At 42.4% G+C, this 57,671-nt stretch carries 61 protein-coding genes and 7 pseudogenes; 8 read left to right on the top strand and 60 right to left on the bottom strand.

The annotated features are described in order from the left end of the window. Window positions 1-426: 426 nt before the first annotated feature. On the top strand, window positions 427-1,452 hold the full coding sequence (locus ACESLK_RS19140) for an ABC transporter substrate-binding protein (RefSeq protein ID WP_373231308.1): 1,026 nt from the start codon (window positions 427-429) through the stop codon (window positions 1,450-1,452). Window positions 1,453-1,502: 50 nt separating this feature from the next. Here ACESLK_RS19140 and ACESLK_RS19145 read toward each other — a convergent pair whose 3' ends face one another. The 14 genes and pseudogenes from ACESLK_RS19145 to ACESLK_RS19210 form a co-directional block, all read right to left on the bottom strand. Further along, window positions 1,503-2,318, bottom strand: coding sequence for an IucA/IucC family C-terminal-domain containing protein (locus ACESLK_RS19145; protein WP_373231310.1), 816 nt, complete (start codon window positions 2,316-2,318; stop codon window positions 1,503-1,505). Between the two features lie 15 nt (window positions 2,319-2,333). Next, a complete protein-coding gene (locus ACESLK_RS19150; RefSeq protein ID WP_373231311.1) occupies window positions 2,334-3,338 on the bottom strand; it encodes an ABC transporter substrate-binding protein in 1,005 nt (334 codons plus the stop codon). Window positions 3,339-3,446: 108 nt separating this feature from the next. Continuing rightward, window positions 3,447-5,051, bottom strand: a complete 1,605-nt coding sequence (locus tag ACESLK_RS19155) for a helix-turn-helix domain-containing protein (protein ID WP_373231312.1) — start codon at window positions 5,049-5,051, stop codon at window positions 3,447-3,449. Between the two features lie 164 nt (window positions 5,052-5,215). Then, entirely contained in the window at window positions 5,216-5,368 is a 153-nt protein-coding gene (locus tag ACESLK_RS19160; RefSeq protein ID WP_373231313.1) for a hypothetical protein, read from the bottom strand. Between the two features lie 221 nt (window positions 5,369-5,589). After that, a complete protein-coding gene (locus tag ACESLK_RS19165) occupies window positions 5,590-5,826 on the bottom strand; it encodes a hypothetical protein (RefSeq protein ID WP_373231314.1) in 237 nt (78 codons plus the stop codon). Window positions 5,827-5,837: 11 nt separating this feature from the next. Beyond that, the gene (locus ACESLK_RS19170; protein ID WP_373231315.1) at window positions 5,838-6,884 is read right to left on the bottom strand and encodes an ABC transporter substrate-binding protein; all 1,047 of its coding nucleotides are present in this window, start codon (window positions 6,882-6,884) and stop codon (window positions 5,838-5,840) included. Between the two features lie 32 nt (window positions 6,885-6,916). Further along, entirely contained in the window at window positions 6,917-7,486 is a 570-nt protein-coding gene (locus ACESLK_RS19175) for a nitroreductase family protein (protein ID WP_373231316.1), read from the bottom strand. A 129-nt stretch (window positions 7,487-7,615) separates the two neighbouring features. Further along, the gene (locus tag ACESLK_RS19180; protein ID WP_373231317.1) at window positions 7,616-9,193 is read right to left on the bottom strand and encodes an AraC family transcriptional regulator; all 1,578 of its coding nucleotides are present in this window, start codon (window positions 9,191-9,193) and stop codon (window positions 7,616-7,618) included. Between the two features lie 145 nt (window positions 9,194-9,338). Then, window positions 9,339-9,515, bottom strand: a complete 177-nt coding sequence (locus ACESLK_RS19185) for a hypothetical protein (RefSeq protein ID WP_373231318.1) — start codon at window positions 9,513-9,515, stop codon at window positions 9,339-9,341. Continuing rightward, a complete protein-coding gene (locus tag ACESLK_RS19190; protein ID WP_373231319.1) occupies window positions 9,499-9,978 on the bottom strand; it encodes a flavodoxin in 480 nt (159 codons plus the stop codon). The genes ACESLK_RS19185 and ACESLK_RS19190 overlap by 17 nt, the downstream gene beginning before the upstream one ends. A gap of 61 nt (window positions 9,979-10,039) precedes the next feature. After that, window positions 10,040-10,669: pseudogene (locus ACESLK_RS19195) on the bottom strand (lyase family protein); the annotation flags it as partial. Further along, the gene (locus tag ACESLK_RS19200; protein WP_373231320.1) at window positions 10,630-11,025 is read right to left on the bottom strand and encodes a hypothetical protein; all 396 of its coding nucleotides are present in this window, start codon (window positions 11,023-11,025) and stop codon (window positions 10,630-10,632) included. The gene ACESLK_RS19200 and the pseudogene ACESLK_RS19195, both read right to left, overlap by 40 nt. Further along, the gene (locus tag ACESLK_RS19205; protein ID WP_373231321.1) at window positions 11,025-11,837 is read right to left on the bottom strand and encodes a hypothetical protein; all 813 of its coding nucleotides are present in this window, start codon (window positions 11,835-11,837) and stop codon (window positions 11,025-11,027) included. The genes ACESLK_RS19200 and ACESLK_RS19205 overlap by 1 nt, the downstream gene beginning before the upstream one ends. Window positions 11,838-12,007: 170 nt before the next feature. Then, a complete protein-coding gene (locus tag ACESLK_RS19210; protein WP_373231322.1) occupies window positions 12,008-12,559 on the bottom strand; it encodes a nicotianamine synthase family protein in 552 nt (183 codons plus the stop codon). A 482-nt stretch (window positions 12,560-13,041) separates the two neighbouring features. Here ACESLK_RS19210 and ACESLK_RS19215 point away from each other — a divergent pair. The 5 genes and pseudogenes from ACESLK_RS19215 (at window position 13,042) to ACESLK_RS19235 (ending at window position 17,619) form a co-directional block, all read left to right on the top strand. Continuing rightward, a pseudogene (locus ACESLK_RS19215) lies at window positions 13,042-13,885 on the top strand (ABC transporter ATP-binding protein). Further along, window positions 13,836-14,669 (top strand): annotated as a pseudogene (locus ACESLK_RS19220) (iron-hydroxamate ABC transporter substrate-binding protein); the annotation flags it as partial. The pseudogenes ACESLK_RS19215 and ACESLK_RS19220, both read left to right, overlap by 50 nt. A 57-nt stretch (window positions 14,670-14,726) precedes the next feature. Continuing rightward, the gene (locus tag ACESLK_RS19225; RefSeq protein WP_373231380.1) at window positions 14,727-15,596 is read left to right on the top strand and encodes an iron-hydroxamate ABC transporter substrate-binding protein; all 870 of its coding nucleotides are present in this window, start codon (window positions 14,727-14,729) and stop codon (window positions 15,594-15,596) included. After that, window positions 15,596-16,606, top strand: coding sequence for a FecCD family ABC transporter permease (locus ACESLK_RS19230; RefSeq protein ID WP_373231323.1), 1,011 nt, complete (start codon window positions 15,596-15,598; stop codon window positions 16,604-16,606). The genes ACESLK_RS19225 and ACESLK_RS19230 overlap by 1 nt, the downstream gene beginning before the upstream one ends. Further along, complete coding sequence (locus ACESLK_RS19235) at window positions 16,603-17,619, top strand: FecCD family ABC transporter permease (protein ID WP_373231324.1); 1,017 nt, start codon at window positions 16,603-16,605, stop codon at window positions 17,617-17,619. The genes ACESLK_RS19230 and ACESLK_RS19235 overlap by 4 nt, the downstream gene beginning before the upstream one ends. Window positions 17,620-17,706: 87 nt before the next feature. Here the strand turns inward: ACESLK_RS19235 and ACESLK_RS19240 are convergent. From ACESLK_RS19240 to ACESLK_RS19295, 12 genes and pseudogenes are all read right to left on the bottom strand, one after another. Beyond that, window positions 17,707-18,741 (bottom strand): annotated as a pseudogene (locus tag ACESLK_RS19240) (FecCD family ABC transporter permease). Further along, window positions 18,741-19,703: a FecCD family ABC transporter permease gene (locus ACESLK_RS19245; protein ID WP_373231325.1), complete on the bottom strand. Its 963-nt coding sequence runs from the start codon at window positions 19,701-19,703 to the stop codon at window positions 18,741-18,743. Before ACESLK_RS19245 ends, ACESLK_RS19240 begins: the two are co-directional and overlap by 1 nt. Window positions 19,704-19,862: 159 nt before the next feature. Further along, window positions 19,863-20,345 (bottom strand): ferric iron uptake transcriptional regulator, encoded by a 483-nt coding sequence (gene fur / locus ACESLK_RS19250; RefSeq protein ID WP_373231326.1) that lies wholly within the window; start codon window positions 20,343-20,345, stop codon window positions 19,863-19,865. A 144-nt stretch (window positions 20,346-20,489) separates the two neighbouring features. After that, window positions 20,490-21,313: pseudogene (locus ACESLK_RS19255) on the bottom strand (VanW family protein). Between the two features lie 282 nt (window positions 21,314-21,595). Further along, window positions 21,596-22,027: a GNAT family N-acetyltransferase gene (locus tag ACESLK_RS19260; RefSeq protein WP_373231327.1), complete on the bottom strand. Its 432-nt coding sequence runs from the start codon at window positions 22,025-22,027 to the stop codon at window positions 21,596-21,598. Window positions 22,028-22,096: 69 nt separating this feature from the next. Next, entirely contained in the window at window positions 22,097-22,642 is a 546-nt protein-coding gene (locus ACESLK_RS19265; RefSeq protein WP_373231328.1) for a GrpB family protein, read from the bottom strand. A gap of 11 nt (window positions 22,643-22,653) precedes the next feature. Next, window positions 22,654-24,249 (bottom strand): response regulator, encoded by a 1,596-nt coding sequence (locus ACESLK_RS19270; RefSeq protein ID WP_373231329.1) that lies wholly within the window; start codon window positions 24,247-24,249, stop codon window positions 22,654-22,656. 25 nt (window positions 24,250-24,274) lie between these two features. Continuing rightward, window positions 24,275-26,026, bottom strand: coding sequence for a sensor histidine kinase (locus ACESLK_RS19275; protein WP_373231330.1), 1,752 nt, complete (start codon window positions 26,024-26,026; stop codon window positions 24,275-24,277). Window positions 26,027-26,144: 118 nt separating this feature from the next. Beyond that, complete coding sequence (locus ACESLK_RS19280) at window positions 26,145-27,497, bottom strand: ABC transporter substrate-binding protein (protein ID WP_373231331.1); 1,353 nt, start codon at window positions 27,495-27,497, stop codon at window positions 26,145-26,147. 148 nt (window positions 27,498-27,645) lie between these two features. Continuing rightward, complete coding sequence (locus ACESLK_RS19285) at window positions 27,646-28,509, bottom strand: carbohydrate ABC transporter permease (protein ID WP_373231332.1); 864 nt, start codon at window positions 28,507-28,509, stop codon at window positions 27,646-27,648. Window positions 28,510-28,524: 15 nt separating this feature from the next. Continuing rightward, a complete protein-coding gene (locus ACESLK_RS19290; RefSeq protein WP_373231333.1) occupies window positions 28,525-29,421 on the bottom strand; it encodes a carbohydrate ABC transporter permease in 897 nt (298 codons plus the stop codon). A gap of 169 nt (window positions 29,422-29,590) precedes the next feature. Then, complete coding sequence (locus ACESLK_RS19295) at window positions 29,591-32,752, bottom strand: alpha-mannosidase (RefSeq protein WP_373231334.1); 3,162 nt, start codon at window positions 32,750-32,752, stop codon at window positions 29,591-29,593. 293 nt (window positions 32,753-33,045) lie between these two features. Between ACESLK_RS19295 and ACESLK_RS19300 the strand changes: the two genes are divergently transcribed. Then, window positions 33,046-33,789 (top strand): GDSL-type esterase/lipase family protein, encoded by a 744-nt coding sequence (locus tag ACESLK_RS19300; protein ID WP_373231335.1) that lies wholly within the window; start codon window positions 33,046-33,048, stop codon window positions 33,787-33,789. 41 nt (window positions 33,790-33,830) lie between these two features. Here the strand turns inward: ACESLK_RS19300 and ACESLK_RS19305 are convergent, their stop codons facing one another. The 31 genes and pseudogenes from ACESLK_RS19305 to ACESLK_RS19455 all read right to left on the bottom strand — a co-directional run bounded on the left by ACESLK_RS19305 (window position 33,831) and on the right by ACESLK_RS19455 (window position 54,221). Beyond that, window positions 33,831-34,958 carry an NADH:flavin oxidoreductase gene (locus ACESLK_RS19305; protein WP_373231336.1) on the bottom strand — a complete coding sequence of 376 codons (1,128 nt, stop codon included), beginning with the start codon at window positions 34,956-34,958 and terminating at the stop codon, window positions 33,831-33,833. A gap of 100 nt (window positions 34,959-35,058) precedes the next feature. Then, window positions 35,059-35,370, bottom strand: coding sequence for an ArsR/SmtB family transcription factor (locus ACESLK_RS19310; RefSeq protein ID WP_373231337.1), 312 nt, complete (start codon window positions 35,368-35,370; stop codon window positions 35,059-35,061). Between the two features lie 58 nt (window positions 35,371-35,428). Next, the gene (locus tag ACESLK_RS19315; RefSeq protein ID WP_373231338.1) at window positions 35,429-36,091 is read right to left on the bottom strand and encodes an HAD family hydrolase; all 663 of its coding nucleotides are present in this window, start codon (window positions 36,089-36,091) and stop codon (window positions 35,429-35,431) included. 34 nt (window positions 36,092-36,125) lie between these two features. Further along, entirely contained in the window at window positions 36,126-36,212 is an 87-nt protein-coding gene (locus tag ACESLK_RS19320) for a zinc ribbon domain-containing protein (protein ID WP_373231381.1), read from the bottom strand. 217 nt (window positions 36,213-36,429) lie between these two features. Next, window positions 36,430-36,525 carry a putative holin-like toxin gene (locus ACESLK_RS19325; RefSeq protein WP_373231339.1) on the bottom strand — a complete coding sequence of 32 codons (96 nt, stop codon included), beginning with the start codon at window positions 36,523-36,525 and terminating at the stop codon, window positions 36,430-36,432. A 172-nt stretch (window positions 36,526-36,697) separates the two neighbouring features. Further along, complete coding sequence (locus ACESLK_RS19330) at window positions 36,698-37,153, bottom strand: GNAT family N-acetyltransferase (RefSeq protein WP_373231340.1); 456 nt, start codon at window positions 37,151-37,153, stop codon at window positions 36,698-36,700. A 275-nt stretch (window positions 37,154-37,428) separates the two neighbouring features. Continuing rightward, the gene (locus ACESLK_RS19335; RefSeq protein ID WP_373231341.1) at window positions 37,429-38,043 is read right to left on the bottom strand and encodes a hypothetical protein; all 615 of its coding nucleotides are present in this window, start codon (window positions 38,041-38,043) and stop codon (window positions 37,429-37,431) included. 44 nt (window positions 38,044-38,087) lie between these two features. Next, window positions 38,088-38,756 (bottom strand): RCC1 domain-containing protein, encoded by a 669-nt coding sequence (locus ACESLK_RS19340; protein ID WP_373231342.1) that lies wholly within the window; start codon window positions 38,754-38,756, stop codon window positions 38,088-38,090. 202 nt (window positions 38,757-38,958) lie between these two features. Continuing rightward, entirely contained in the window at window positions 38,959-39,468 is a 510-nt protein-coding gene (locus ACESLK_RS19345) for an NUDIX domain-containing protein (RefSeq protein WP_373231343.1), read from the bottom strand. A 71-nt stretch (window positions 39,469-39,539) separates the two neighbouring features. Beyond that, window positions 39,540-40,109 carry a histidine phosphatase family protein gene (locus ACESLK_RS19350; RefSeq protein WP_373231344.1) on the bottom strand — a complete coding sequence of 190 codons (570 nt, stop codon included), beginning with the start codon at window positions 40,107-40,109 and terminating at the stop codon, window positions 39,540-39,542. Between the two features lie 43 nt (window positions 40,110-40,152). Next, window positions 40,153-40,641, bottom strand: coding sequence for a cysteine hydrolase family protein (locus ACESLK_RS19355; protein WP_373231345.1), 489 nt, complete (start codon window positions 40,639-40,641; stop codon window positions 40,153-40,155). A gap of 57 nt (window positions 40,642-40,698) precedes the next feature. After that, a complete protein-coding gene (locus ACESLK_RS19360; RefSeq protein ID WP_373231346.1) occupies window positions 40,699-41,280 on the bottom strand; it encodes a DJ-1/PfpI family protein in 582 nt (193 codons plus the stop codon). A 97-nt stretch (window positions 41,281-41,377) separates the two neighbouring features. Beyond that, entirely contained in the window at window positions 41,378-41,908 is a 531-nt protein-coding gene (locus ACESLK_RS19365) for a VOC family protein (protein ID WP_373231347.1), read from the bottom strand. 349 nt (window positions 41,909-42,257) lie between these two features. Further along, the gene (locus ACESLK_RS19370; protein ID WP_373231348.1) at window positions 42,258-42,620 is read right to left on the bottom strand and encodes a hypothetical protein; all 363 of its coding nucleotides are present in this window, start codon (window positions 42,618-42,620) and stop codon (window positions 42,258-42,260) included. A 125-nt stretch (window positions 42,621-42,745) separates the two neighbouring features. Continuing rightward, window positions 42,746-43,471, bottom strand: a complete 726-nt coding sequence (locus tag ACESLK_RS19375) for a hypothetical protein (protein WP_373231349.1) — start codon at window positions 43,469-43,471, stop codon at window positions 42,746-42,748. 877 nt (window positions 43,472-44,348) lie between these two features. Further along, window positions 44,349-44,876 (bottom strand): hypothetical protein, encoded by a 528-nt coding sequence (locus ACESLK_RS19380; RefSeq protein WP_373231350.1) that lies wholly within the window; start codon window positions 44,874-44,876, stop codon window positions 44,349-44,351. A 146-nt stretch (window positions 44,877-45,022) separates the two neighbouring features. Next, window positions 45,023-45,646, bottom strand: coding sequence for a carbon-nitrogen hydrolase family protein (locus ACESLK_RS19385; protein WP_373231351.1), 624 nt, complete (start codon window positions 45,644-45,646; stop codon window positions 45,023-45,025). A 146-nt stretch (window positions 45,647-45,792) separates the two neighbouring features. Further along, window positions 45,793-46,260 carry an NUDIX domain-containing protein gene (locus ACESLK_RS19390; protein ID WP_373231352.1) on the bottom strand — a complete coding sequence of 156 codons (468 nt, stop codon included), beginning with the start codon at window positions 46,258-46,260 and terminating at the stop codon, window positions 45,793-45,795. 126 nt (window positions 46,261-46,386) lie between these two features. Further along, window positions 46,387-46,545: a putative holin-like toxin gene (locus tag ACESLK_RS19395; protein WP_373231353.1), complete on the bottom strand. Its 159-nt coding sequence runs from the start codon at window positions 46,543-46,545 to the stop codon at window positions 46,387-46,389. 95 nt (window positions 46,546-46,640) lie between these two features. Continuing rightward, complete coding sequence (locus tag ACESLK_RS19400) at window positions 46,641-47,003, bottom strand: NUDIX domain-containing protein (protein WP_373231354.1); 363 nt, start codon at window positions 47,001-47,003, stop codon at window positions 46,641-46,643. Window positions 47,004-47,100: 97 nt separating this feature from the next. Then, complete coding sequence (locus tag ACESLK_RS19405) at window positions 47,101-47,673, bottom strand: histidine phosphatase family protein (protein ID WP_373231355.1); 573 nt, start codon at window positions 47,671-47,673, stop codon at window positions 47,101-47,103. Window positions 47,674-47,745: 72 nt separating this feature from the next. After that, window positions 47,746-48,201 carry an NUDIX hydrolase gene (locus tag ACESLK_RS19410; RefSeq protein ID WP_373231356.1) on the bottom strand — a complete coding sequence of 152 codons (456 nt, stop codon included), beginning with the start codon at window positions 48,199-48,201 and terminating at the stop codon, window positions 47,746-47,748. 126 nt (window positions 48,202-48,327) lie between these two features. Further along, the gene (locus tag ACESLK_RS19415) at window positions 48,328-48,870 is read right to left on the bottom strand and encodes an 8-oxo-dGTP diphosphatase (RefSeq protein ID WP_373231357.1); all 543 of its coding nucleotides are present in this window, start codon (window positions 48,868-48,870) and stop codon (window positions 48,328-48,330) included. Between the two features lie 99 nt (window positions 48,871-48,969). Beyond that, window positions 48,970-49,506 (bottom strand): hypothetical protein, encoded by a 537-nt coding sequence (locus ACESLK_RS19420; protein WP_373231358.1) that lies wholly within the window; start codon window positions 49,504-49,506, stop codon window positions 48,970-48,972. A gap of 436 nt (window positions 49,507-49,942) precedes the next feature. After that, complete coding sequence (locus tag ACESLK_RS19425) at window positions 49,943-50,494, bottom strand: nucleoside/nucleotide kinase family protein (RefSeq protein ID WP_373231359.1); 552 nt, start codon at window positions 50,492-50,494, stop codon at window positions 49,943-49,945. A 153-nt stretch (window positions 50,495-50,647) separates the two neighbouring features. After that, a complete protein-coding gene (locus ACESLK_RS19430) occupies window positions 50,648-51,067 on the bottom strand; it encodes a hypothetical protein (RefSeq protein ID WP_373231360.1) in 420 nt (139 codons plus the stop codon). Between the two features lie 240 nt (window positions 51,068-51,307). Beyond that, window positions 51,308-51,691: a hypothetical protein gene (locus ACESLK_RS19435; RefSeq protein ID WP_373231361.1), complete on the bottom strand. Its 384-nt coding sequence runs from the start codon at window positions 51,689-51,691 to the stop codon at window positions 51,308-51,310. A 93-nt stretch (window positions 51,692-51,784) separates the two neighbouring features. Beyond that, on the bottom strand, window positions 51,785-52,171 hold the full coding sequence (locus tag ACESLK_RS19440) for an HIT family protein (RefSeq protein WP_373231362.1): 387 nt from the start codon (window positions 52,169-52,171) through the stop codon (window positions 51,785-51,787). Window positions 52,172-52,380: 209 nt separating this feature from the next. After that, window positions 52,381-52,755: a VOC family protein gene (locus ACESLK_RS19445; RefSeq protein WP_373231363.1), complete on the bottom strand. Its 375-nt coding sequence runs from the start codon at window positions 52,753-52,755 to the stop codon at window positions 52,381-52,383. 284 nt (window positions 52,756-53,039) lie between these two features. After that, window positions 53,040-53,641, bottom strand: a pseudogene (locus tag ACESLK_RS19450) (SDR family NAD(P)-dependent oxidoreductase). Window positions 53,642-53,756: 115 nt separating this feature from the next. Continuing rightward, on the bottom strand, window positions 53,757-54,221 hold the full coding sequence (locus ACESLK_RS19455; protein ID WP_373231364.1) for a VOC family protein: 465 nt from the start codon (window positions 54,219-54,221) through the stop codon (window positions 53,757-53,759). A gap of 532 nt (window positions 54,222-54,753) precedes the next feature. Between ACESLK_RS19455 and ACESLK_RS19460 the strand changes: the two genes are divergently transcribed. Beyond that, window positions 54,754-55,311: a TlpA family protein disulfide reductase gene (locus ACESLK_RS19460; protein WP_373231365.1), complete on the top strand. Its 558-nt coding sequence runs from the start codon at window positions 54,754-54,756 to the stop codon at window positions 55,309-55,311. 198 nt (window positions 55,312-55,509) lie between these two features. Here ACESLK_RS19460 and ACESLK_RS19465 read toward each other — a convergent pair whose 3' ends face one another. From ACESLK_RS19465 to ACESLK_RS19475, 3 genes and pseudogenes are all read right to left on the bottom strand, one after another. Beyond that, complete coding sequence (locus ACESLK_RS19465) at window positions 55,510-56,103, bottom strand: HAD family hydrolase (protein WP_373231366.1); 594 nt, start codon at window positions 56,101-56,103, stop codon at window positions 55,510-55,512. A 300-nt stretch (window positions 56,104-56,403) separates the two neighbouring features. Then, window positions 56,404-56,829, bottom strand: a pseudogene (locus tag ACESLK_RS19470) (NUDIX hydrolase). A 244-nt stretch (window positions 56,830-57,073) separates the two neighbouring features. Continuing rightward, complete coding sequence (locus ACESLK_RS19475) at window positions 57,074-57,598, bottom strand: cysteine hydrolase family protein (RefSeq protein WP_373231367.1); 525 nt, start codon at window positions 57,596-57,598, stop codon at window positions 57,074-57,076. Window positions 57,599-57,671 lie beyond the last annotated feature (73 nt).

The raw sequence follows: 57,671 nt of genomic DNA on the forward strand, positions 1-57,671 counted from the left end.
TTCGATGACACCCCAAACCTATGTGTATGGAGTAGATGCGGCAAACCCACTTCTATAAAGGTGCATGGAAGATGTTGATGGTAAGAAGCCCCGACTTCAACTTAACAAGTAAGTGGGGGAGGTTCACCCTCATCATGATCATTTCCCTTAATTCCATAATTGATCTAGCTTGTCTACACCACCGGTAAGCATTGATTTCTTCTTGGTTCCTTCAATTTTATATCCAATCCTCAAATCTTATGTTCTATACTCATTCCTTCAAACCCTCTTTTTAGAATAATATAGGAAAAACCCTCTTGTGTATGTGTGGAAATGATCTTCCACCAGATAAATTGTACAAGGATATTGACAGACTCATGAAAAATTAATATGATAATCCCCATTGATAATGATTATCATTACTAGTTCACTTGGAGGTTAGTCATCATGTATTTCAATTTTATTTTCTCCCAAAGGTCTGGGCACAGACAGCGTATATCCCTGCTTATGGCAGCAGCGCTGCTGCTAATTGGTTTAACCGCAGGCTGCGGTTCCCGTTCTACTAATAGTGAAGCGGTGGACTCAAGTGCTGCCGCACCTTCGAATACTCCATCCCAAGTATCGGCTTCTGACCGACCGCAGGAGCGCATCGTCGAGCATGACGCAGGAACAACAACGATTACAGGCACTCCTCAGAAAATTGCCGTGCTGGATTACCGGCTCGCAGACTCTTTGCTAGCGCTGGGCATAGTTCCTTATGCGATGAATACGTATATGGGTGAGACAAACCTGCCTTACATCGACGGCAATCCATTGGCTAAGTCCATCCCGCTTGGGGATTCAACGAATCTTGAAGCTTTGCTAGAGACTCAACCTGAACTGATCATCGGGCGGGATGAGAAAATTTATAGCGACTTACAGAAAATCGCTCCCACCGTTATTATTAAAGTTCCGGATGACTGGCGAGAATCGTTTCGCGAAGTTGCCGCCATTGTGCAACGGGAAAAGGAAGCGGAGTTATGGCTTGCTAATTACGACCAGAGAGCAGTGGATACTCGCAAGGAAATTTCACAATATGTGAAGGCCGGTGAGACCTTTATGTATTTGCGCGTCATGCCTAAAGAAATTCGCCTGCACGGCACAACGTTAACCTTGGGTGCAACCTTATTCCAAGATCTACAACTGACGCCCGTACCGGGGCTGGAGGGCATTGCAAAATTCGAGGTGATATCGCTTGAAAAGCTGCCCGATTACAATCCCGATCATATCTTTCTCGAAGTCGGCGCTCCTTCCGTGGACAGTGATAAAGCGGCCTTGTCCAATCTGAGCTCCATATCCGAAACATCGCTGTGGAAGGATCTCAAAGCGGTGAAAAACGGCCACGTCTATACGATGCCGCAGTGGGTAATTAGCGATTACCCTCATATAAAGAGCAAATCGCTTGAACTCATTCTTGAGGCGTTAAAAAATTAGCGAAAGTTTGGATGAAAAGAGAGACCAGAGCATCGCTCTGGTCTCTCTTTTCATGCCCTATGTTCTTGTGAATCCACAATCAGCGCTTTATACGCTTCCCGTTCTTGTACACTTAACCGCGGACAGGTATAACAATACTTATGTCCGTTGTCCTCCGGATCATCTGTTCGGTAAGCAAGACAGCAAGCCGCTTTGATATAGGTTTGACATCCCGGTTTGAATGGATTTTCCACGGTTCGGAGCTTCATGTCAAACGGATTCTTCTTGCGTCCGAACACATCTGCATCCAAACTGTGGGTCAGGAAGCGGAAATCGCTGCTTATTCGCCTTTTAAGAGAATCATCTGAAGCATCGATAAGCCAAGAATCAACCTGGCGGTACATTTCGGTTACGATTTGTCCCCACAGTTGACCGGCATTAATGCTCGCGGAGCTAGACAATGCTTCGATAAGCGGTCTAACGTTATCTCTGTACAAGGTTTCGAGAACTGATTTTCGCCATTCCTCCCGTTCATATCCATCCAACCTCATTATACGAGGCTCCCCGATTTTGAACGAGAAGTGATAATACCGATCATTAGGGTACAATTGAACGGTTACATTGGCGAGCGAAAGATCCAGCACATGATCATAGTGGGACACCATATACTGCATGGCGATGCATATGGAACCATACCATCCGCTAAAGTACGTTGCCGCAACTTCAACTCCCCTTGCCCGGATCAGCGGAGCATAAGCTTGCAGCAGCCGATCCGCATGTTCTCTTACTAATAATTGCTCGGCGGGGATCGAAACGATTACGCCATTCCGATCTTCCGCACGGATATCAAACCGTTCTTCCAGTTCCGACAAATCCAACGCCTGCATTAAGCACCACCCATTCTACTTAACCAATTGCGCCACAATATCGTCTAAAACCTTGGCATTTCCGATCGGACCGTCGGACTGAACCCATAGATTGCCGTCGACCACGAAAACATGATCGTTTTTGACCGCGTTCAGCCCTTTCCAAATCGCGCTCTGCTTCAATTCTTCGAGCTTTTTGTCCGCACCGGCTGCCTCCCCTTCATACAGTTCCAAGAAAATGTAGTCGGGATTGATTTCAGGCAAAATCTCAACGGACATTTCATTTATCCAGTCCTCACCGGATTTCAGTTTTTCCGGGAGATTCAAACCCAAATCGCGGTAAAAGATCCGTGATAGGTTCGTACTCTCTTCGCCGCCAAAACCTAAAAAGAAGTATTGTTTCTCTGAAATCCGGAAATACATGACTGTTTTGTTCCCAAGCGCTTGCGTGAGTTTTTCTTTGGCTTGAGCGGCTTTCAGATGATATTCGTCCATAATCTTCTGGGCTTCGGCTTCTTTTCCGAAAAAAGCGCCAAGCTTGGGAAGAACTTTGGTCCAATCCTCAAACTCAAAACTAAGGGTTGGGGCAATTTTACTCATTTGCTCATATCCTTTATCATCGAACGAACCCACGATCAAGTCCGGTTCCACCCCCACAACCTCTTCCAAATTCATCGCGAGGCCCGCACCTTCCAGCTTCTTTATCCCTTTGCTTGTCAGCATCTCATCCAGGTAAGGCGTAAAGCCGTTCCACGCAGGCGCAACCGCATACGGCGTGATTCCGAGCGCAAGCAGATCTTCTGCGAAACGCGGGAAGTTGACCACTATCTTCTTTGGATCCGCCGGCACTTTCGTTTCGCCGAATTGATGCTTCACGACCCGTTCAGCCGCAGTTTCCGGGGAAGTATTCCCTTCGGTCGCATGATTTTCAGCGTTTGCTGCGGTTGCTTGTGTTTCTACTCCGGATCCGCAAGCCGTTAGCAAAATTGTCAATATCAAAACACTCGCCAATACCAAATACCCTCTTCTGATTTGTTTCACAGACACATTCCCCTTTGTGATGATATCGATTCTCATTATCATTGATAATATTATCGATTTCACTCGTTGCCGTCCATGGATGATTTTTATTTCTGTTGGTGGATTATTTTACGATGATTGTGTCAGGAGCTTTACGGCTTCATCTAGCTGAGCGTCAATCGAGAGTGGATCGTACATCCCCCAAAGTTCATTGCGGATAAAGTGCACTTGATTGTTCCTGACGGCGCGCAAATCCCTCCATAAAGGAGTCTTACGGATTCCGTCAAAATGTTCTTTCGAAACTGCATCGTCATAGACCATAATCAATATCCTATCTGCAGCATGCTCGGCAAGTGTTTCTAATGAAATAAGCGACGAATTAAAAATAGTGCCCATTTTACCCGTTTCCATTTCTTTTTTCACGGATAGTGGCGGGTTCAACTTCAGAGAACGATAAAACACATGACCGATATTGCGCGCACCAAAAACGCTAAGCTCCCGTTGATAGACCCGATAAATCGCCACCGTCTCTTCTGCAACGATGTTCTCTTTTATTTTGCCTCTCGCCCGTTCCACTTTCTCTTCATGCTTGATCATCCAATCTTCCGAATCCTTCTCTTTTCCCAGTATTCTGGATATCATTCGGAATTGTTCTTGCCAATCCATGCTCATCCAGGGAATGACGATGGTCGGGGCAATTTTTTTAAGCTGTTCCCTTGCCTTCTCATCAAGCAAATCATGGCAGATGATCGCATCCGGTTTTGCCGCCAGCAGTTCCTTCGTGTAGGATGCTTCAAGTTCAACTTCATCCAAATCAGACACATAAGGAACTGTACTGAGCGCGCGCAAATGATTCGTGTACGGACAGGACAAAGAAACGATCTTGTCGAGACCGCGCTTTATGAAAGCCATTGGTGAAAGGCCAACCCTTTGTTTGAACCTCCGGCTGAAATAATGCTCATCTTTGAAACCGATACTCATGGCGACCCTTTTCAACTGTTCGTTCGGATGAAAAACCAGTTCTTTAGCACGTTTGATTCGCAGATCGGTCAAGTATTCGATAGGACTTTTGCCCACTTCTCTCTTAAACAGATAGGAATAGTACGCCGGGCTGAGTCCGGCGATGTCGGCCAACCTGGCAAGTGTGATCGTGTCTTTAGGATAGGTTTGTGCCATAAATTCGATTGTGCGATCGATTGCCTTCCTGGTGTCCGCTTTCCTCTGCACACTGTTCCCACTACTCAAAATTCGGTAAAGAAGCTCGCGGAACGTAATATCATTTTTAAATATATCCAGTTCTTCTTCATGATAACGGTTCATATACAGGGTTTCCGCCAGTTGGAGCAAAGCAAGATGAGAACCGGTGTAAAGGTCCATTTGGTAAGGAAACGGAAGGCGGTCTTCATGGCTTCGATGATGTGCCCTCGGCTGTCGCAAAGTAGCAATTACATCAAAGTCGATTTGATAACATTGCAGTTGCTGATCGGTATCGGGTTCGGCATACACGACTGCTGTCGGTGTGCATACGGCTAGGAAGCATTGGCTCCTGCTTACCCGATAGCGGACTCCGTCCATATCAACCTGACCCTTGCCTCCGGCAATCAATAACAGCTTATAGGATGCCGGGAAATCCCGCTTCATCTTCCAACCCGAGTCCAAACGGATAAATTCTATATCCACAAGCTTAAACAGCATGGAATTCAGTACGGTAAGCGCGTTGTTATGATTTTCCATTCATGGTTCTCCTCTCTACCCATGACGAAACACGGGTGATTTCACGCTTTTTCTTGTGACCTGACGTCCGGCTGCTGCGTGCAGCCAATTCGCTTACCGCGAGCCGTTGTTCCGTCCTTTTTTGCTACGAGATATCGCGAACAATCAGAATCGCTCCGGTGATTTCATCGTTGCCATCCCGAATCGGTCTGCTGCTCAACCAGCTTATTGTTAGGATATAACCCCATATTTTTCGCTGATTGATTGGCATAATAGGCTGTTCCGTTCCGTTCGAATAAAACGACGCCTTCTTCCATATGTTCCAGAACGATCTCCATGATCAAATCCTTTGTAAGTCATCAATAATAGTTTCATTTTATTAATAGTGAGAATCATTGTCAATTAGGGGGGCCGGATATCAGACAATAAGACCGGATGCTTCGCTCCGGCCTCTTCTCCATTGCCATTCATTAATATACGAACGTCATTTCCGAGCCGCACTATGTCTCATCAAGGCAATATAATAGGGTGTGCCCGACCAATGCCAATACTGCGGGATTTAAGCCGCTTCGTTTGGATACGGCATAAACAATTGACGCGCGATGATGTGATGATCAGGAACGTCCTGGGGTGCAACCACCGCTTCGATCACGGTTCGAATGTCGACGCTGGCAATTCCCTGGGTGATATTCAATAAGAGCATGGCGACAAGCAGGAGCAGCCCACCGCCAAACACCAGCCAATAACGTACCGAAAAGGAAAAACGGCCGGAACTGAGGACAGTTCCGCCGTTCATTAATTCCGATCTCATTTGCTAAGTACGGAGACGATACGCTCCGTTAACGTTTCGGCGGACAGCGGCCCGCCAAACGGCCATGTATCGCCGCCGAGGGCAAAGATGCGGTTTTCCTTCACGAAGGTCAAGCTTTTCCAAACCGTATTATCCTTCATGTGAAGGGCAATGACATCGTCATCCGATTGAATGATCGTGAGCAAGCTGGCGTCTTGTACCTTCGGAAGCGACTCGATGGTAGTTTCCGACATACCGTACATTTCAAGCTTGTCCGATTTCCAGTTGTTTGTCATCCCGAGTTTGGACAAGATTTGGACCGGGATCGAGTTGTCGGTAAACAGGCGGAAGCTGGCCGCGTTTTGCACCGTAAATGCCTGCGTCAGAACATAATTCGTTCCCGCTTTATTGGAAGCCGCCAACTGTTCCTTCGCTTTGGCGTAAACTTCGTTCAGGTTGTCGAGCACTTGTTGCCCTTCGTCTTTTTTGTCCAACACCTCGGCAATCGTCAAAAACGTTTCTTCCATTTCTTTATAGGGATCTTGCGCCGCTTGCTCCGAGTACGGGTTGAAAATGAGCGTCGGCGCAATAGCGTTCAGTTGATCGACGATTTTCTCGTGGCGGTACTGTATACCGATGATCAGATCCGGTTTCAAAGCTGCGATTTGCTCCAGATTCGGTTCAAAGCGGGTACCTACTTCCTGCACGTCGGGTCCAAGATCAACTTTCACCTTTACCCATCTATTGTAGTTTTCAATTTCAGCGACACCGACCGGCTGGACGCCGACCGCCAACACATCCTCAACATACACCCAATCCAGAGCGACGATCCGTTTCGGAACGCCTTTGATCTCAACGTCGCCCAAAACGTCTTTGACCGTTTTCACTTCCGGAGAAGCTTCAGGCGATGGGCTTGGAGAAGCGCTGGCAGCCGCGCTTGGGGAAGCATTCGATTGCGAAGGAGATGAAGATTCCGATGACGAGCTCCCATTGCTGCCGCAAGCAGCGAGAATAAATAAGAATAAAGTCAAAATAAATGCAACATTACGTGATCGAAACAGCATGATGAACCCTCCGTATTTGTAATCCTTTATTTTTAATATTCTTGAAAGACAGTCAACCGCTCGCCTGCCGGCGTCCGCTTCTTCGGCCGAGGAACCTTGTCTTCATCGAAATAACCAAGATGCAAAGTGCCGACAACTCTCTCTCCCGGTTTCACCCCGGCCACTTGAAGAAACTTCGGATCCCAATTGTAGTAGTTCGTCTTCCAGACGACGCCGATTTTCCGCTCCCAGGCCAAGAGCTGCAGATTTTGAATCAACGCCGCTGCCGCCGAGAACGCATCCTCGAACTGCTTTTGAAGCGGATCGGCTTCAATCACGACCACCAGATGAGCCTGCGCGAGATGGACGTAATATTGCCTCATCCTTTCGCCCCACTGATCGAGCTCTTCCTTGGAATACGTCTGCAAGACGGCCTCGGCAAACGTTATTCGCCCTTCTCCCATGAACAAAATAAACCGCCAAGGCTCCTTTGCGGAATGGAAAGGCGCCCACACCGCGTCGCCCAGCAGCTCGTTTACCGTCTCCAGGCTCATCGGCTCCCCATTTAAATCCCGGATCGTCCTCCGTTCCCGGATCGTGCTTGCAATTCCTGTTGTTTTCATTGACGAAAAATCGCAACCTCCCCTTTGATAATGATTATTCTTCTCACTCAAATGGAATTATAGGTGATTATCTGGTCGATGAACATGGAGGATTCGAATTTATTCCATGGATTATTTGTTATCTCATTCTCAATTGCAAAGCATCCTTACCGCCTGCTCCAGCAACAGTTCTTGAGCCGAAGCAGAATACTCCAGCCAAGGATCTGCATTGATATAATGAAGTTGTTTTTTCCTCACAGCCGGTATATGGTTCCACTCCTTGCTGCGTGTCAATGCCTCTAATAACGGGTGCGAACGTTCGCTTGTTTCCGTCACGATGAACAAACGATCCGGCCTACAATCTGCCAATTGAGCAGTTGTCACAAGTATTTGATTCGCATTTCGCGGAATTTCGTTCACCGCCTCCACCGGTTTTAATTTCAGATCGTTATAGATGACATTCCCTATGTTCCTTCTGGCATAAATGCTATATTCATGATCGTAAATCCTTACGATCATGACCTTCTCATCGGGATTTACCCTTTCCTTTACTTTGATCGATGCTTGTTCCGCTTTCTCATCATAGCGGGCAAGCCAAGCTTTGGCCGTCTTTTCTTTGCCGATTATTTCGGCAATTTGCATAAAATGCGCCCTCCAATCATTGCCCATCCAGGGAATCACAATCGTAGGAGCAACTTTCCTAAACCGTTCCAACTGTTCCTCATCTTCATCTGCGCAAATGATGAGATCAACCTTTGTATCCATTAGGGATTGAATAACGGCTTGCATACCTTGCTCCGGGCTGCAGGACACTTGCTTGCCCTCAATGTGGAATTGATAATCATATTTCATTGAAACGAAAGGCGTTGAATACAAGGCACGGAAATGGCCGTTAAAGTGGCCTACAAGATTAGCGATCCTGATTCGGTTCTTTTTAATATAAACAGTAGGAGACAGGCCGACCGTCTTCTTGAACATCCGGCTGAAATAAAACGGGTCTTTGTATCCGACGCTTTCAGCAACTCCTTGTAATTTGTCGCTCGTCGCAACCAGCAGCTCTTTCGCCTTTTCGATGCGAATATCGTTCAGGTAGTCGATCGGACTCATTCCCGTTTCTCTCTTGAAGGCTTGCGCGAAATAACCCGGGCTCAAATCCGCGATGCCGGCCAATTTATCCCTGGACATGTCCTTATGGTAATGCAAATGGATATAGTCAACGGCCCGGCGAATCCTGCTCTTCGTGTCTTTTGTCTCTTGTTCTTCATTGCAGCTCTGTTGATACAGAAAAAACAACAATTCATAAAAAACGATCTGTAGCCTGAGTTTTTGTAAAATGTGATCCTTGCCTTCTTTCCAGTGCTTGTAAAGGTTTTCGATAAGGTTTAGCAGTTTGGCCGGTTGATCGATGGCAAGCTCGCCTTTTAAGGTCACAGCTTCATGAGTTTCATCCCTGTCGATCTGCTCAAAGCGGATTTGATAGAGTTGGATCGGCAGATCGTCTCTGCTCTCCGCCTCAATCAGCATACCGGGGTGCAGCAGAAAGCACTTGTTTTGATCAAGGGAGTGTGTCATACCGTCAATGAACAGCATCCCCCGGCCGCTTCCAACAAAAAGCAACATATAGGTTGAAACGAATAGCGGTTTCCAGGCGCCTTCCAGCGTAATCTGATCGATGTCGAGCAAATCGAACAAACAGCGACCGGTTGATGGAATCGTTTTATCCTTCATAGAAAACCCTCCGAGTACTCCATTCATTTGCAATAATCCCGAGAAATTGCTTTCGTCTTAATTCAGCATGCTTAGGAAAAAAACAAAGAAGCAAACCGTCACTTTTGTTCGGATTGCCTCTTCAACTCTCTCGTGAACGATCCTCCTAATCCGTTTTGCTCTCCGGCAACCTTCTGCCTATGGGTCGAGTTAAAAGTTCGATCAAAGATTTAGGATGTTCCGACGATTTGTCCCCATCCTTCTCATCAAGACTATCCATTAACTCCACTGTGTTCTCATCTTGCTCTTGAATAGATTGATAGATTTTATACAATAGTCCCATTGGTATTGTCCTCCTTGCGCTGAGCGAGATGCCGGACAAACTGTTTGCCGAACTGTTTGCACTCTTCTTTTTCCTGCGAATTCGGCGCCAATTCGAATTTCAACCCTGGAACAATGATCTCCGCTCCCAACTGCTTCAGCTTATCGATCAGGGTATCCACCGCCGCGCCATATTCGGAATAATTGGAGTCGCAGGAGCCGAATACCGCCGCTTGTTTCCCCGCCAACTGAAGATCGTCCATTTCGTCGTAGAAATCCAAAAACTCATCGGGCAAATCTCCGTCTCCCCAAGTATAGGCGCCTAACAGGATACCGTCGTATTTTTGCAACTCAAAGGCATTGGCGTCCATAACTGATTTGCTAACCAGTTCACCGCCTTCTTCTCGAATACCTTCGGCAATCGCTTCTGCCATTTCCTCCGTATTCCCCGTCATGCTTGCAAAGATCATAATGATGTTTGCCATCGGTAAACCTCCTCTTCAATATTGTTCTGTAAATTCCGTATCAACCAGGATTTTCCCGCGCTTATTCTCTGGGATAAATCATTCTGTCGAGCTGGACAATCGCATCAAATTGTTGTTCCGTCAGCAAGTTTATTTTCAATGCCGCTTCTTTTAGCGTTAAGCCATCTTGATGGGCCAATTTCGCAATCGCTGCCGCATTATCATAGCCGATATGAGGGTTCAACGCCGTGACAAGCATAAGCGATCTCTCGACATTTCGCTTGATCACTACATTATTCGGTTCAATACCGACCGCACAATGATCGTTGAAGGAAATCATCCCATCGGCAAGCAGTCTTGTCGATTGAAGAAAATTGTAAATGATGACGGGTTTGAATACATTTAGCTGAAAATTCCCCTGGCTGGCGGCAAAACCGATCGTTGCATCGTTTCCCATTACCTGACAAGCGATCATCGTTAACGCTTCACTTTGCGTAGGATTTACTTTGCCCGGCATGATGGAGCTTCCCGGCCCGCTTTCCAGAATCGTGATTTCGCCGATCCCGGAACGTGGGCCGCTTGCAAGCCATCTGACATCATTAGCGATTTTCGTCAGATCGGCTGCAAGCGCCTTTAAAGCCCCATGAACATAAACCAGTTCGTCATGGCTGGTTAAAGCATGGAACTTATTCGACGCGGAGACAAAAGATTTTTCTCGAACAGCATGGGCGGCGGAACGAGGACGTTGCTTGGGGACAGTTCAAGAAGCAAATTTTGCGTAACGATTGATTTTACCCGATGAAAATGATGATTGGATTCAAATCGGCGAACTTTATTCGTCCAATACCGGTCAACGAACTCAACTACTATCCGCGGAGTACGACTCTCCACCGGGAGCGAATAGTATTCATGGATTGCATGATTCACCGCATATTGAACGAGCTGTCTCCAATTCAGATGATCCGTGCTTTGGCGGAGTATGTACTTGTTGTAATATTTATGCGGACATCTCAAATATTCCTCTAGCTGATAATCGGCGATGCCGGGCACAAGAGTTTCTGAATGCATTACTGAAACACAACCTTTTTAATTCCCCAATTTAAGGTAGCTACATACATACAGTCTCCGGAACCATTCATATCGGTTACCGGAAATCCGGTGAGTATGGATCGCAATATCAATCGAGACCCCATCTTCTGAAGCAGGTACAATCCCCGACTGGTGCAAACGTATACGCCGGTTTCCGTTGACTTAAGCGAGTAAATGGCCAAGCCCTCGAAGCCGATTTTAGTGAATCCGCCTTTTTTATCCCCTTGAACTAGTTCTCCTTCCTTGGTCACACCGAGCAAGTGGCCGTGATACACCGCCAAGCTTGTGATTGCAATTCCGATTGGGAATTCCGCCCCTGAATCGGTATAACGGTCATAGAGAGATATTCCCTGTCTAGAACCGAGTATGTAAAACTGAGGTGTAAGAAGCAGGTCATAAATGGCCGTGTTTGGATAAGCTACATTCTCCCAACGTGTCCCGATTTTGCACCATAATCCGTACTCTGTAGCTGCAGCGAAAAATACGCCTTGTTTCACGACTTGATAGCATGGAATTGTTATATCCGTTGGGTACCAACAATTCGCTTCATGGTAAAATAAACCTTTGTTCGAGCAGACGTAGACCGACCCGTCAATCACCTGAAGCCGGTTTACAACGACTCCGTCCGGAAGCCCGCGATCTGCTTGCGACCAATTACCGTCATGGTGTTTACGGAATATACCTTTACCGAACGCAGCAGCGAACATCCCATCTTTGCTGGCGCTGACTGATAAAACATCTGGCGACGGACAATCGGTTTCATCAGATACAAGCATAAATGGAGTAACCATACTGCAACATCCTTTAAGATTATTTTGAACATTACGCTTATCATACTAAATGATAATGATTATCATTGTCAACTTTGGAAAATAAAAAAGACGATGTTCTTGGCTCAATACTCCTTTTGCCGAGAACATAGTCCTGACCGTTTCTATTGCCGATTTTGGAGAAGAACACGTTAGTTTAACTGTTTTACCTCTATTGTCCTTGTCGTCTTGGGCTGCAAGATGACGGTATCGTATATACTTTTGCTTCGATTGATTCGGGTCTCGTTCCATTCTGCCGATAAATCTTCCTGAAGAGGACAATTAAAAATAGACTTCAGTCCGTTCCCGTATCTTATGATCATACTTGCATTGTCGTTTATCCTGTTTTCCAAGTCATTGACAATCTCAAGCTTGTTGCTTACAAGCGAAGCAATTAAGACATGTGTCATCTCGTTGACAATAGATAATCCCTTCACACTGGTGCTGGAGAATTGAACTTTAGATCCAAGACCGGATTTCTCAACTACTTTTCTTCCAAGGTCAACAGCTTCAACATCAACATCCAGACAGAGCACGTCCGCGCCTGCTTCTTTCGCAATCGTCAAAGCCGATAACGGGAAGGCTCCTGACCCGATGAAAAGAACCTTTGAATGTTTGTCTATATGAAACTGCACTAGTTCCTCTTTGACGGAGTTCGATAGGATGGAAATATAGTCGCTGATATTCAACTTCTTGTTTAACATAGAAATCGACTGATACTTCTCAACATCGCATAATGCTTGAGAGGATGTTCCCCTTAATTGTTCGCTATGTACTTTATTTCCTCGTGATTTCCCCATATGTGCCATAGTTTTTCATTTTCATCGCTGATCATAAACTTGCAAAGATGATCCAATTTACTTTGGAGCAGTTCAAAACAATCACAACATACCTTCGAATAAAAGGATAATTCTTTAATCTCATATTCGAGCGATTTTAATGAGAGTAAAAAGGAATACTTGTTCTTCACATGAATTCCCTCCGTTTCAGTCTGCAGCTACAGTCTGGCAAGTAGATCCAGCACTTTTTAAGATTATGATCAGCCGATCGTTGTTATGTAAGTATGAAAATCCAACAGAAAATAGCTGTTGACAATATAAATCGAAAAAATTATAGTGAAAGGTGATATTGATAATCATTATCATTAATTTTTCGCAACTTAATATCAACTAATGGAGGTGAAATAATGGTTCGTCTACATACAAATGCCCTAAGCATTAGCTATGGTGAACACTTCATTGTAAAAGATCTCAGTGTGGAAATTCCGGATAAAAAAATCACAACGATTATTGGCCCTAATGGCTGCGGGAAATCTACACTGTTGAAAGCGATGACCCGCATTATTGCGCATCAATCTGGAGCTATCATCCTGGATGGCAAAAGTATCTCCAAAGAACACACAAAGACACTCGCCAAAAAAATGGCGATCCTCCCGCAATCGCCGGAAAGCGCCAGCGGATTAACAGTCGGCGAGCTGGTATCCTATGGCCGCTTCCCCTATCAACAAGGCTTCGGACGCTTAACGAAAAAGGATTATGAAGTCATTGACTGGGCGCTTGAAGTGACGGGTACTAAAGAATTCAAATTCCGTCCCGTAGATGCGCTGTCGGGAGGGCAACGCCAACGTGTTTGGCGCGATGGCTCTTGCGCAGGAAACGGAAATGATTTTCCTTGACGAACCGACAACCTATTTAGATATGGCGCATCAGCTGGAAGTCCTTGAACTATTGCAACAACTGAATGCACAACAGGAACGAACGATTGTTATGGTCCTTCATGATGTAAACCAGGCTGCCCGGTTTGCCGACTATATTATCGCTTTGAAAGACGGAGAGATCGTGAAGAGCGGAGATTGCGAAGAAGTAATTAAACGTGACGTGCTCAAAACCGTTTTTCATATTGATGCTGAAATCGGCCGAGATCCTCGAACAAATAAACCGATGTGCATCACATACAATTTATTATTAGGAGAGTTAACAAATGAAAAAGCTTTGGATCCCCTTCGTACTTTTGCTCTTGCTAGTTCTTAGCGCTTGTGGCAGCCAATCTAAAAATGCAGAGAACGGCACAGCTGCAGAAGAGAAAACAGGAACGATTACATACCAATCCGAAAATGGACCTATAGAAGTTCCTGCAAACCCGCAGCGCGTCGTGTTGCTTACTTCTACATTCGCAGGGAACGTGCTCTCTTTGGATGTTCCTATGGTCGGTGTCGACAAATGGGCCATGAACAACCCGCGTTTTCAAGAGAAATTAAAAGGAGTTCAAGAAATTACCGAAGAAAGCCTGGAGCAAATCATTGAGCTGAAACCGGATTTAATCATTGGGCTATCGACGATTAAGAACTATGACAAATTTAAGGAAATTGCTCCGACCGTAACGTTCACATATGGTAAATTGGATTACATGACACAACAATTGGAAATCGGAAAGCTTTTGAACAAGGAAAAAGAAACACAGGCGTGGATCGATGATTTCAGAAAACGCGCACAAACGGCCGGAGAAGAAATTAGAGCAAAAATCGGAGCAAACGCCACGGTTACGATCTTTGAAAACTTTGACAAACAGCTTTATGTATTCGGCAATAACTGGGGACGCGGCGGAGAAATTCTTTATCAGGAAATGAAATTGGGAATGCCCGAGAAAGTAAAAGAAATGGCTTTAGAACCAGGTTTCTATGCATTATCGGCCGAAGTGCTTCCCGAATATGTCGGAGACTATCTCATCTTTAGCAAATACGATGAAGACCCAGGCCTTTCTTTCTTAGAAACGGATACGTACAACAACATTCCGGCTGTCAAAAATCAACGAGTTTTTGAAGCCAACGCGAAAGAATTCTACTTTAATGATCCATTAACGTTAGAATATCAACTGGAATTTTTTAAAGCAGCGTTTCTTGGCGAGTCGGCGAATACGGGTGGCAATCAACCCAAAACGTTTACCTATCAATCCGAAACCGGCCCCGTCGAAGTTCCTACAAACCCAGAGCGGATCGTTGATCTCTCCAGCGCTCCTAATGTGTTTGCTTTAGGTGGAAATATCGTTGGAGTCGATCAATGGACGAGTATGAATCCCCTTTTCTCAGAGGAATTAAAGGACGTTGAAGTCGTTTCGGATGAGAGCTTGGAGAAAATTATTGAGCTGGAGCCGGACTTGATCATTGCGGCACCCTATATGAAAAATATCGATAAATTAAAAGAAATTGCGCCTACTGTCGTATATACATGGGGGAAATTAGATTATTTAACGCAACATATTGAAATCGGCAAGCTCCTGAACAAAGAAAAGGAAGCAAGAGAATGGGCCGAGGACTTCAAAAAACGCGCACAAGCCGCAGGAGAAATAATACGCGCAAAAATAGGCGAGAATACGACCGTTTCTGTAATCGAAAACGATGATAAGCAGCTTTATGTATTCGGCAATAACTGGGCACGCGGAACCGAAATATTGTATCAAGCCATGGGATTGAAAATGCCTGAAATCGTGAAAGAAAAGGCACTGGGACCAGGCTACCATACACTATCGCTAGAAGTTGTTCCCGAGTTTGCCGGAGATTATATTGTCCTCAGCAAATATTCGGACGGTGATTTATCATTCATGGAAACCGATACGTGGAAAAACATTCCCGCCGTTAAAAACAATCGTGTAATTGAAATAGATTCGAAAGCATCCACTTACAGTGATCCAATCACACTGGATCATTTAATTGAAATTTTCGAGAAAGGTTTTCTTGGCAACTAATGACCCAAAAAATTCAACCTTCCACCCTATTTGTATATAAACTGATTGCAGCAATTGTTCTGTTTATTGGTATGTTTATTGTTGCGATGGTATTTGGAGCAGCTAATATTTCTGTCAAAGATATTTGGTTTGCGCTTTTTTCTAATGCTTCAGATGATAATATTTCGATTATCCGTGAGATTCGTTTGCCTCGTGAAATTGCGGCGATTTTCGTTGGAGCAGCACTAGCAGTTTCCGGAGCAATCATGCAAGGGTTAACGAGAAACCCTCTGGCCGATCCGGGACTGCTGGGATTAACCGCAGGTGCGAATGCGGCACTGGCCGTTATGATCGCCTTTATTCCGGCAGCGAATTATTTCGGGATTATGCTTTCCTGCTTTTTGGGAGCGGCTGCAGGAGCAGCTCTGGTATTCGGAATCGGAGCTGTGAAGAAGGGCGGATTTTCTCCTCTTCGAATTGTATTAGCAGGTGCTGCTATTTCGGCATTCCTGTATGCGATCGCGGAAGGAATCAGTATTTACTTTAAAATCTCCAAGGATGTCTCCATGTGGACCGCGGGCGGATTGATAGGTACAACGTGGGGACAACTTCAAGTCATTGTTCCATTTATTATATTAGGCATTCTTATTTCTCTGTTTCTTTCTAGACAGCTAACCGTCCTGAGTTTAAGTGAAGAAGTTGCAGTCGGATTAGGCCAAAGGATAAATCAAATCAAAGCGATTTTATTTGTGGTCATCATTATGCTAGCCGGCGCGTCTGTAGCACTTATCGGGAATATGGCTTTCATCGGTCTGATCATTCCTCATCTGGTTCGTGCAGTCGTCGGTACGGATTACCGTTTTATCCTGCCTTTGTCTGCGATCGTAGGAGCTACTTTGATGCTGCTTGCCGATACGCTTGGACGGACTATCAATTCCCCGTTTGAAACACCTGTGGTGGCGATTGCGGCCATGATGGGCTTGCCTTTCTTCGTGTGGATCGTACGTAAAGGAGGCCATGCATGGTCATGATTCATCCAGTGATCAGAAGAAAACAGCAATTGATCCTGTGCGCTTTGTTAGCTCTTATAATGATAACGTTCGTCATCGGAGCGGGCTTGGGACACTCCTCTCTCTCTTATGACAGGCTGATTCCAACCCTGCTGGGCCATGGTACGTTTAAAGAGGATTTTGTTCTCTATTCCATACGATTGCCGCGAATGATTATTTGCCTGCTCGCAGGCATGGCGCTTGCTTTATCCGGCGCGATTCTGCAAGGAATAACGAAAAACGATTTAGCGGATCCAGGCATTATAGGCATCAACTCTGGAGCGGGTGTGGCCGTCACGATATTATTCCTGTTTTTCCCCATTGACGCAGGATCGTTCGTATATTTGCTTCCGCTTGCCGCTTTTGTCGGTGCTTTGATAACGGCTTGCCTCATCTATATATTCTCTTATAACCGTATTTCCGGCCTTCAGCCTGTAAAGTTGGTGCTCATTGGGGTCGGTTTCTCCTTGGCGCTTTCCGGGATGATGATTGTGCTGATTTCAGCCGTGGATTATTGGAAAGTGGATTTTATCGCCAAATGGCTGGCAGGGAATATTTGGGGTTCGGACTGGCCTTATATTTGGGCGATTATTCCATGGCTCGCCATTCTGGTTCCATTTACTTTATACAAAGCAAATCGCTTGAATCTTCTTGGATTAAGCGAACCTGTGGCCATCGGCGCTGGCGTATCGGTTGAAAAAGAACGTATAGTATTGCTGGTCACCGCTGTTGCGCTGGCAGCATCTGCCGTATCTGTCATAGGGGGAATTGCATTTATCGGATTAATAGCTCCACATATCGCAAAAGGGTTAGTAGGTCCTAGAAATCAACTGTTTATTCCCGTCGCCATTCTCATTGGCGGATTTTTATTAATGCTTGCGGACACCATCGGACGCAATCTAGTTGATCCCGATGGTATTCCCGCAGGTATTATGGTCGCATTAATCGGTGCGCCATATTTTATTTTTTTATTGTTGAGGAAATCGACCACATAAAACCCTCCTGAAAAACCAAAACATCCCCGCAACCCGCATCAAAAAAGGAAAGACCAGAAGCATCGTTCTGGTCCCCCTTCTTTATCGTCAAGATCTCGATTTGGCCAACAAATACAGAAAATACGGCGCGCCGATGACGGCGACCACAATGCCGGTCGGAATTTCCGAAGGCTGAAGAATCCAGCGGCCAATCGTATCGGCTAAGATCATCAACAGTCCGCCAACCAGAGCCGATGCCGGCAGCAGCAGTTGATGCTTCGGACCGACGAGCCGTCTCGCCAGATGCGGACCGATCAGACCAACGAAACCGATGCCTCCGCTTACCGCCACGGAAGATCCGGCGAGACCGACCGCCGCAGCTAGCAGTATGAGACGCTCCTTCTCTACCGGCGCGCCAAGTCCCGTAGCCGTCTGTTCGCCAAGGTTCAACATAATTCATGACGCGCGCCTTGTAGAAGACAAATGGAAGAAGCACGGCAACCCAAGGCAGGAGCGCGAGCACAAACTTCCAGTTTGTGCCCCAGATGCTTCCCGCCAGCCACGAGGCCACAAACTGATACTTGTCCGGATCGAGGCGCAGCGTCAACACGATCATCGCCGCGCTGATACCCGCAGCCACTGCGATCCCGGTAAGGATCAGCCTCATGGCGAAATTCCTTCATGGCGTTTATAAGCAAGCATATAGATCAGCAAAGCGGTCAGTCCCGCACCGATCAGGGCGAGCACCGGAAGCAAAAAAACCGGCGCCGCCGTTGTTGTCGGGTAAAAAGAGATAAACAATATGACCATCAACCCGGCTCCGGCATTAATGCCCAAAATGCCCGGATCGGCCAGAGCATTGCGGGAAACCCCTTGCAGGATGCAGCCCGATACGGAGAGTCCGGCGCCGACCAGAACTGAGATTACAATACGAGGAAGCCGGAAATCGAACAGAATAAGAGACTGTTTATCTGTTCCCATACCGAACAATGTCTTCATCACCTCAAGCGGCGACAGGGGTATGTAACCGATATTCATGCTGACGATAAAAGCAAGTATAATCAGGATTCCGATCACGATCATCACTGCGATGCCCTTGTTCCTTCTGCGGCGGTGGTCGGATATGAGTTGTGCCGTTGCCATTACAATTCCCTCCTCTCTTTGCGCGCCAGATAGAGGAAGAATGGCACCCCAATCAAGGCGATCAGCGCCCCGATCGGCGTTTCAAAAGGCGGATTGATCATTCTTGCCCCGAGATCGGCGAACACAACGAGCAAACTTCCAAGCACGGCAGAGCAAGGAATGATCCAACGGTAGTCAACCCCGACCAGAAATCGTGTCAGATGGGGAATGATCAGACCGACAAAACCGACCGTACCGACAACAGCAACAGCTGATCCGGCCAGAATGAGAACAATGACCGTTCCTGCCAGCTTGATTAACCGCGTACGTTGACCGAGTCCAGCCGCAATCTCCTCCCCGAGGCTGAGCACTGTAATGGATCGGGATAACATCATCGCGGCGATGATGGCGCCACCGACCCATGGAAACATGACTTTTAGCTGAAACCATTTGGTTCCAGCCACACCTCCGGCATACCAAAACGCTAAATCCTGACCGATGCGGAAATAGAGAGCGATGCCTTCGCTGAGCGCCGCCAGCAGCGCACTGACCCCCGCACCTGCCAGCACGAGTCGAACCGGCGTCAACCCTCCTTTCGCAAGGGAGCTGATACCGAATACAAGTCCCGCCCCGGCATTGAGACCGAGCAGTCCGGAATCCGCCATCGGGTTGCGGGTCATTCCCTGCATCAGCGCCCCGGCAACGGCAAAACTCGCACCGACCATCGCTCCGCCTAGCACGCGGGGAAGACGCAGCTCCTGAATAATCTGGTGGGTTGTCAAATCCGGATTGAAGCGGAATACTGCCTCCCAAACCGTTACAAACGCAATCTCCGCAGCGCCGAAGGAAACGGAAAGTGCAATACTGATAATTAAAGCGAAAATTCCTCCGAACAAAATGAAGGACGCGGCGAGCGGCCGCGACCGAAGTTTGGGTGCCCGCGAATGAACCGAAGTATTCGTCGAGTCTGTGAATGCCGGCATATCTGTTCTCCTTTTAATGTATGTGAAAATGATTATCGTTATATCAGATGATGATAATCATAACCATGAACAACTGAGAGCGTCGTCGCTCTTAAATAATACAAATAAAAAGCAACTTCTCAATCGTGCCGAGAAGTTGCTTTCCCTTGAGGCGAGTGATCAGGAAACCGCTTTGCGTGCTCTTTGACATTCGTTGCTTTTGCAGGCATGATACACGCCTGTAAAGTCGAGACGGTGATCCGCTACCGTAAACCCGTACTCACGTTCCAATCGTTTCTCCAATTCAAGAAGCCAGTCGTCTTTGATCTCTGCCAGTTTTCCACACGTCGTGCAAATCAAATGATGGTGCATATGAGCATGATCTTCACTTCGGAGGTCGTACCGGGCCACCCCATCGCCAAAGTTCATTTTTTCAACGATATGGAGCTCGGCCAGAAGCTCCAAAGTCCGATATACCGTGGCGAGACCGATTTCGGGAAATTTGTCTTTAACCAGCATGAACACATCCTCGGCGCTTAGATGATCGTTTTCATTCTCCAGCAAAACCCGAACGGTTGCTTCACGCTGCGCCGTTAGTTTATAGCTTCTGCTCATCAACTGTCGATTGATTTTATCGAGTTGTTCCGTTATGGTCTTGTTCATACTCGCACCTCCCCTTGGTAAACTGCATTCTCCCGCTTTCTGACTTCGTTTTACCTATTGAATATAAACGGTCTTATTTAGAATGATTATAATCTATTGTATCGCAGCTTGCCAATAGATGCAAAGCTCCCCTAGAAACGGTTCCTAATTACTATCTTGCCGTTTAATACTCGATTCCAAAAATGGCTGGTACATCATCAATGCATGATTTTCGGTTATAAATTCATCCGCTATAAGTTCTTTGTTCTGACTAAAGACCCTCCGGTAAATACTATTATGTCTTTCATAACCTCCCCAGTATTCTTGTGTTATTCGATGGTCTTTCTCATAGACCTCATATATATAAGAAGGTTCATTAACAGTCTTCCATTCCCCAACCAAGAAATCGGAAGTCAAATAAACATTTAGTTGATAGAGATGATCCGTAGGATTAAATATTCTTAAATCCAGGTAATTGTAGGCACAGGTCGCTCCACTGCCGAAGGGTTGTGTTCGATTCGCATCTGGAAAAACATCATAACTATGACGATGTCGTTCAGTTACTTTTAATGGTGTATGTAAAGCCATCCAATAAATTAGATTTGATAATTGACATAATCCACCTCCAATACCAGTCCTAAAACCTCCATAGAACAATACCATTCCATCAACGTATCCATTCCTACGTGTTGGATTACCAATAAGCCTCCAATATGAAAATGTCTCACCAGGATTGATTATTATTCCGTTGACTTTATTTGTTGCAACTTTCAAGTTTTTAATTTTATTATACTTGAAGCCACATATCTACTTCTTTCAAGTGTCTTAATAATGGAGTCTGATGCTTGTAAACAGAAAAAGCGAGCGTATCCGTCCCGGTTTTCTCTAGCAAATTTAACTTCCCCGAAAAACCATTCGAGATATCTCTTATACCTAAAGTAATATTTTCCGATTATTAATCGGATCCTTGATCTTTTTATGGGTTTCATTAATTTTTTTCTCCTGCTTTTCGTGTTCTCTCGAATTACCAGTTCTTTCCTCTCCATTCTTCTTCTAAAATACTCATTTCAATTAAATTCCAATAAGTGTCTTTATATCTCCTTGCATCCCTTATTAAACCTTCTCTTGTAAACCCAGTTCTTTCATAGCATTTGAGAGCGGATTCGTTAAAATCTCTCTCTAACTCCAATCCGGACCGAGGACCGAATGGCCCAAGGCGTGAACGGTGTTGGGTGAATTTACTATCTTCTGTTGTGTTACCCTGAAATCATTTACTTCTTCTTAATAAATCTATATCCTGTTATTTCATATCCTAGTTGTTTATAAAATTCATGTGCTCGTTTTCGTTCTTCTTTAATTCCACTTGTAAGGTATAGGGTCCCAGAGCCATGAGAAATTGCCCATTCCTCAACAAAGTTCATTAAACTCCTTCCAATTCCCTGACCTTGAAAATCCGTTAGGGTTACTAAAGCAAGAATGTGGGTTACCGAGTCATCACTTTCATAATTCATAATGGTATTAATACCGATCATTCCTACAACTTTGTCACTTAAAACAGCTACAAAGGTCTTATAATTAGGGTTTGATTCAATCAAATTCATTCTTCTATTCATATCCTCAGTGGAAGAAGGATAACCTAAATCCCCCATTAAACTAGCCAATTCATTTATATCTGATGATAGATAGTCACGGATGTGAATCATTGTCTGCCTCCAAACTTATTGTCTCCTCAAGGTCCGACCGCAATGCGGATAGGTGGTCTTATTCGTTACTTAAAAATCCGGTCCACTTGGCTTCCATCCGATTTCTTGACTCCATTTATTTGCCTTTAACATGATGTTCCAAATGGTTTTGGTCTTTCCTTCTATATATTTTGCTCTTTGATCTCTATACTTTTTTGCCAAGTCATACTTGAGCTTGGCATATTCGTCTCTCTCATTCTCATGTTTTCTTAAATAATCCCTGAACAGCAAATTGAATTGTTCAGACCAGCTTCCATGTTCTCTTATATGTATGTGGGTTCTTCTATTATTTTCAGTCTCTCTAAAATATCTCTTGGTCAAATCAGGATTGTCCTGCCTGTACTGAAATCCTATCCCTTCAAGTCTATTCCTAACAAAATCTATTTTGTTAAGATCTAATATGGATATTTGTATATCTAGAATTGGCTTTGCTGCCAAACTTGGAACAGCTGTTGATCCGATATGATCAACTCTAATAACAGAAGATTTCAATTCGGTTTTAATTTGTGTTCCCAGGTGGTCAAACAAAGCAGGCCATTCTTCGTTATAAGTCTCAATAATGACAGGTTCCTTCATCTGTATCCTCCTTAATGATTCATATACTGCTGCTTGAATTCGGATGGCGTCATGCTTGTATGTTTCTTGAACAATTCGCTAAAATGGGGCCTATCCTCGTATCCGAGCGTTTGAGCAATCTCTTGAACCTGTTTGCCTTCAACCAGCATGGTCTTCGCCTGCTCCATCCGTTCCGTCGTCACAAACTGGACTACGGTCATGCCAGTTACTTTCTTGAACAGATTAGCAAAATAACTGCCGCTTAAAAATACCAGCTTGGCATAATCATTAACGGTCATGTTCGAGGCCACGTTGCGGCGGATATGTTCAATAACCTGTTCCACGACTCGGTTCGTATCTTCCACATGCCGTTTCTGAATCAACTCACATCCCATTCGGCACAGTTCCTTGATGTTACCTTGAAGCTCCTTAAGCTTATGCGATGAAAGATTCTTACTATACAATAGATGGCGTTTAATCCCTTCCATCTCTTCCCCAGTCAGCTTTTCCGAGAATACACGGTTTATCAGAAAGGCCAGTTCATCATAGATCCCCTTGACTACCTCTGGTGCTGGGGGCATAGGTAAAGTGACTGTTGTCTCAAAAAGTTCGTCTATTACCTCGTATGCTTTATACATGTTCCCCGACCGCAAGAAATAAAAAAGCTCTTTTTCCTTTTCCGGCGAGTAGCGCGGTGCAGTCTGATGGACCGGGCTCATGTTGCGGTAACTGTACACGGTATTGCCGCCAGTATAAAAATTATAGGACAGGGCAGCGAGCGACTGAGAATACGAATGCGAAATTTGATGGACTGCCTGCACTTCTTCACCGAGACCCACGGATACCGTGTACCGCGAATATTTTTCGACATTCTCACGGAACTGTTCCGAAATCGTTTCAGCACTTGTGGAAGCTGGCGGATTGAATATGGCTACGAACCGATTCGTGTTATCACGGAATACAAATCCCCTTGTGTGCTTCCGCAAGCTTTCTTCCAAAATATTTTGCACGGTAAACCTGATCAGTTCCACTTCCTGCACGGGAAGTGCCTCGGTTTGTTCGCGGAACTGATCGATTTCAGTCAGCATGACAACAAAACGCTCCCGCTCCAGACCGATGTTCAAGAAGTCCCAACGTTTGGCCGCTTGTTCAGGAGTCGTTCGGAACTGAAGCAGCAGTTGAAAATATTCCTGTCGCAAATACGGTAAGCTTTCCCTCAGCTTTCTTTCCATTTCACTGTAACGCTGGGTTTCCCCCATTTCTTCTTCAATAGCCTTTTTCGCTTTCAAAACCACATCGATAATTTTTTGCGGCGTAAACGGTTTGACTATATAATCGAATGCACTAAGCTGAACTGCTTCCTGCGCATACTCAAATTCGGTGTACCCGCTTAAAAAAACAATCTTAATGCGGGGAAACTTTTCCACAACCTGCTTCATCATCTCCAACCCGTTTTTTTTGGGCATCCGGATATCGGTCAGGACAATGTGGGGCTCCGTTTCCTGGATGAGTTCAAAGCCTTTCTCCCCGTTGTTTGCTGTACCTACGATGCGTATGCCATAGGAATCCCAGTCGATTTGATTGGAGATTCCATGTACCACAGTCTTGATATCATCGATTACGCACATCCTAAGTTCGATCTCCATTGCTTCATCACTCACCCGATAATGGTATAGTTAGTGTCACCGAAGTGGATACATAGGGTACGCTGTACAAATCAATATCCGCATTACTGCCGTAATAAAGCCGAATTCGTCCATAAACGTTACGAAGCGCGTAGCTTTTATCCAACGAATGTTCCATCCGCATGTCCGCTCCGACTGTTTGAACGTCCATACCTGTGCCGTTGTCCTCGACACGAAGCTGCAGGTTATCATTGGAACATGTTATGGATACCCGAATGATTCCCATTCCCTCTATTTCTTGAAAGCCATGCAGGATGGAGTTTTCCACTAAAGGCTGAAGGATGATTTTTAGAATCGGCCATTCCAGCAGAGACTCATCCTCCACTTCTATCGAATATTCGAACAGACCCTCGTAACATTTTTGCTGCAAATTTAAATACTGCTTTACATGGTCGATTTCCTTAGCTAGCGTCGTCATTTCGTTGCCGCCGTTAAGACCAAGCTGGAACAGCAGCGACAGCGAGACGATCATCTCCGTGACATCCTGGTTTTGTGACGATTCCGCCTTCCAAATAATCGTATTTAATGTATTGTACAAAAAATGCGGATCAATTTGCGCTTGCAGCGCTTTAACTTCCATCTTCCGCTTATCATACTCGGCGTCCTTAACGTCTTTAATGAGAGCAGAAATTTCCTCCAGCATACGATTAAACTTTAGCCCGACATGAGTGACCTCATCTTCATATTTGCTGGTAAAACGTACTTCGAGGTTATTTTGCTCGACCTTCTTCATCAATCCCTGCAGCTTGTGCAAGGGTTTAAGCAATAAACTCGAGATAACATTGGACAGCATGAAGGCCAATACGATACAGCACAGCATAATCCAAAGCGTAGTCGTTTTGATACGGTTTACCTCGCTTAGCAAATCTGACTGTGTCTGTACGCTGACTAACGTCCAATGATCCACCATGGTCAGTCGAGAGTAATTAACCAAATAAGGTTTCCCATCCATGTCGTACTTAAAGAATCCACTGTCTTGGCTTTGCAGCAACTTCAGGAATTCGGGATCGCGTTGAAAAGAGGACATCTGAAGGCTTAGTGGAAGAACGGCTTCACCGCTGCGGGAAATTAAAAAATAATGAACGGTATGATCGAGAAGGTCGTCCGTAATGGCTTGGCGGATTGCATCTTCCTTTACATTGACTACCACATAAACGTCCTTAACGCTTACTTCCCAGATTGGCTTCATGATCATGGAAATCACCCGTTGATTCCCCAGAAAGAGAGGATCCACATGATCTTCCAACCATATGACACGCTTGGGGTCATCCAAATATCGAGCAAAGATCGTATCCTTGAGACCAACCTGGCTGATACGTAGATCGTTGGTAGCATACAGTTCGCCTAAAGGCGTATCGATTAACACAGATTGTATAGAGGGTTCAATTATTTTCATTTGTCCCAGAGGTGTTTGCATAGATGACAGCCATGTATAGGATCCTGCATCATGATTCGAGTACACCTCTCCCATAGCCAACTTGAAAGGATCGCTAAGCATCATCGAGGAAGTCGTCACGATGATGTGTCGAAACTTTTCGTCAAGCACGCGTACGGATTTATTCAGCGTATTCTGACTGGATATGAACGCCTCCTTTTCCGTCGATCGGAAGGCAATCCAATACGACATCGTGCCCGTAAGCGCGATCGAGAGAACGGTTAAGATGAGAAACGAAATCCAAAGCCGACGGCGGAGTGAAAGCCGGTAATACCATTTTTTCAAGCTGACCCCCCGCCTTCCTAAGTAGTTAAGTAATAAAATTCCGGGAATAGAGGCCTGAAGCATCAAATGAGAAGAGACGCGCTGCTTACGGCTGCGCGCCCCTACCCTATTTAAATGTTTACTTTGCTAGGCTGCCTTGCAGCTTATTCGGATCGAAGTCCGAATTTGCTTTGGTCTTCGTATCACCTGCTGTACGTGCTTTCTCGAGAGCCGCATTGTAACGGGCTGTCAAATCATTCAGTATTTTGTCCGCATCCCCGCCTTCCATCATGTACTTGAGGATAACGTTACCTGTCTTCATTCCTTCCACCTTCGCTTCTGTGACGGAAATCGGAGTAGGTGCGTACAGCGCATCGAATTTGCTTGGAAGGAAGCCTTCGATCCCCGGGATGGTCGGCTTACTCGCGACGGCGTTGACATCCGGCACGATAGAGATCCCAAAGCCTTTTTCATGGTATTCCTTCTGGAACTCCAGATTATAGATATACTCCAAGAACTTCCAAGCTTTGTCTTTATTTTTTGTGTTTTTACTGATGCCGATATGGTTTCCTGCTATAACCGCAACAGTTCCTTGCTGACTGCCGTCAATAGTCGGCGGCAGCGCTGCGCTCCAATTCACTTCAGTCGGGAATTGGCTTTGGTATACCCCCGGCTCGCCGGAATGGTTTAAGTACATTCCGATTTTCCCGGCCGCGAACTGCGCACGAAGCGGGTCGATGTCGAGCGACTCGATGCCAGGCAGCATACTGCCATCCTGCTTCATCTGACGAAGACCCTCAACGATCGGCTTGTATACGGAGAAATCGAACTGTCCCGTCTTGTAATTGTAGCCGTCCACCACGGAAGTTCCGCTGAGCGATATATCTTTACCGGCTTCCGTAATTTTTTTGGCATACTCAACCAATTCCTCAATCGTTTTCGGCGGTTCTTTGATTCCGGCCTTCTGGAAGAGATCGACGTTATAGATCAATCTCCAATATTGCCCTGTATGCGGCAGCGAATATATTTGTCCGTCCACCGTATTTAGCTCTTCCACCTGTAAATTGCCGTACCGTTGCTTCATCTCATCGGTCATTAGGTCATTGATCGGCAACAAATAATCTTTCTTCACGAAGCCTAGAAAATCGGTCGTCCGCAAAATGTCGGGTGCCTGATTGCTCGCGAAGGCGATATCGATGGACTGATTAAAGTTATCGGCAAGAACAGTCATTTCAATTTCAATGTTGTCCTTGTTCGATTCGTTGAACTTCATGATGACTTCCTTCATATAATCGGCGTCATGACGGTCAACAGTCCAATAAGTCAGCTTTGTCTTTGCTTCTCCCTCAGTAGTGGAAGCAACAGCGGAAGGAGCAGTTGTGGCACTAGCTGTACTCTTCGGCTGTTCGGTTTGTTCACCGCTTCCGCAAGCCGCAAGTACTGCGACCATCATTACGCCAACCAGTGTGCTTAACAACATTTTTTTCTTCATGCATTAAACCCTCCTTGTTTAGTTTACCTTAAGAATGGCTAATCGTGTAACTGCTTTCATCATAATTCCTCATCTCATGGAACAGTGAAGGACAAATCAACTTTCGATAGGGGGAAAAATCACTTTCCTGACCGAGTCGCCATACCTGTTACCCTTTTACGCTCCCTGCGGTCACTTGAATAAACGACTTGTTAGCTAAGAAGTAAACCACCAGAATAGGCAGGAAAGAAAGACACGCCCCGGCCATCATAAGGTGCGATTCTGCAGCGGCGCCGATCCCGTAACGTAAATTCGCCAGACCTACCGTCAGCGTTTGCAGCTTCGGATTCGTCATGGTGAAAACCAACGGCAAGATGTATTCATTCCATGCGCCTCGAAACGTGAATAAGGCGGTTACGCCAAGGGCAGGACTGAGCAGAGGAAGAATAATCCGCCAATAAACCGTATAGAAATTACAGCCGTCGATGTATGCAGCCTCGTCCAGATCTTTAGGAATTGCCTTGAAAAACCCGATCAACATAAAATAAACCGCAGCATGGGCACTGATCAAAATAAGAATGACCCCCCACAAAGACTTGTTCAGTCCAAGCTTGACCATGAGATCGAACTGCGGTCTAAGCACGACCGCGCCGATCGAAATGAACATCGTACTGGCCTGCAGCGTGATATAAAGACGTTTGCCGTGGAAGCTTGTGCGATCGACAGCATATGCGGACATCGAAGCGATAAGCAGCGTACCTATCGTAACAACGACACTGAGAAAGAGACTGTTCCATGTAAACTGCGCAAAATTCGCCTGCTTCCAGGCCGTCGCGTAATTGGAAAATTTCCAGACCGAAGGCAGCAGCGTTGCTCCCGTCGTCAGCTCCGCATTCGTTTTAAATGAGCCTAATATCGCCATAACAATTGGAAATATCGTAAATGCGGCGATGGTCAACAAGAATATCCATTTTATTAATCGTCCAGTTATAAGTCCGCTCCATAATGCGCCGGATTTCGTAATTGCATGCATCGTTCAGCCCCCCTTTTATTGATCCCGATTCAGTCGTTTGGACAAATAGAAATACGCGAGTGTAACCAAACCAACAATTAATGCGGTTACGAACCCGGCTGCACTCCCGTAGCCGATTTGCTGTACGGACGAAGTGGAAGCGGAAACCGGGAAAAACAGTTTGTACACGTAAAGGTACATAACATCGGTTTTTCCGAACGGTCCGCCCTCGGTTAGAACCATAATGCTTTCGTAGCCTTTCAGTGCGGTGATGATGGCGAGCATAATGATCATTTGCAGAACAGTGCCAAGCATGGGTATCGTAATGCTCCAAAATTTTTGCGCGGCATTCGCTCCATCGATAGATGCGCTTTCGTACAAATCATCGGGAATACCCTGCAGCCCGGCAATGAAAAGCAGCATATAGTTGCCGATCGCGCCCCAGATCGCCGTAATGATCACAGTCAGCATCGCGTAATTCGGTCCCAGCCAATCTACAGCTTTAGAGATCAAACCATACTTGATCAGGAATTGATTGAGCAATCCGTTATAGGAATTAAAAATGGTGAAAAACACGATCGACATAACAGATGCGCTGATAATGGTTGGCATGAAATAAACGGCGCGCAACAGAACCTTCCCTTTCAGCCCGCGGTTTAAAATCACTGCAAGAATTAGTGAAATCGGCAGGACGATGATAATTTTCCCGCTCGCGTAAATAAACGTGTTATAAACAGATTGCCAAAACTCTTGGTCGCGCAGCAACCTAGCAAAGTTGTCGAGTCCGGTAAATTTCTCCTGGCCGAATCCCTGGTAATCATAGAACATATAGCGAAGCGCCCACACGATCGGATATATGCCTAAAGCCAAAGTCAAAAACAGACTGGGAAAAATGAATACATAGGAATTGAAAGATGAAACCCTTTTACGCATCGGGCACCAGCTCCTTAAAGTTGTTGTATATCAAGCATAGTACAACCGCAGTAAGGTGCGGGAGCGGCTATTCAACTGTAACCATAGGACTAATCAACTGATTTAAGAAATAGGAAAAAGCCGCAAAGATTTCTGCGGCTCTTTCACTTCTGTATTAGGGAGAGCAATCTTAATTAAAATGGACAATAAATGTTTTAATCTCGTAAGGCTTCACGGGAACACGAATCAGAGATTCGTACTGCCTTTCGCCAACAGGCCGTTCAAGAAGGTCGCACTCCTGCCAGAACCCGATCGAAGCGCCGCTTATGATGTCCGTTTGTCCGCGGATGCCTGCAAACTCGTGAATTCGTATAATGATCGCATCATGATCCTCCGCTCTTTTTACCGCATCGATCATGACATGATCGCAGGAAAGACGGAATAAGCTGAACGAGGTTTCGGCAGGCTTGCCGGACTTAAGCGTAAGGGGATTGTTCAGTGACCAAGCGGACTGAACCGTTTCACCGTCATACCAATCGCCGGCATGAGGGAACAGCGAATACGTAAATTCGTGCTCTCCTTGATCTGCCGTTGGGTCAGGAACCATAGCGGACTTAATCAGAGTGAGCCGCATCACATGGTCTTTGACGTCATAACCGTATTTGCAATCGTTCATAAGGCTTACACCGTATCCGCGTTCGGACAAGTCGGCCCACTGATGGCCCACCGTCTCAAATCGCGCATAGTCCCAGCTCGTATTCCAATGGGTTGGACGCTTCACGTTGCCGAATTGGATATCGTAAGTCGCCTCCGTCGCCCGAATCCGCAGCGGAAAGGCAACTTTCAACAGTTTACGTCGCTCGTTCCAATGGACTCGAGTCCGGAAATCGATTCTGCGGCTGTACGCATAGAGCACCATGTCCTGAACTAAGGTAGAATCCATGTAGGACCACTCGAACCGGACAACCGCAGCCAATAAACCGCTCTCCATCACCTTAATCCGGGTTAGATGCTTCACTTCCTGCATTTTTTCTGTATAAAAAATGTCAATATCCCAAGCCTCGTGCCGGCCTTTCGGCTTATCTTCGAATACTTCGAGCCGGTTGCCTGTTTCGCCCTCGGCGAGTATCTCCCGATGCTCAATGCGATCATATAGCCGGACAATCTGACCATCGGCATTCCACTCTATTTCATAATAAGGCGTCATTAAACCTTGATCTAACGGTATGAATTTATTATTTGCTATCGCGTGTGATCGATTTTCACCCAGGTTCTTGGGACGTATTACAGCGTATCCCATCGAGGCAATCATCTCCACCTTGATCCACCAGCTTCCGCCCACAATCTGTGACTCCAGCGGGTGGTCCGAAGCATCCAACCACTGAAATTCGCCTTCCTCCGCTTCCTCTTTGGGAATGCAAACAAGATCCGTACGCTCCCACGGCGCGCTGTTGAATACGGTCATTTCTCGCCCGTTTTCCCCGCTGGCTGTCAATAACGAAGCGGACTGATTCCAAGCTTTTTGGCCGATGGCAAGCGCCTCTTCGTATTCCACCCGACTGTCCTCGTACACTTCTCGAATCGAAGAACCGGGTATAATATCGTGAAACTGATTGCGCAAAATAATTTTCCAGCCTTCGTAGAGAGCAAGTGAAGCTTCTTTTTCCGCCACGCCACCTTTGGTATTCAGGACGCAGCTCATGGCCTGCATCCACTCCGTTTCACGGTACAGCAGCTCCAGCTTGCGGTTCATCCTTTTGTTGTGAGCTTGACTCGTATAAGTACCCCGATGCAGCTCCAAATACAGCTCTCCGTCCCAAGTGTGCACGTAGGAATTAGTGTTGCTAACGCGATCCTGCAAGTCGTTAAAATACTCGTCGGCACGCCCAGTCTTCACCCAGGGAATACCCGGGATTTCGTCCAGCCTGCGCCGCATCTCCAGCATTTCGCGATTCACGCCTCCGCCGCCGTCGCCGAAGCCGTAAGCAAGCAGCAAAGACGAATTAAGCGCTTTATCGCGGTAGCCTTCCCATATCCCCTGCACCGATGTCGGTGTCACTTTCCCGTTATATGTATAATAGAAGGCCCCTTCGCTCGAACCGGGATCCGGCGTCGTAATGAAATGGGTCAACACTTCCGTCCCGTCAATGCCCCGCCACTTAAACGTGTCATGAGGTATCCGGTTATATTGATTCCAGCTGATTTTTGTCGTCATAAACGTTTCAATGCCCGATTTACGCAAAATTTGCGGCAAAGCCCAGCTGTATCCGAATACGTCCGGCAGCCACAAATATTTGCATTCAACGCCGAATTCCTCTCGGAAAAATCGGGTTCCGTACAGCAGCTGCCGCACCAACGATTCACCAGAGACTAGATTGCAATCCGCCTCCAGCCACATAGCGCCCCCCGCTTCCCAGCGGCCTTCCCTAATGCGTTCCTTTGCTTGCTCGTATATGTCCGGATAATCAGTCTTTATATATTCATACAACTGCGGCTGTGTTTGCAAAAAGATATACTCCGGGTACAGCTCCATCAAACGCAGCACCGTAGAAAACGATCTCGCCGCTTTTTCTCTCGTATGTTTCAACTGCCACAGCCAAGCGACGTCGATATGCGTGTGTCCGATACACTGCACCACAACCGGATGCAGCTTGGGCATCGATGTTAAAGCCTGCCGGAGCTGCTCGCGCGCCTCTTCAACCGAGCTATAAAAAACGCCGCTCCCCGGCCTCGACCAATCGAGCAACAGGAAGGCTTGGTCCAGCGCCTGCAACAACGGTTGCCGCTCCGGACGATTTTCATCGAGTAACCGGACCGTTTCAAGCAGCGCTTTGGATGTGAAATACAAATCGTCGGCTGCTTCATCCAGCCAGCATAGGGAAGCCAACTCCAGTCGGTTTTCCATTTCACGGCTGCTCTGATAGCCCCCCAACCCGGACCACAAGCGAAAGCGAAACTGCGCCGTATGACCGATCACTGCCTCGGGTAAAAATACTTCCTCATGATTAGAATCTACTCCTTGATACGGCTCTCCGTTCAAGAACAAAAGCGATTCGAATCCGCTGTTCGTTCCTTCACCGGTTTGTCCCAGCCGAAACCGACCGAGAACCTTTCTTCCCTCCCACTCAGCGGGAATAGACACATCCGCAGCCAGCCAGTAGTAAACATCGCGGCCTTGCCAACGGTCTCCTATTCGAATATCACGCCACTCACCTTCATCCGATGGATACTCTCCAATGTTACCGCTCTCATCCTGTTTGATTCGAAATCTATCTATCGACCGCTCATCGCGATAACGGTACGGCTCCAACTCATGAATGCGCGCTTGCAGTTTTTCAATCGTCCAAAACATGCCGCTTCTCCCTCCTATCCTTTGATGCTATCCAATAACGATTATTATAAAGGATGAGCACTTTCTCCCGGGATAGGCAATCTGATTATGCAGAAGGGGTAAAATCATTTTTCTCACAATAATTAATCTATTGGTATCAAAATGTCTACTCGTCCACCTTTCATTTCCTTTTTTCGCCTATTTGTCCCAATGTCGCGAAGCCCATGGGAATTTTTAAATTTATCATGTTCTTTTATGCAGGAGCTCCTTATACAAATAATTTGAAACGCTAATATAGAAAGAAGGGAATATATTTGTCCGTAAGACAACGAGTACCGATCATCCAGCCGGGTACTTTTTCATTCATTGCCGCCGCTGACGATTTGCGATCCGCTTTTGACGGTTACAACGAACAAATCCTATTTCACCATATAGATGTTGATTTTGATTTCATCGGGGAATCTATTACACAATTTTGGGACTTGCAAGTCTATTTCGGCTCATCTAGCAAATACTTTATCAACCGTGGAATTTCTGGAGATATAACACCCATTATGCTTCGACGTTTCCCGGCTGATGTTATTCAATTAAAGCCGAAATATGTTCACATTTTAGGGGGAACGAACAATACTTGGAGACTTGACGCAGTAGATCCGCGAGAACGAAGAACACCTGAACAAATCAATCATGAAATTATAAGCAACATTACGACAATGGTTCAGTTATCCAAGAGCAGCGGCATTATGCCTATTGTCGGTTCGAATTTGCCTACCGGCACTGATATTCCTTGCTTTCACTTTGAACCGTTGATTCGTTGTCCCAATAGCAGCACGGGTGTTCGTAATGAACTTCTTGCCTATTCAAATAGGGCTCTTAAACAAATGACAGATGGAGAAAGAGTTATCTTTGTCGATTATCATGCCTATCTTGTGGGACCGGACAGAATAACCCTACGGCCTGAATTGTCGGACGACTCCCTTCATCCGAATGTGCTCGGCTACAACATAATGGCGGAAGTATTGCACAAAACTTTGTCGACAAAAGGAATTTCCATTTAACGCCAACACCAAAAAACCCGCATGCGCGGGTTTTTTAATAATTAATATAACTTCCGCAAAGCTTCCGCATTAAAAGGAATTAGCTCATCCGTTCGTCCCTCACGAATTTTGGCTGCCCATTCAGGATCAACCAGCAATGCTCGGCCAATGGCAACAAGGTCGAATTCCTCTTGCTCCAGTCTAACAAGCAGATCATCAATATCGGCGGTTTCAGCATTCTTACCTCTAAAAGCACCCAGAAATTCAGCATCCAGACCCACCGAGCCAACGGTAATCGTCGGTTTGCCCGTCAGTTTCTTCACCCAACCTGCAAAGTTGAGTTGAGAGCCTTCGAATTCAGGTTCCCAGAATCGGCGAGTCGAGCAATGGAAAATATCAACCCCTGCTTCCACCAGTGGCGCTAATATCTGTGCAAGCTGCTCGGGAGTTGCAGCTAACTTCGCGTTGTAATCTGACGATTTCCATTGGGACATTCGCAGAATAATCGGGAAATCAGGCCCGACCGCAAGACGACAAGCCTTGACGATCTCGGCGGCAAAACGCGTACGAGCAATCCGATCTCCGCCATACTCGTCGGTACGTTGATTCGTTCTTTCCCATAAGAATTGGTCTATCAAATAACCGTGTGCTCCGTGCAGTTCAATACCGTCGAAGCCAATCCGTTGAGCATCTGCTGCAGCTTGAGCAAAAGCCTGAACGATCGAATCAATCTCCTGAAATGTCATCGGTTCGTTCACTTGTTCACCTGCTAAATTAAGTCCCGATGGACCAATAGAGAGTGCTTCAGGATTAGGATAAGATCCGTTCTTGCGCGTCATCCCGACATGCCACAGCTGTGGTACAATCCGTCCACCCGCTTCATGCACCGCGGTAACGACTCGCGACCAGCCTACAAGAGCTTTCTCCCCGTGGAAGTTGGGAATATTCGGATCACCCGTTGCGGCTGGATGGTTAATCAAAGTCCCTTCAGTAACGATGAGACCGACTCCATTCTCTGCCCGACGACGGTAATAAGCCGCAACGTCCGGTCCTGGTACGCCACCTGGGGAGAAGCTTCGTGTCATTGGAGCCATTAAGATCCGGTTAGGCAACGTCAGCTTTCCGAGCTTAAAGGAATTAAACAGTGATTTAACTTTATGAGCCTGCTGAACCGTATTTTGATTTTCCAAGGGATTACCTCCAATTTGTAATTTCAGCTAAACATATTTCCTAATATACATAAATATAGATATACATATTCAAAGATAAATCGGATTAAGCACATGAAGTCTAAAGACTTTCGCGTATGCTCTCCTTAAATTGCTGAATGCCCTTCTCGTCGCGACGGTAATAAGTCCATTGGCAATGCCGCTTGGATTCCAACAAACCGGACTTCTGCATCTTGACCAAGTAACCGGAAATCACCGACTGCGCTAACCCCGCTTTCTCCGCAATAGATCCTACGCATATGCCACCTTGAAAATCGCAATCGCTCGGCATATGACTCTGGGGGCCGAAATGAACTTCAGGCTCCTTCAGCCACTCCATAATCTTGAATCGCGTCTCATTGGACAGTGCTTTAATAATCGCTATAGTATCCATAATCTGAGTATATCTATTTTTATAGAAATGTAAATACAACACCCAGATATTTCTCTTCTTAAATCAGCTTGAGCAATGCACTTAATCTATCAATTTGGTGTAATGGCTTTGCTTTTAGCCCATTTTTCCAAGGTTGATTTACTTTCATCCATATCGTTTCCATTCCAATTTTTGATGCTCCTTCAATATCGTTTACAGGATGATCTCCTATATAAATACATTCTTCTGGTTTCAATTCTAGCTGCTTTAATGCCAATTTAAATATTCTGGGATCCGGTTTCTTGATTCCAGCTTCTTCTGAAACAATAATCAGGTCAAATTCATTCCTTATCCCTAAGTGATCGATCTTCCCATATTGAATCAAGGTCTTCCCATTTGTTATTAGCCCTGTTTTATATTTCTTTCTTATATGCTGTACAACTTCTCTGGCATGCTCCATTAATACTGCATTCCTAACATACTCAGCACTGTAGAAATCCAATAATTCGGTTATTAATGGCTTTACTCTCCATGGTAATTCTTCCAGTAGTTCTGAAAATAATTCCTGTTTATCTTTGTATCCATCTTGGTCAAGATGGATGATTCGATCGAAAATATCTTGTGTCATTTCCAAATGACCAAAATAACTTCTTAAAAATGAGTTAGTGAAACTTCTGAAGGTACTTGTTCGGTCTAGAATTGTGTTATCTAAATCAAAGATTATTGCTTTAATATTATTCATTTTTCCCTCCAGCGTTTAGGTATGTCTATCGCGTCTATTCTATTAATTTTAATCCACATTCAGGACAAATCGTTTCATTCTGCTTTACGTTATGCCCACATGCAGGGCATTCTTCATAAATTACATTATTGGTTTAATAACGAACCTTCACCAAATTAAATATCGTGTCTTACATATATTTCAAATAGTTTATTTCTGAGTACTTTTGTGTTATCATTTTAAGTAAGAAGCCGAGTGCGGCTAACACTCGGCTATACAATTGGCTTGGATGGGTTATCCCCTTCTAGGTTATAAAGGTTCAAAATCCCACCTTCGGCGGTCAACCTTGGGGTGGGATTTTACTTTCTCTTGTAGTTATTTCCGATGTATGTTAAAAGAGCAATGATTAACGATGCAAAAAGAATCATGATCGTTATTGCGTCCTTTATCTCCATGGCCTCACCTCCTTTCGAAGGAAACCATACCCACCCAAGATTCAATTGTATTTATATTATACCATTCTTCTTCAGACAAAAATAGAACATATGTTTGCACGTTGTTGTTACGAAGTGTATCTATTATGCGTTGATTATTGTTATGCGAAGGATCTCTGAGTTACCCTCATAATTATATGTTCTTTATCTTCATTGTCGTACAATAAGGAGTAAATCCGGCTTTCTTCCAGAAATTAATCCCTCTTGGATTGCTCTCTAATACATCAATGATTATCGTTTGATCAGGTTTAAATCGTTTTTCTAATAGTAGTTTTATTCCTGCCTGACCGAATCCTTGATTCCGGAAGTCAGGGTTAATAAAATATTGTCTTAAAAAGACTTCTTCTTGTTCCTTATCGTTTTGATTCTCCCTATATTGATAAAGTGCATAGCCAATGATCTGCGCGTCATTACAAATCAAATCAATATTCCAATCCAATAAGAACCAGCTCTTCATTCTTTCTTCGAGTTCCTGAATAGACATTGGGTTTGAGCTGCCTTCATCATCAATTAATTTTTTATTCATTTGAGCCAGAATTTTCAGGTCGTTTTCAATGGCTCTTCTTAGAATCAAACTCATCTTACTCATTCCTTCATGTAGAAAGTAGTATGTGATGCATCTGTATAACTCAAAACTACAAATCCGAGCCAACAAATAACAAAGTATATTGGCGAATTTAATACAAATGCCAGTATTCTCTTATTCTTTCTTATACATATTGCCGATCCTACATAGAATATAGGAAATACTAATCCCACAAATTGAAACCGTGGCGTAGCCGCAAGATACAAAGACATTGGTATTAATAAGTAGGGCTGCAATATATAACGAGCGGGACCGAAGGTCCTAACTTCGAAGTGATACTAAAAATATTCTTTCAGAAGCTCTTTATGTATGTTTGATAAAGCTTTAAATAATAATTCACTGTCATATCCATTTGTTCTTAATGCATTAATAATAGCATCCGCTCGATCTTGCCTGTTCCTTCTTAAATTCGATTCAAGTTGAATTTCTAATGGAACTATTGGTACGTTATGATTCTCAAAATCAACATATTTGGCTAGTGACCAAATGTGTTTACCGCCTTCCCAAATTCCATCACCTGAATCAGAATCAGGTATTCCTGCTGAGTCTGATATCTGCACAACTTCTACATTAAAATTATGTATTTTCCACTTCCCTTTAGTCCAAGTGAAACCAGAAGGAAAGTTTTGAGTAAAATAGGGTTCTTCTAATGACGAATGCCATTCTGAGTCAAAATATGAAAGCTCACATTTCGTTCTCAAACAAAATTGTTCTAATAGTGTTGCTAACTTGATCACATCGTCTAAATCCTGAACATAAATATCTAGATCATTTGGAGTCATATCAGCTCTTTGCAATACGGAGCCAACAGAGCCGACTATTATCCATTTACAATCTAAATAAGATTTAGAGTAAAGATCACAAAATGTTTCTAATGCTTGGTTCCAACTCATTATTTTATTCCTTTCTCGAAAACGAAATTACGTTCTTACAAAAACTAATTGCCGTGCAGTTGGATGCCGCGCCAGCCGCTTACATCGCATTGGCCATATTCATTATCACCCACAGCAACCACCGTGCCGTCCGATTTAAGGCCGAGAGTGTGAGCGCAACCCGCCGCAACCGCCACAATATCGTGCCAGCCACTTACATTGCATTGGCCATGCTCATTCCAACCCACAGCCGCCACCGTGCCGTCCGATTTAAGGCCGATGGTATGCCAGTCACCCGCCGCGACCGCCACAATATCATGCCAGCCGCTTACATTGCATTCACCTTCATTATTTCGGCCCACTGCTACCACCGTGCCATCCGATTTAAGCCCAATGGTACGACGCCAACCCGCCGCAACCGCCACAATATCGCGCCAGTCGTTTACATCGCATTGGTCATGCTTATTCCAACCTACAGCCGCCACAGTACTGTCAGATTTAAGACCGATTGTATGAGCATTACCCGTGTTCGTCTCCATATGAACATTACCAGCCGCGGCCGCCACAATATCGCGCCAGCCGCTTACCTCACATTGGCCATATTTATTATCACCCACAGCCGTCACCGTTCCGTCAGATTTAAGCCCAACGGTATGACGACGACCCGCCGCTATGGTATCTTTAGGCCAGCGTTTCACCTTTAACGCCGCTTCTTTCGGTGAAATGTAATCCATGTCTCACCTCCTTGAAAACAAGAAGAAATATCCAATATCATCCATTAAATTTTGCTTGATAATCCTGGCGCGGCCCTATCCATGGCCAATAAATTTGACCAATCAATATCAGTATTAGAGTTATTTCCAAACAGCGGTACGATTCACGTTAGACTTCAATCATTGAGCTACAGAATGTTAGTTGTTGAACCTTCTTCAATTGCTAGAAAATCATTGGATCTCTAAGCTCTGACCACTGTATTTCTGGTTCTTGTTCACTATTAATTGTTATTGTGCCTACAATTATTTCTTGTTTATTAGGGTTTTCTAAATAGTGTTCAATCATAAATTTGTTTATTCTAGATAGATGAAGTCCCATTACTTCATCTATATTAATCCAAAACAATTCCCCTTCTTCTGAAGCAATTAGTTCTTTCTTGTTTGTCTTTCCAAAATATACATATTGTTGTCTTATTTCATCTTCTTTAAGTCTTATGAGGATGTATCTTAGTGATAATTCCAGCAATTCAGACTTAGAAATTCCCGATTCTTCGTGTATTTCTCTTTGACAAGCTTCTTTTGGGTGATTAAGTTCTTCGGGTTCAAGATGACCTCCAAGACCACTCCAAAATTCAGAGTTATATAGCTTGCTGCTGAACTTCTTCATCATTAGAACTTTGTTGTCCCTAAACAAGTAGGCGGTAGCCATCTGCCGGATTTCTATGATAATCATTCCTTTTCTGATCTTTAACGGGCTGCATCTCTCTTTGCTCTTAGATGATGTCTTTGCCTTCTTCGAGTCAGCTACCAAATTCTCTCTACGTTCTCTAATTCATTTCTCTTAAATGTCAATTTGTATACATCGGGCTTCGATGTGCTCTGCCAAAAATCAAATCCATATTCGTCGTTATTATAATAATTCATTATTATGGTCATTATGTTTCCATGTGTTCCAATGACTACTTCTTTACCTTCAAATTCATTTATCAGTCTTTCAATTAAGGGTATTGCTCTTTCTTGTGCAGTTTTGGTTGATTCTCCCCCTGCTAAGCAAAATTCCTTATCAATAAATGACTGCTCAATTGCCTTTATTAGTTCATCTTCAGTAACCTTGTAACCTAATCCCTTAATGGGTCTTTCTTTTAATTCTTCATGCTCCGTTATTTGCAGCCCCTTTGACTCTGCTAAAAACTGAACAGTTTGAACAGCTCTTGTATATGGACTTGAAAAAACAGCATCAATATTCAAATTTACAAAAAGATTCGGAATCCTCTTGGCATCGTTCATTCCTTGTTCTGATAGTCCCCTTGTTCTTTCATGACCAAATACAAATGGAGACTCAGCATGTCGAACCATATAGATAATTGTTTTCATTGGTTCCTCCTGAACTACTTGATCAAACAAGCAATGATTTCATTTATTTCACTATAAACTCAATTACAGGATAAGAAATTATGTTTCTATCACGATATGTAATATTAATCACATCACTATTATTACTTAATATTCCATTTTGGAGAATCACTGTTTTAAACCCTCTTTCTTTTGCACCATTATAGGTGAAGAGAACACAATGCTCTGCCGCAAAACCTGCCACAATAACTAAACCAATTTCTTGCTTTAATAAAATCTGTTCTAATTCTGTATTCCAAAATGCATTCGATTCTTCTTTTGTTATCCTGATATCATTTTGTTCGACTTTGATCTCAGAGACGATATCGAGTAATTCAGAGTTAAGATCTTCAGCTCCTTCAATATCCTGAATATGTATAACGCAATGGTTTTTTGAACGAAGTAGTTCTGCGACATAGTTTATGTGTTCACATGCTCTTTCAACATTAAGTTTTTCTATTTGATCTTGTAAAAAGACTTTTTGCATATCGACAATTAAGAGTCCAATTTTCACTGTAAGTCTCCCCTTATGCTTTTGTGTTCGATGATTTACCTGTTATCTTTGTGTTACCTACACCTCAATAATCCCTTGTATTTCATATGGATAGTCAATTTGTTTCTTAATGATTTCAACTGCTTCCTTGTTTATAAAGAGCTCAACTATATACAAGGCTAGATCAATTGATGTCGTTACTCCCCCAGCAGTTATCAAGTTTCCATCCTTCACAATCCTAGTTTTAATAACTTCTTTACAGTATGGTTCTAATAATTCATAAGCATTGGGATGGGTTGTTGCTTTCTTATTCTTTAGTAATCCTGCAGCTCCCAGTAAAAGTGAACCTGTACAAACTGACACTATGTAATTAACTTTATCTGCTTGTCGTAACCATGAAATAAATTCCTCATCAAATCTAAGCTTTCTTGTTCCCATCCCTCCAGGGACAAATAATAAATCATATTCTGATAGGTCTGGTTTGATCTTGTTTACTTTAATTGTTAATCCTAATTCATCGGATATTTCTTCTGAGAGTCCACAAATGTCCCAAGTTGTTCCTTTAGTTTCTTCAAACAAATTCAGCCGATAGATAACATCATAAAATCCAATAAAGTCTAAAAACGTGATTCCGTTAAAGAGCACAAAACCAATCTTCATATGGGTAACCTCTCTGTCTTTATTATATAAGGATAATCCAATAATCGACTTATCTCATTTCTATCAGCAGCTAATACTGCTTCAAGTGGAAACACCTCTACTTTCTTGTTCCAATCGGTGCGAACAAAGAATCACTAGACAGATATACTTGTTCTTTATATTGTTCTTGAATGATATTTGATAGAGTATTAACATCTCTTGCAGGGAGCCCAATTTCGCTTATATTTATTAAATCCCAATAATTAAATTCATTTGAGATTTGATTTTTTTGATTATGTCTTGCAATAAACTCAACGATATTTCCAACTGAATCATAGAAATATATAGAATCTGAGTTCCATGTTTGAGAATAAACCAGATCATTATTGTTTACTTTATTGATTATTATTCCTTTACGATTTATCCAATTAATTGCCTCAAGTACCTTATACTCAGTGATATTAAATGCAAAGTGATAATAAGGTTCTATAATTGTTTCGGTTTTATTAAATGTTAATTGAGACTTACCAACTTGGAATGTCACGAAAGAGTTTGATCCAGTTATTATAGGTAAGTCGAGTATTTTGTTATAGAAATCTCTTACGGCATCTATGTTGTTGGTAAGTAACTTAATTTCTTTAATCTTCATCGAATTATCCCCCAAACTAGATAGTTTTCGCTCTTTTCCTTAATTCTTTTCCGCATTTAGTACAAGTTATATCTAACAAAGACATACGATTAGTTCCAGCCGCGTTCTTGAAATGAAATATTCCTTGAATAATGGCTGATCCAACGAAGACAATACCAAAGAATACAAAAAAAGTAGGAGCGCCCATACTTGCTGCCCCAATTGTCCTGCCTCGTCGAATCCTCTTCTAACTTCTTCTGGACCGAGGCAACTTGTCTACCGAGCATAAATATGGTTTTATGTGATGTCGATGTCGTTTATGTGATGTCGATGTCGTTTCTTCTTTGAGTATTCTCTATGTTTTTTTCATTCAGAACTGATCGTTATCCTCTATTATTTTCTGAACTTTTCTCATTTCAATTAATTTTTTAAGTCTTGAGATGAAGGCGACAGGCAAAGTTATTGTGGCAATTGAAAAGGCAAATATACTTATAATTATTCCTCCTACAGGAAATGTTTCTATTGACCAACCAATATCTGCTGTAAAGCAAAAGATCAACCATAGAACAATCCCAACTATATAAAACATAAGATTAAATAAAATCCCTAAAACTATACTCATTCCTACATTTCCTTGTATAATATAAATTTTTGAGGCAACTTTATATCCCAGAAATAAAGGAATTATTAAGTAGATAATATATATCCATAGTCCATACATTTCTACTTCCATTTACCTTCATCTCCTTATTGTTTAATTAATAAAGTTAGACTCCTCGAAATGCCACGGGCGGACCGAAGGCCGAATGGCCCGAGGCGTGAATACGCTGTTATGTAACATTCCTCTTCAATGACATTCTAAACAATTGGTATTTCATCAATACTTATTGCTATTGGTGTTTTATAAGATTTAATATGATAATTTGCTGTTTCCGATTGTCTTGGCTTCATATATATGACTTCGTTCAAGATTGTAATTGAGGAAATTAAGTAAAAAATATCTTCATACGTTTTCAGTTCTAAAAATGAAGATTTCCTTTTCACTTGATTATGCAAATCTTTATATTCGATAAGTGCTCGGGATGTCATATTTAATGGTCTTATTTGATAACTAATTACTAGTTCATATTTTTTGGTTTGCTTAGTTAAGTGGATAATTTCTAACGAGCTCTTTTCTTTCGATAGCATGCAATATACTCGATCAACAATTATTCGTTGTTCTTCAGTTGTAGCAATAGACTTTAAGACATTAGTAGTTAGTTCTAGAGTAAAATTTTGTTTCTCTTCTTCAGATTTTTGATTATATATTTCAGGTGATACACCAATATAATAATACTTCAACCATTTTTCAGGTTGTTGTTCAGATTCAATAATAACACCATCCTCTAAGTATGGTGTTTGGACTAAATAAACATGATTAAAATCACCTGTAATAAAACCCAGTTCTCGAAGCTTTCTTGCATACCGATCGCAATTAAAAAATATTGATTTATCAACAGTGTATAATTCCCCAATGTAATTAGGGTTTCTTCCTTGAGACCTTTCCTCAAAAAGTCTAATATCTAGAATTATTTTTTCTTTCATGTTTTCACCCCAATAAGAATGTTACATAACGGTTTCCGTGTTCACGACGTCCATTCCCCTTAAGTTGCACGAGACGTGCGACTAGCACGATCTCGATAAGCCGCGATGCGGTTAGGTGAATGGATGATGCTGCCATCTGGTCGGATTCGTCTTAACTGAATTTGCTTAAGGAAAATTGTACGGTTTATTAGAGCCGTATTTATACTCATAGGCACACATTTCACCGAAACCACATTTATCATGACTATATAATAGTTCCTTACCATCTAACCATACAGTTTCTTGAAAGGGTTTCTCCTTCCATCTAATGGCGAGTTCCACTGAGTAAATAATAAACTGGTTCTTTGATTGCTTTATCTTTATTGGAAAGAATTCGTGGTGGTAATTAGCTTTATTGTAGACCTTATAAAAATCCGAGGAATTCATTGAGAGAATGCCATTAAAAAATTGACAATAAACTACTATGAAGAATAATACTAAACTCATCAAAAAAGAAAGGACATTAGAGCTAACAAACTTATACCTTTTTGCAAGTAAGATAATGCATACAATTGGAAGTACTAGAATTAGCTCTATGTATAGAAATCCGACAAGCACTAGAACAAACAATAATATTCCGTTAACTGTAACTAGTGACTTCAATTTGTTCCCACCCTTTAGATAAAGGATCTGGAGAGTCATAATGATTATTAATAACAGTATACTGAAGACCATATCAAGACTCCTTGTCTTATTATTTCACGCAGATTTCCGATAACGTTGTTGTATTCACGAACCCTCACTGGCTCTTAAATGGCGCTAGCCTTGGGTCCAACGGACATAACCAGTGTAGGGTTGTCCTGATACCGCTTTCTCGAAAAGTAACTTGGCTTCTTGATTATTCTTTATCTTTGTAGGGAACTTCAACTGCTACTTTTCCATCTTTAGTATATGCTTTTACTTTCATTTCATTAATGTCAGCGATCGCATACCATATTCTCTTCCAGTTAGTATTTATTATATTCGCTTCGGTAATTTCTCCATGTTTATCTGTAACTTCAATCTTTGTTATATTTGGAGTATCAATTAAACCATATAAGATTCTAAAGCTCCCTTTCTGATCTAAATGAATTCTTCCAGCCTCGATAATGACTTTGGAAGATGAATAATGAGAATATGCATCAATTACCTTCCAACCATCCTTATCTTTTCCTTCAAATATTGCTACTCCGATTCCAATATTGCCATTATCAAACGGTGCCTTGTATAAACCAATTTTCTTTTCTTCTACTTGGTCTATATAAAGTAGTTCATAGTTATTATTAGGGTATTGTTTTTGAAATGCTTCATCTATTGAATTGCTATTGCAACCTCCCATGAATAAGCAGAGAAAAATAAAAATTATTAGTAATCTAAGTTGTTTCATGTCTTCTCCTATTCTTACGGTTATTTCATCTAACGTTCTGGTATTCAAGACGCCCCACTACCACATCTGACTTCTGCCGGACCGAGCGGCGAACGCCTCGATACGTGAATATGGTGTTATCAGATGGTCGGGTCATCCTGAGTTACTTACAGTTGCACTCCAATTGTTCTTACTTGTCTTGATTCGGTATTCAAAATTCTTGTTCTGACATCATTTTTTGATAAAAATATGACCATGCCTTCCTTATCAATACAGTAAGAGATTGGAATTGAAATATCACTATCCCTAAACGATCCATCTGCATGGCTTGCTCCAATTATCATTGTGTTATATTGCGTTGCTAATTTCTTGACTTCATTAATCCATTCAGCAAATTGATCCTCACTAAACATCCCGACACCAATAGGATGGACAATGAAATTTATTTTTGTAGGTTTCATATTACTCATGCCTTGAATGACTAATTCATCGCAAAGCATTAAACCAATATGAATACCTTCTGTCTCTACTATTGTTGAATTATCATATTTAGCTCGATCGAGAAGAAGCCTGCCTTCTCGATCGATTATTATTGCTCTATCTTTCGGCTTCTTATGTCCTGAAATAATAATAATTGAGTTTTTTCGAGCAAATTCACATGCGAGCTCGATATTGTGATTAATATATCCTTCTGGAAAGATAACCACATCTGCGTCTGGATGAGCATTAATTTCAGCTTCTAGTTGCTTTAGCTCTTTCTCTAACCGGGGTTGTGCAATTATAATGTTCATGTTATCTCTCCGATGTTTACGAATTTAAGCGACTTTCTGATAACGTTCTGATATTTACGACACCACACCACCTTAAGGGACGAAGTCCCGTCCACGATGCGGTTAGGTGGTGCAGGTGTGTCCGGCTACCACTTTCATCGAGCAGCTCATAAAATCAATATTTCATTTACCTTATTTAATTCCTTAATTTCAACGCTATATTTCTTTAATTTCTTATCTTTAACCTTATTCCATTTATCGGAAAAAATATAAAACATATCTCCAAAATTCATTCCTTCAGGTAATACATCTTCAAACTTTATTTCCTCAATTTCAAACTCTGGTAAGTCGTTAATCACCTGAACCTCGGCAAAGAAGACCATACCAAAGCTCCCATTCCATTGATATATACCGAAAGGTGTTAAATCAAATCTTATTGCCCCTGTTTCTTCAAATAATTCTCGACTTGCGGTATGTAAAATCGTTTCTCCCTCTTCTCTATTGCCTCCTGGGATCTCCCAACCTCCTCGTTTCTTGTTATTAATTATGATGAATTGGTTTTTGAATTTAGCGATCAAAACTGCAAACTTAATTGGTTCATGATCTATTTCATTTAATTCATACCAATGACTCATTCTATTGTTCTTCCTCACTTGTGTTTAATGTTTCGCGGGGATTTCAGATAACGTTCTGGTATTCACGACGCCCCACCACCCTCTAACTTCTGCCGAACACTCGACCACGCAATTGGCTTGGATGGGTTACTCCCTTCTAGGTTCTAGACGGCAAAAACCCACCTGCGGCTTCAACCTTGGGGTGGGTTTTAACTTTCTCTTGTTGTTATTTCCTATGTAAGTTAAAAGGGCAATGATCAACGATGCAAACAAAATTATGATCGATATTTCGTCTTTTATTTCCATAGTTCACCTCCTTTCGAAGGGAAACCATGCCCACCCAAGATTTAATTGTGATCTTATTATACCATTCTTACCTCAACGTAATTTTTCGAGTCCGCTTATAATAAATCAATTATGGGTCTTGTGTATGTATCAAATTTTATTAAATCTGATAGCGGTATCCATGCGATTTCTATTATATCTTCATTGTCTTTTATACTTTTATCTGTTCCTTCCGTACCTGAAATGATTTCTGCTCTGTATGTATATTTCTCTTCGTCGAAAAACATCTCTGATATAATCCGCACTTCATATCCCGTTTCTTCTTTCACTTCTCGTATACAAGCATCCTCGAGAGTTTCACCTTCTTCGATTCCTCCACCAGGGAAGTTCCACACGATATCGCCTCTTTGAACACGCTGACGAACCATAAGCACTTTATTATCCTGTACGATCACAGCCTGAGAAATAATAAATATCAACTCCTGTTCTATGCTAATCCAGATATCATTTTTCCCCGAATTTCACATAACGTTTCCGTGGTGGTGCGGACGTTCCGGCAACTACTTCACCGACTTATCATTCATTCCATAGTCTTGTTACTTCTTTTAACTCTAAGTCTTCAAATTTCATTTTATAGATATCCGGTTTCTTTAATTGATTCAAAAAATCTAAACCATAATTTGAATCAAAATGATTCATCATCAAAGTCATTACAAGACCGTGTGTTCCAATAGCAATTTTTTTCCCTTCGTATTCTTTTAATATGGTTTTTAGCACTGCGATCGATCTATTCTGGCAAACAGCGTTAGACTCCCCTCCCGGCAAGGCATAGTCAAGGTCATTAAACTTCTCTCTAATAATAGACATTAACTCTGTTTTTTCAATAATATAATCTTCTCCTGCAAAATGCTGTTCCCTTAGATCTTCAAATGTTTTAATATTTAAGTTTAACTGTCGAGCTAATCCCTCAACACTTAGGATTGCTCGGGTATAAGGGCTTGATATAATAATGTCTATTCCTTCATCCATAAGTATCTCTGTTACTCTTTCAACATCTACCTTACCCTTGGGGGTAAGACCTCTTGTTCTTTCGTTTCCTTCAGTGTATGGTGATTCAGCATGCCTAACCATATAAATAATGGTCTTCATACAAACCTCCTTGAGATGCTTACATTATTATATTACTGTGATTTCACATTACGTTTTTTTATTCACGAACCCTCACCACTTACTGATATATCCTGATTTCCTTAAATATAGTTCTGTAAATGGATTTAACTCTGGTATTGGCTCATCAAGTGAAAAATATTTAAGTTCAAGACCTTCATCGTCATTAATCTTAGGTGTTCCTTCGACGCCTACTGCTTCATAAATTGCTATCACATTGTAAATCTCATCCCCATGAGGATACCGGTAGTACATATCCTTACCAGAAAATAGAGTAATAAATTTAAATGACTTTGCCTTTAATCCTGCTTCTTCATAAAGTTCACGCTGTGCTGCCTCTTCTAAAGATTCACCCAGCTCTAAAGATCCGCCAATTGTTCCCCAATCGAAACTATCTGTTCTTCTTTGTAATAATAAATGTCTAGACTCATTAAAAATCAGTACACAAGCTCCGGGCACTATTAATGGCCGCGATCCAACAATCTTTCTTAAATCCATTACATATCCCATTTGTTCTCCTAGTTTCTTTATGTATTTGTTTGTTATTTCTTTGATTCGAATTTACTTTAGCAAGTGCTTTATATTCTTGTACCAATATGCTCATTATTACAAACTCGTTATCATCAGGATTGACTGTTAACCTTGCTTCTCCTTAATGTCTTGTTCAATTGGTTTTCTCCAACGACCTTCGATTTGACCCTCAAAATAGTGTTTCATGGTTTTATTTAACTCCTTATTATTTTTTTCATCCCAAACTGTAGATAATTCAAATACACCTGGTTTGAAGAATAGTGGTACTCTATTTCGAAACCAGTCCTGCATTGGAAGTTTATCAATTTGATCTTTTTCTACCCAAATTAATTCCCCTTCTGGGGGATTTTCAAGTAACTCCCCCTCGAAGGACGTAACCAGGTAGTTGAAGACCATATATCGAAGTCCAGAATTTACTTCACAAAAATCATTCAAACCTTTATAAATTATTTCTTTTACGATTAACCCTGTTTCTTCTTTTACTTCTCGAATGGCACCATCAACAATACTCTCTGGAAAATCTACTTTACCTCCGGGGGCAATGTATCCTGGAAATCCCAATTCTTTCGGACGATTTAATAATAATATTCGATTTCCATCATGAATCATAGTCAAGGTTAAAATCTTGTAATTTACGACGACTGACATCCAGAACCCCCATTAATGTCTATTGTTTTATTAATGCTCTCGGATCTTTCGGTGTTATACGACGTGTCTGGCTTCTCCGAATTTTACCTTACTTGTTGCCTATGCAATTTGAAATATTCTTGCATTCTGGCATAATGGATATGTACTTATGAATTCTGATATTGCGTTCTTCATTTCATCAAAGGAATCTCCATAGAAATATAATGCAGTCTCGGTATTTCCTTGCCAGTATCTTTGGACATCTCCATCATAACTAATTAATTTAGATAATTCTTCTAGCACAACATTTGAATCAGACTGTTCATATACACTATTCGGCAAATTTATTCCATCCAAATAAATCGCTATTCCCTCTTTCTTCCCAAAGGTTATTTGTTCCTTTGTGTTTTCTATAGTTATATGGGATCCCTTTGGTGCCCCTAAATCTTCCAGAATATTAGCAATATCACCGATAACTTTCCTATAGTCATTTCCGTTATAGATTAGAATCTCAATATCACAATATCCAATCTCTCCAGACTGTGCTTGCATAGTTCCGCCTCCTGTAATTTCACCATAATTGTTTGTTTGTAAAAAATCATCAAGGGGATCCTCGTAAAATTCTCCTCTATCAATTGGCATAATTTTATCGTTCAACTGTATGACAATGAAATCACCTGGTCGATGTAGCTCGGTTTTATCCTTTGAACCCAATATCTTCTTAAACAATCTGAGTAACATGATTTATCACCTTTTTTAGATATTTCACGCCATTGGCGTGCCGCGATGCGGTTGGGTAGTGCGGGTGTGTCCGGCTGAATCTGCTTCCTTGTTCAATGTATTAGCGATTTGAGTGATAGATTCACTGATAAAAATCACTGCCTTCTCTTAAACTTAAGTACTTCAGTAATTGCGTATAACGTTCTTGTATTTCACGAACCCTCACCGACTTAAGGCCCAAAGGGTCGGCTGCGCTTGAGCAGTTAGTCGGGTCCGTAAGAAGCAATTTCGAGGAAGTGGATTCAGCGGACAACCCTGCGCCAGCCGATCCGCTGCGTGAATGTGGTGTTTGACGAGCTCTTGGCTTCTTCGATTATGCTTGATCTCCGTTCTTATTAATTTCTTTGCACATTATCTTTACTATTTCATCAACTGATAGCGAACCATCAATAATCAAATCCGATTTCGGTTTTATATTCTTCAACATAATTTCATATCCAATTCTCCCACGAGATAAATAATTGCTTAATTCACCTAGGATAACCTCTACATTGCTGTTTTTATAGTCCCTCAATATTCTTCTTGCCATTGCTATATCAAGAGGTGTATCTATGAATATTGTTAAATCAATGTTTCTCAATTTATCGTGTAGTCTTGAAAACGGATAATCTAATAATATAAACTCCACATTTTTTGAAGAAACAAAATTATGTATATCAGAAATTAATGGATCTATGTACCACTCATTACAGTCAGCACCTCGCTCAACCCAGTCTATGATATCGACGGGTCCTTCGAAGTCATAATCATCGAAAAATATGGTTTTTGAATTTCTTAGAACTTGGCCAAGACGGGAAGTAATAGTGGTCTTACCTCCACCGGATACAGCTGCAATGGCAATTATCTTAGGTGTAGTATTTTTCATTATGCTTTTAGCCTCCTGGCACAAGTGCTGTATTTTGTCCTGTTTCAAGAGTTTCGTCTAACGTCTCTTGTATTCACGAACCCTAGAACCTTAAGCCCCAACGGGGCGGCCGTGAGCGGTTAGGTTCGCATGGTTGTCCGGTGACCTCTCGAATTAACTTGCAAAATCTTGTTTAAGCACTTTGAAATAAATATCTACATTGTCTTCTGTTCCATTGATTATTCTCTTATATATTTTTGCAGGTGGATATATTTCAGTGGTTCCTATTTTTACAGCAATTGCATTATCGAATGTATTGCTCATAGCCCAATCTCCACCTAGTTGTCTTATAATTGTTTCCCCTAAGTATCCGCCCCAAATCTTTGCCATTTGGGTAATTTGTTCTTCAGATGGTCCTTTAGAAAATAATTTCTTTAGCCCTTTTGGAATCCCGTTATGATACTGTTCAAGATTCTGATCTAGTTTACTTAAACTCTCTTCAGAAAAGTTCAATTCTACATTTAATTGTTTTGCAAGATCTATAGCATCTTCTGCATAAGCACGCATCATATCAGCAACTGTATATTGCGTCATAATATCATCCTTTGGGTGTATGTATTTGGAATTACTATGTCTTTTCGCCGGTTGCATATAACGTTCTGGTATTCACGACGCCCCACCACCCTAAAGGAACGAAGTGACTGGCCGTGGTGCGGATGTATCCCGGCATTCACTTCCTCGACTTATCTTTCAGGACCGAGGGGTGTATGCCTCGTTGCGTGAACACATTGTTAGAAGATTCAGCACTTCTTAGAGTAAACATGCAAAAATAAGTTATCCAATAGCTACAATAATACTTGTTATGAGCAGTAACAAAGATACAGGTGCCCAAATTCTTCTTTCCCATACGCTCTTTGTAATCAAGTTCAGTATTGTTGCAATCACCGAAAAAGAAACAACAAACCAGATAGCTGTTTTTGTGAAAGAAAGCCAATCAGGATACATTATACCTGACTCACTTAATACTATTGAGGCAATAAATGTTAGAATAATAGACTGTAAAAAAGAAGCTATACGCATAGCTGGTGGATATTTACCGGGAAACTTTCCCCCCATTGCATAGCTTCCCCAAGGCATACCTACCGCTAACAGTAGTTGGAATATTATCACAATCCCAATTAAAGTAGAGAAAATTATTGCTGATTCGAATACAAACATATTCAAGCCCCCAATTTAGTTCTGCTCTCAATATATATTTAACACTTTAATAATACTCGACTTTACTTGTTCTAAATCTGTTTTTGATTTATTTCATGGTTCTTCCCATCCGAATCCATCATCCTTATACCTTGGAAATACATGCATATGATAGTGATCTAAATCATTAAATATTCCACCGTTTTGAATTACTGAAATTCCATCTGGTTTGTATATCACTTTAAGTGCTTTGGTGATTATTACTGAAGCATTCATAATTGATTTCAATGTCGGTTCATCTATCTCTTCCAGTTCTTTGAAATGTGTTTTAGGCAGGATTAGTGTGTGCCCTTCATTAAGAGGGTCAATGTCTAGAATGCAGGTAATATAATCATCTTTGAAGACTACATTTGTTTCTACTAATTGGTTCGCTAATCGACAACCAAAACAGCTCATGATAAATTTCCTTTCGTCTTGATAATTGCATTCCATCACTTTCATATAACGTTTCTGTGTTCACGACGTCCATCCCCTCTTAGATAGCTCTTATCTTAGGGCAATCGATGTGTCTGCCTGAATCCGCTTCCTGAAATCCCTCGGGCAGACCGATCGGCGAAAGGCGCGAAGCAGGAACATAGTGTTATCTGATGCCGGTGCCTTCTTCGAATTACATGCAAAAATTATTGCTCCAATAACTTTAAAAACAGACTTTACCCACCAAATGCAATTCGGTATCCATCTATATCTTTAATAGTAAATTCACTAAAAAAGTCATTTAAATGAGGGCCATCTACAATTTCTATTCCTTTAGTTTTAAATTCTTCAAGTAACATCCTTACGTCAGTATAACAAAAAGCGTCAAAATATAATCCGCCCTCAACTGAGGAGAATGGTATAACATCACTCTTATTCTTTGCAGGGTGTAAAATGAAAGTAACTGAATCTCTATTCATATGAACATGTTGTACATCCGGTCCACCAATCAATTCATATGTAAATCCAAGTCTCTTATAAAATTCGATGGATTCTTCTAAATTTCTTACAAGTAATACCATGGTAGGTCCCGATAATTTTACTTTCTCCATCTTGATCATCCTCCAAATAGTTTTTAGTTAATGTTTAAAATAAATTTCTGTTGTTATTCTCTTTGCACCGGTTTCAGATAACGTTTGTATTCACGACGCCCCACCATCCTAAAGGAACGAAGTGACTGGCCGCGATGCGGTTGGGTGTGCGGATGTGTCCGGCTGATTCTGCTTCAATGCTACTGAAACAACTTTTCGAATCCACTTCTAACTTCTGCCGGACCGAGGGGCGAATGCCCCGATGGGTGAATATGGTGTTAGATGATGTCAATGCCTTCTCCGAATTAATCTTCAAAGTACTTTACTAGCTTTCCAGGTTCCAATTTCTTATCAATAATTTTTAATAGTTGCTTTCCAAGTACTTCTGTAGATTGTAATTGTCCTGTTTGATGTGCTTCTTTAAAGAATTTCGCCATTTCAAAATCTTGATCATTCTTTCTTCTGGCGATTTTCTGCATTTCTGTGTCAACCATTCCTGGGTCAACAGCTACTATTTCAATAGGATATTGCCTTTTCGACTGTTCTGACCCAATACATTGAGTAAACATATTTATTCCAGCTTTAGCTGTAGGTTCTTATTAATTTCTTCAGCACTGCATTGTTCTATGGATTTCAAAGGTTCGAGCATCGCAGCATTATTAATCAGGCATATCATTTCAGAAGTATTTATGTCGATTTGATCTAGAATTTCATTAAGCAATCGCTCAATTTCTAAAATATTGCTCAAGTCAAAATTGAAGTGAATGTAATTCGTGCACTCTGCTAAATTGTCGGAAATACCTCTTGAAATTCCGTATACATAACTACCATTCTCTAGGAGCATCTTTGCTAGTTGCTCTCCTATTCCCTTTGATGTTCCTGTAATAATAAAATGTTTATTGTTCATTAGCTTACCGCCGGTAAATACTTCCCTGCTAAGGCCTCTTAGAAAAAAACCGCCCCTAATAAAGGCGGTGATTGAAATATCGTATCCCGGCAGCGTAACAGATCTGTCTAATCGATTATGGTTGCCATACTTCCCATATGTTACCGTCAGGATCAGCGAACGTTATGTTTGGTCCGCTTGTCACCCGTTCTCCTATAATATTCACTCCGTTTTCCTTAAAACGTTCAATTAGCTCTTGGATCCGTGGAGTAATAAAACATGCCATTGCATGGGGATTGCCACTGTCCAATGACCATGAAAAGCCTAATCGACCGCCTTCTGCGTCCGACTTGTGAAGGAATAGAGCGGGTACAACTTGCCTTAATCCAGGTGAAGGCAGGTTTCCATTCCGATCAGGGACATTTAAAACAGCCATCACCATCCCAGGCTCGACACGATCGTTGATTGCAGGTTGGTATCCTAAATTCTTGTGGTACCATTTAATAGACTCGTAAACATCATTTACTGGTACATAAATACAAGTTATACCCGTAATGTCTTCCAGTTTTTCTTCCACTTTGATTTCTTCATTTTCCTGCATATCAGTTTCCTCCCTCGAAAAATCTTAAATTAATAATGATCACATTCTACACCCAATCACCACTAATATTACCATGACTACACTTGACTTATATGTAATTTTTTACTTTTTTATTTTGCTTACCTCTACGTAGCTTTACATGGAAAATCAACACTAAAAGTTAACAGCGCCTGCAATAAATAGGATCTCTTTTACAGAGATTAGTCGCGGGTATTAATGATTTCGTTCCTAAAAAAATTAGCCCGCAAACGCGAGCCTAAAATTTACCCTTGTTATTCTCAGACTGACTTTCAGTTAACGTTCTTGTGTTCACGAAGTCCCACCACCTTAAGCCCGAAGGGCGGCTGCAACGCGGTTAGGTGATGCGGATGTGTCCGGCTGATTCCGCTTCCCTGCTGACAATTACATCATCGAACCCCCATCTAAGTTCTGACGGACCGAGGGGCGAATGAAATATTCTAAGTTTCTCTTTTACTTTAATTGAAAAAAGGCTATCATTGTTGTAACTATTTTGAAATATAGAGGTGTTACAGTGAGAAAAATACAATTCATAAGTACCTGTTCAATATTAGTTATTTCCATTATTTTTATTGCTTACACTTTACAAAATAACAATTCCAAGTCAGCAGACAATGCTCCAATACTATCGAATGAAATTGTAACAACACAACCTTCAAACGATATTAACTTAATAGATTTGACAAGTTCCAATAATATATCTGTTAACTTTGCAGAGAAACCAACTGTAATATTGTTCTTCACTTCTTGGTGTCCTTACTGTAATGAAGATGCACCCAAAATCGTCCAGTTACATAAAAAATACAAAAGTGATATTAATTTATTTGGGATTAACCTAGTATATCGTGATGACTTGCAAGAAGTCAGAGAGTATGTAAAGAACTATGATATTGAATATCCAATACTCCTAGATGAATCAGGGAGTGTCTACAAGAAATATGGTGGATCAGGTTTTCCCTCACTTTATTTCTTTAATTCTAAAGGAGAGATTATAGATCAATTAGTTGGCTCTACTGATATTGAAAATATAGAAAATTCATTTAAATATCTTCAAGATAATTTCAGTGTTTAAATTACTACAGGTATTTCGCCTTACGTTCATGTGTTCACGACGTCCCACCGACTTAAGGCGACGAAGTAGCCAGGCGCGTAGCGCTTAGTCGGTGCGGAGTGTCCCGGCAAATACCCTCTTCGAATTTACTTCCGGGACCGATGGGGCTTGTCCCCCGATGCGTGAACACATTGTTATACGAAGGAACCTCTTCCTCTTCTATTTAAAGTCCTGCTGGTTTTGAATAAGTTCTGATACAACTCCTATCCAATTGCCTTCTTCATCAGCAAGTACAGTAGTCCATCCAAGTCTTCTCGCCGGATCAAGATTCTTCTCCTGATCATCGACATATATCGTATTTGTATTGTTTATCCTGGACTTAACAATCTCATAAATCGCACTATTTGGTTTGCAGCATCCTACTTGACTTGATATCGTGATGGATTGTAAATAAGGTTTTATTGGTTCGAGCAATTCTTCTAGCCATTCATGTCGATGATTACTCAACAGATGGATATCACACTTTTGACTCCAACTGACTAGAAATTCTGCACTTAGAAGTAGCTTAAGATGTTCAGAAAGTAAGACTCGAGCAGACAGTGGATCAATTTCTGGGCAATGATTACTTAACCATCTCCAAAAATCTTGTTCACTGATTCTCCCAGACCATAAGTCTTCTCGAACTTCTTTGAACAGCGAACGTATAGTATTAAATGAGATACCCGTGTTTTGAGCAACCTCTCCCCAAAACGTTGAAGAAAAGTTTGTAACAATTACACCTGCAACATCAAGAACAAGTTGAGGTTTATTCATCATTGTAAAACTCCCCAGAAAAAATATTAGGTTCTTTCGTATAACGTTCTTGCATTCTCGAACCCTCACCACCTTAAGGAATCCTGGGAGAGTTAGATAGCTCTTATCTTACTCTCCCAGGAATTCCGGCCGCGACGCGGTTAGGTGGTGCAGGGTTGTCCGACTGAATATGCTTCCCTGCAACTGAATCCGCTTCGTTATGAATCCTCTTCCTCTACTTCTGGCGGACCAAGGGACAACACAGCTGGCCCGCAGCGTGAATGCGGTGTTAGTTGATGCCTGCGACTTCTTGAGATACCCTCAAATATTCTTCTTATCCATAAACTCAACACAAAAAGGTTGCAATTCAGGTTTTAAGCAGTACTCTATTCTTTGTCTAAAATCTTTCCATTCTACTTTATTGAGTGCTTCATCGATCGGGAAGAAACCTACATCCAAACTTTCAGGTGTTTTAGTTAATTCTCCACCAATTGGCTTTGCTAAAAATAAAGTGTTGCAAATTGAATTCCCTATGTTCTGAAATATTCCGCAGAATTTAATAATTTCTATATCGATTCCAGATTCTTCTTTTGTTTCTCTTATTGCAGCTTGACTTAAGGACTCTCCTTCTTCTACTTGACCACCCGGCATCTCCCAGCCCCTTCTTGGTCCTTAAATAAGTAATAATTCATTCTTATCATTTACAACAATAGCTGCAGCAGAGAGGATATGTTTAGGTGGGCTCATTCTTTCGCTCCTTTAAGTTTTTTATATGTGTTTTTAAATGTTTTTCGCAGGTTTCATCTAACGTTTCCGTGTTCACGACGTCCCACCACCTAAGGTCCAAAGGACCGGCCGCGATGCGGTTGGGTGGGTGCGGATGTGTCCCGGCAATTACTTCTTCGACTTTACTTCCGGGACCGAGGCGGCTTGTCCGCCGATGCGTGAACATATTGTTAGATGAAGGTGATGTCTTCTTTGAAATAAACTTCTAAGTTAAAATACTATTTGTATCAGAAACTTTAGCAAACCATCTTAATACATTATTGTGATGTTCTATTATTTGTTTAGCCTTTAAAGTATTAGTATCCCAGGTACTGTGAGCATCACTTATTAATGTTACAGTGTAGCCAAGGCTAAATGCTCTTCGGCATGTTGTATCAATACATATTTCAGTTTGTATTCCAACAATGATAAGTTCTGAAATTCCTTTATCTTGTAATTGTTGATGAAGTGATGTATTAAAAAAAGAATCCGGAGTAAATTTCTGAATTATTATATCTTCATCTTTAGGAGAAATATCCGGATGAATTTCCCATCCAGGCGTTCCTGTCTCTAATGATTCTCCTGGTTTTTCGTTGTGTTGAATATAGATTATTTGGAAATCTTCTTGTCGGGCATTCATAATTAATTTCTTAATCTTTTCTATTAATACTTCCCCCTGATAGATAGGAGGGGTTTCATCAAACATTCCTGATTGGACATCGACAATGAGTAGAGCTTTTTGGGTTGACAAGATCAATTCCTCCAAACAAATTGAATTTTTTCGTTGTCGTATTCGCGACGCCTCATCACCCTAAGGACCTTTA

This window comes from Cohnella sp., assembly GCF_041640265.1.
Taxonomy (GTDB): Bacteria; Bacillota; Bacilli; order Paenibacillales; family Paenibacillaceae; genus Cohnella.

Excerpts from the sequence above, each read along its gene's own strand:
- ACESLK_RS19140 (WP_373231308.1), top strand. The coding sequence starts at position 427 with ATGTATTTCAATTTTATTTTCTCCCAAAGGTCTGGGCACAGACAGCGT.
- ACESLK_RS19145 (WP_373231310.1), bottom strand. The coding sequence starts at position 2,318 with ATGCAGGCGTTGGATTTGTCGGAACTGGAAGAACGGTTTGATATCCGT.
- ACESLK_RS19155 (WP_373231312.1), bottom strand. The coding sequence starts at position 5,051 with ATGGAAAATCATAACAACGCGCTTACCGTACTGAATTCCATGCTGTTT.
- ACESLK_RS19160 (WP_373231313.1), bottom strand. The coding sequence starts at position 5,368 with ATGGAGATCGTTCTGGAACATATGGAAGAAGGCGTCGTTTTATTCGAA.
- ACESLK_RS19165 (WP_373231314.1), bottom strand. The coding sequence starts at position 5,826 with ATGAACGGCGGAACTGTCCTCAGTTCCGGCCGTTTTTCCTTTTCGGTA.
- ACESLK_RS19170 (WP_373231315.1), bottom strand. The coding sequence starts at position 6,884 with ATGCTGTTTCGATCACGTAATGTTGCATTTATTTTGACTTTATTCTTA.
- ACESLK_RS19175 (WP_373231316.1), bottom strand. The coding sequence starts at position 7,486 with ATGAAAACAACAGGAATTGCAAGCACGATCCGGGAACGGAGGACGATC.
- ACESLK_RS19180 (WP_373231317.1), bottom strand. The coding sequence starts at position 9,193 with ATGAAGGATAAAACGATTCCATCAACCGGTCGCTGTTTGTTCGATTTG.
- ACESLK_RS19185 (WP_373231318.1), bottom strand. The coding sequence starts at position 9,515 with ATGGGACTATTGTATAAAATCTATCAATCTATTCAAGAGCAAGATGAG.
- ACESLK_RS19190 (WP_373231319.1), bottom strand. The coding sequence starts at position 9,978 with ATGGCAAACATCATTATGATCTTTGCAAGCATGACGGGGAATACGGAG.
- ACESLK_RS19200 (WP_373231320.1), bottom strand. The coding sequence starts at position 11,025 with ATGCATTCAGAAACTCTTGTGCCCGGCATCGCCGATTATCAGCTAGAG.
- ACESLK_RS19205 (WP_373231321.1), bottom strand. The coding sequence starts at position 11,837 with ATGGTTACTCCATTTATGCTTGTATCTGATGAAACCGATTGTCCGTCG.
- ACESLK_RS19210 (WP_373231322.1), bottom strand. The coding sequence starts at position 12,559 with ATGTTAAACAAGAAGTTGAATATCAGCGACTATATTTCCATCCTATCG.
- ACESLK_RS19230 (WP_373231323.1), top strand. The coding sequence starts at position 15,596 with ATGACCCAAAAAATTCAACCTTCCACCCTATTTGTATATAAACTGATT.
- ACESLK_RS19235 (WP_373231324.1), top strand. The coding sequence starts at position 16,603 with ATGATTCATCCAGTGATCAGAAGAAAACAGCAATTGATCCTGTGCGCT.
- ACESLK_RS19245 (WP_373231325.1), bottom strand. The coding sequence starts at position 19,703 with ATGCCGGCATTCACAGACTCGACGAATACTTCGGTTCATTCGCGGGCA.
- fur (WP_373231326.1), bottom strand. The coding sequence starts at position 20,345 with ATGAACAAGACCATAACGGAACAACTCGATAAAATCAATCGACAGTTG.
- ACESLK_RS19260 (WP_373231327.1), bottom strand. The coding sequence starts at position 22,027 with ATGATTCACATCCGTGACTATCTATCATCAGATATAAATGAATTGGCT.
- ACESLK_RS19265 (WP_373231328.1), bottom strand. The coding sequence starts at position 22,642 with ATGAAGGAACCTGTCATTATTGAGACTTATAACGAAGAATGGCCTGCT.
- ACESLK_RS19270 (WP_373231329.1), bottom strand. The coding sequence starts at position 24,249 with ATGTGCGTAATCGATGATATCAAGACTGTGGTACATGGAATCTCCAAT.
- ACESLK_RS19280 (WP_373231331.1), bottom strand. The coding sequence starts at position 27,497 with ATGAAGAAAAAAATGTTGTTAAGCACACTGGTTGGCGTAATGATGGTC.
- ACESLK_RS19285 (WP_373231332.1), bottom strand. The coding sequence starts at position 28,509 with ATGCATGCAATTACGAAATCCGGCGCATTATGGAGCGGACTTATAACT.
- ACESLK_RS19290 (WP_373231333.1), bottom strand. The coding sequence starts at position 29,421 with ATGCGTAAAAGGGTTTCATCTTTCAATTCCTATGTATTCATTTTTCCC.
- ACESLK_RS19295 (WP_373231334.1), bottom strand. The coding sequence starts at position 32,752 with ATGTTTTGGACGATTGAAAAACTGCAAGCGCGCATTCATGAGTTGGAG.
- ACESLK_RS19310 (WP_373231337.1), bottom strand. The coding sequence starts at position 35,370 with ATGGATACTATAGCGATTATTAAAGCACTGTCCAATGAGACGCGATTC.
- ACESLK_RS19315 (WP_373231338.1), bottom strand. The coding sequence starts at position 36,091 with ATGAATAATATTAAAGCAATAATCTTTGATTTAGATAACACAATTCTA.
- ACESLK_RS19325 (WP_373231339.1), bottom strand. The coding sequence starts at position 36,525 with ATGGAGATAAAGGACGCAATAACGATCATGATTCTTTTTGCATCGTTA.
- ACESLK_RS19330 (WP_373231340.1), bottom strand. The coding sequence starts at position 37,153 with ATGAGTAAGATGAGTTTGATTCTAAGAAGAGCCATTGAAAACGACCTG.
- ACESLK_RS19335 (WP_373231341.1), bottom strand. The coding sequence starts at position 38,043 with ATGAGTTGGAACCAAGCATTAGAAACATTTTGTGATCTTTACTCTAAA.
- ACESLK_RS19340 (WP_373231342.1), bottom strand. The coding sequence starts at position 38,756 with ATGGATTACATTTCACCGAAAGAAGCGGCGTTAAAGGTGAAACGCTGG.
- ACESLK_RS19345 (WP_373231343.1), bottom strand. The coding sequence starts at position 39,468 with ATGATTATCATAGAAATCCGGCAGATGGCTACCGCCTACTTGTTTAGG.
- ACESLK_RS19350 (WP_373231344.1), bottom strand. The coding sequence starts at position 40,109 with ATGAAAACAATTATCTATATGGTTCGACATGCTGAGTCTCCATTTGTA.
- ACESLK_RS19360 (WP_373231346.1), bottom strand. The coding sequence starts at position 41,280 with ATGAAGATTGGTTTTGTGCTCTTTAACGGAATCACGTTTTTAGACTTT.
- ACESLK_RS19365 (WP_373231347.1), bottom strand. The coding sequence starts at position 41,908 with ATGAAGATTAAAGAAATTAAGTTACTTACCAACAACATAGATGCCGTA.
- ACESLK_RS19370 (WP_373231348.1), bottom strand. The coding sequence starts at position 42,620 with ATGGAAGTAGAAATGTATGGACTATGGATATATATTATCTACTTAATA.
- ACESLK_RS19375 (WP_373231349.1), bottom strand. The coding sequence starts at position 43,471 with ATGAAAGAAAAAATAATTCTAGATATTAGACTTTTTGAGGAAAGGTCT.
- ACESLK_RS19380 (WP_373231350.1), bottom strand. The coding sequence starts at position 44,876 with ATGAAACAACTTAGATTACTAATAATTTTTATTTTTCTCTGCTTATTC.
- ACESLK_RS19385 (WP_373231351.1), bottom strand. The coding sequence starts at position 45,646 with ATGAACATTATAATTGCACAACCCCGGTTAGAGAAAGAGCTAAAGCAA.
- ACESLK_RS19390 (WP_373231352.1), bottom strand. The coding sequence starts at position 46,260 with ATGAGTCATTGGTATGAATTAAATGAAATAGATCATGAACCAATTAAG.
- ACESLK_RS19395 (WP_373231353.1), bottom strand. The coding sequence starts at position 46,545 with ATGGAAATAAAAGACGAAATATCGATCATAATTTTGTTTGCATCGTTG.
- ACESLK_RS19405 (WP_373231355.1), bottom strand. The coding sequence starts at position 47,673 with ATGAAGACCATTATTTATATGGTTAGGCATGCTGAATCACCATACACT.
- ACESLK_RS19410 (WP_373231356.1), bottom strand. The coding sequence starts at position 48,201 with ATGGGATATGTAATGGATTTAAGAAAGATTGTTGGATCGCGGCCATTA.
- ACESLK_RS19415 (WP_373231357.1), bottom strand. The coding sequence starts at position 48,870 with ATGTCAGTCGTCGTAAATTACAAGATTTTAACCTTGACTATGATTCAT.
- ACESLK_RS19425 (WP_373231359.1), bottom strand. The coding sequence starts at position 50,494 with ATGAAAAATACTACACCTAAGATAATTGCCATTGCAGCTGTATCCGGT.
- ACESLK_RS19430 (WP_373231360.1), bottom strand. The coding sequence starts at position 51,067 with ATGACGCAATATACAGTTGCTGATATGATGCGTGCTTATGCAGAAGAT.
- ACESLK_RS19435 (WP_373231361.1), bottom strand. The coding sequence starts at position 51,691 with ATGTTTGTATTCGAATCAGCAATAATTTTCTCTACTTTAATTGGGATT.
- ACESLK_RS19440 (WP_373231362.1), bottom strand. The coding sequence starts at position 52,171 with ATGAAAGTGATGGAATGCAATTATCAAGACGAAAGGAAATTTATCATG.
- ACESLK_RS19445 (WP_373231363.1), bottom strand. The coding sequence starts at position 52,755 with ATGGAGAAAGTAAAATTATCGGGACCTACCATGGTATTACTTGTAAGA.
- ACESLK_RS19455 (WP_373231364.1), bottom strand. The coding sequence starts at position 54,221 with ATGCAGGAAAATGAAGAAATCAAAGTGGAAGAAAAACTGGAAGACATT.
- ACESLK_RS19465 (WP_373231366.1), bottom strand. The coding sequence starts at position 56,103 with ATGAATAAACCTCAACTTGTTCTTGATGTTGCAGGTGTAATTGTTACA.